The organism is Gordonia hirsuta DSM 44140 = NBRC 16056 (assembly GCF_000333015.1).
Taxonomy (GTDB): domain Bacteria; phylum Actinomycetota; class Actinomycetes; order Mycobacteriales; family Mycobacteriaceae; genus Gordonia; species Gordonia hirsuta.
Genome location: NZ_BANT01000031.1, coordinates 1 through 41,227 on the forward strand (window position 1 = coordinate 1; position 41,227 = coordinate 41,227).

Genomic DNA, 41,227 nt, shown 5'->3' on the forward strand with positions numbered 1-41,227 from the left:
CGCCGCAGGTGCCGGCAGCGCCGGCGCACCGGCAGCGCCGGGCGCACCGGTCGACGAACCGCCGGCCAAATTCATCCGCCCCTCGCAACGTCGGGCGCAGGAGGCTGCCGAGGCGGCCGCGGCGGCCGACCAGCCCGAGGCACCGTCTTCTGCGCAGCGCGAGGCTCCCGGGCAGTCTGAGACTCCTGCGCAGCGCGAGGCTCCCGTGCAGACTGAGGCTCCCGCGCAGCCTGCGGCTGCGACTGTGCCCGCCGCGCCCGCGCCGCCGGTGCCCGTTGAGCCTGGGTCGGCTGAACCCGTCGCCCCGGCGCCGAAGTCGGGTGCATCGTCGGCAGATGCTCCGGTCGCGGCAGCCGAGCCTGTCGCCGCACAGCCTGCACCGGCTGTCGTGGACCGGACACCTTCGCGCCCGGAACCGGCGTCGGCCCCGCCGCAGTCGCGCACCGAACAGCGGGGGCCCGTCGACGACATCCCTCCGCCGGAGGAGCCCTACTACCCCGGGGACCCCTACTACGACGCGCCCCCGGAGCCGGCTACTCGCACCGTGCCACCGTCTCCGAGTCCGGTGCCCCCCGAGCGGTCACCCGCCTCGGATGTTCCCGCGGCCGCCGCCGCACCCCCGGCAGCAGCCGCACCCCCGGCACCGGGGCCACCCCGGCCTCCGAGTCACGTGACTCCGGAGCGGTCACCCGCCTCGGAGGTCCCGCACCAGCAGGCGCCGCGACCGGAGTCTGCACCGGCACCCGCGCCCGCACCGGAACACGCACCCGTATCGGAGCCAGCACCGGCAGCTGAGCCGACTCCGGCAGCCGAGGCGCGGCCGGAGCTGACGGTTGCCGCGGTCTCCGCCCGGTGGGCGGATATCCGCACCGCTGTCCGCAAGCATCCGCAGGGCGGTCCGGCGGTGGAGCCGATGCTCTCCTCGGCCGGTGTGCAGGCGGTCGGTGACGGGGTCATCGTGCTGGGGCACCCGATCGAACCGTTGATCGGGCGGCTGTCGGAGAGCGGCCGCCGCGAGATGCTGAACCAGATCATCGCCGACTTCTTCGGCCCGGGCTGGCAGGTACAGGTGGTGCACGCCCCGCCGGGCTCGGCGACGCCGGCGGCACAGAACCGTCCACCGGCCGCGCCCGCGCGGCCCCGCCGCCAGGAGTTCACCCGGCCGAGCCGCGCCAACCAGCTGGCTGAACGTCGGCCGTCGTTCGACGACGGTCCGCCGCCGCCGGAGGCGCCGCCCGAACCCGAGGAGCCGTGGCCGGCCGAGCCGATTCCGGACGAAGAACTGACCGATGCCGAGCGCGACGAGATGGTCGCCTCGGCCCGCGACGGCGTCGCCGACAAACGGCTCGATCCCGACCAGGTGGCGCTGGAACTGCTCAAATCCGAACTGGGGGCCCGCCCCTTCGAAGAGGACGCCCCCTTCTAGCCCGGATCGCTGCCGGGCCCGACCGGCGCCCGGGGTACCCCGGGCGGGTCAGCAGCGACGGGTTACGGATTCCACCAGGGGCGCAGCGGGGTGTTCGGCTGTGAATCCTTGTCGTGCTTCACAGCCAGGACGTGGTGCAGCTCGACGATGTCCAGGTCGAAGCCGATACGGCAGCCGGCCATGTACAGGCCCCATTGCCGGGCCGTGTTCTCGCCGACCTCGGCCACAGCCGCATCCCAGTTCTCGACCAGGTTCGCATTCCAGTCGCGTAGCGTCATGGCGTAGTGCTCGCGCAGGTTCTCCTCGTGCAGCACCTCCAGTCCGCCGACGTCCTGGATCTTGGAGATGATGGTGCCCACGCCGGTCAGCTCCCCGTCGGGGAACACGTACCGGTCGATGAACGGCCCGGCTTTGCCGCGTGACTGGTTGTCCGGACGGGTGATGCAGTGGTTCAGCAGCAGCCCGCCGGGACGCAGCTTGTCGCGCATGAAGCCGAAGTACGACGGGTAGTTCGCGATGCCGATGTGTTCGGTCAGGCCGATGGAGCTGACCGCATCGAAGTCGCCCTCGACGACGTCGCGGTAGTCGCTGTGGCGGACTTCGCCGAACTCGCCGAGGCCCTCGTCGGCGATCGCCTCTTGCGCCCACTCCGCCTGTTCCTTGGACAGGGTCACGCCCAGCGCGTGCACGCCGCGACGCGCCGCATAGCGGACCATGCCGCCCCAGCCGCAGCCGATGTCCAGGAGCCGATCACCGGGCTTGAGCGCCAGCTTCTCGAAGATCAGCCGGTACTTGTTCTCCTGCGCTTGCTCGGCCGTCGCGTTCCGATCGGGGTAGATGGCGCAGGTGTAGGTCATGGCCGGGCCGAGTACCAGTTCGTAGAAGTCGTTGGAGACGTCGTAGTGATAGCCGATCGCCTCGGCGTCACGCCCCCGGCTGTGGCGCAGACCTTCGGCGAATCGGCGCCAGCGGGGGAGGGCTTCCTGCGGCGGCGGGGAGATGGGTTTGAAGTGCTCGAGCCCTAGAGACTTGGCCACCCCGGCCAGGACCAGCGGACTGGGTTTGGTGAACTGCAGGTCACCGGCCAGGGCCTGCAGGGCGCCGTACGGGTCGCCGGGATGACCGCCGACCAGTTCGAGGTCGCCGGAGACATAGGCGCGCGTCAGCCCCAGATCACCGGGTGCGGTCACCAGATAGGTGGTCCCACGTGGCGTCTTCAGATTCAGTCCGAACTCGGCATCCGCCGGCCCTGCGGAGGAGCCGTCGTAGGCCGTGAACCGGATCTGCAGCTCTTTGCCCAGGAGGGTCTGGAAGATCTCGGCCAGGTTCATGCGCGTTTCACCGTCTTCTCGTAGAGGCTCAGCAGACGACCCCGCGGATCGTACTTCTCCTTCAGCGCCCGGTAGGCCTGCGAGCCGTACAGCTGATCGAATTCGTCCTCTGGATAGAACGATTCAGAGTATAGGGATTTGTGGCCGCCGAGTTCGCTCACCTTGAGCTCGATCCGGCGGTTGGCGTGGCCGGGTTTTCCGGGGGTCACCGGGACCCCCGACCAGAAGCCGACATTGGTGTACGCCCGGCCGGGTTCGAGGGGATACAGCGGCCACGGCTGTTGCGGGTCGGCGCCGGCCACCGCCGGTTCGCGCAGTCTCAGCGGGCACAGCCAGATCGGTTCGATCGGGATCTCGTCGAGGAACCAGTTCACGAAGTCCGCGGTGCGTTCGATCGGCACCTCGATGTCTTGCACGACGCGTTCGCTGGGCGGCTGGCCCTTGCGGGCGTTGAGCTTGTCGCCGATGTTCCATCGGTGGTCGTAGCCGATGAGCTTCCAGTAGAAGCTCGACCGCAGGTACTTCTTCGGCCAGAAACGGCGGATCGTCGGATTCTGGGCACCGAAGGCGCGCGAGCACCAGAACCAGTCGGTGTCCCAGCGCCACAGGTAGTCGCGGATGGTCAGCCGGTCGCGCTTGGGCTCGTCGACGTCGTCGTGCTGGATCGACCGGTAGAAGATCTGGTCGCCGGTGTAGTCGCTGACCGGTCCGGCCTCGTCGGTCTGCCGGCCCAGCACCAGATAGCACTCGTCGCGGGTGAAGACGACTCCATCGAGGTAGTCCACGCGTTCACCGCGGTACTCGCCGGAGTCGACGATCGCGATCATCTGCGCCTGCAGATCCTCGATGGAGCCGAACCGCACATGCCGCAGTTCGACGAACGCCGGCACCTTCTCCAGTTCGATCTCCAGGCGCACCGAGTAGCCCAGGGTGCCGTAGGAGTTGGGGAAGCCGAAGAACAGGTCGGCGTACTCGTTGTCGGGCCGCGCGACGACCAGATCGCCGGTGGCGGTGAGGATCTCGATCTCGCGGACGGCCTCGTGCGGCAGCCCGTTGCGGAACGACGTCGATTCGATGCCCAGACCCGTCACCGCCCCGCCCAGGGTGATCGTCTTGAGCTGCGGCACCACGGTGGGCGCCAGCCCGTACGTCAGGGTCGCGTCGACCAGGTCTTCGTAGGTGCACATCCCGGCGACCTGTGCGGTCCGCGCCTGCGGGTCCACCGAGATGACGCGGTGCAGACCGGACACGTCCAGGCCGGGGGCGGGGTTCTTCGCGCGCTTGCGGAACAGATTCGAGGTCTTCTTCGCCAGCCGGATGCCCGCGCCGTCGGGGATCTTCCGGTAGCTCGCCAGGAGGCGGTCCACTCCCTGATCGAACGCTGAGGTGCCGTATTCCAGGCGTGCAGAAGCCACGGGTCCACGGTACCGGCAGCCGCCGGTACCGTGGAGTAGGCCCGGATCGACGGGCCGTTTCCGCGTCGCCGGGCCTCCCGGTCGATCGCCTGCACCGAATCAAGGAGTACTTACCGTGGGTCAGGTTTCTGCCACCTCCACCATCGACATCGCCGCCGAACCGTCGGCGGTGCTCGCCGCACTGTCCGACTATCGGGAGGTGCGCCCGGCGATCCTGCCGGAGAACTACCGCGACTACCGCGTGCAGGAGGGCGGCACCGGCGCCGGCACGGTGGTGCACTGGATCCTGCAGGCCACGGAGAAGCGCTCACGCGATGTCCTGGCCGACGTCACGGTGACGACGGACTCGGTCACCGAGACCGACCGGAACTCGTCGATGGTCACCGTCTACCGGGTCACCGCGGCCGGCGCCGGCAGCCGGGTGGAGACCACGACCCGTTGGCAGGGTGCCGGGGGCATCGGCGGCTTCTTCGAGAAGACGTTCGCACCCAAGGGACTGGCCCGGATCCAGACCGCGCTGCTGGGCAATCTCAAGACGCGCCTGGAACGCTGAGCCGCCGGCCTCGGCGCCGCACCAAACCGCTGCCCCCGCGCGACGGCGTCGATGCGACGCGGGTGGTGCTGCGCCCCGAGCTCTTCGGGCCCGGGATCGTCCCGACGGTGGAGCAGGCGCTGCTGGCCGCGCCGGTCCTGACCGGCCTGAGCCGGGAGCGTCTGCGGGGTCAGCACGGGGCGGGGCAGGTGGTCGACGTCGACGGCCGCCCGGTGGAGCTGGCGGCACCGGTGCGGCAGGCGATGCCGGTCTACCTGTACCGGGATCTGCCCGACGAGTTCGAGGTGCCCTTCGACGTCGAGATCCTGCACGCCGACGAGCGCCTCGTCGTCGTCGACAAACCGCATTTCCTGGCGACCATGCCGCGCGGGCGGCACGTCACCCAGACGGCCCTGGTGCGGCTGCGGCGGACGTTCGGTGATCAACTGGCTCCCGCACATCGGCTCGACCGGCTGACCGCCGGGGTGCTGCTGTTCACTCGGCGGCCGCAGGACCGGGCCGCGTATCAGTCGCTTTTCGCCGACCGGCTGGCCCGCAAGGAGTACCGGGCGCTGGCCGCGGCACCGCCGACGAGTGCGGCGCTGGCGGCCGGTGAACCGGTGCGGGTGCAGAACCGCATCGAAAAGACCGCCGGCGATCTGCGGGCCCGGGTGGTCGACGGGCCCGCCAATGCGATCAGCGATATCACCCTGGCGGACCTGCGCCCGGACGGATTGGCACACTACCACCTGGTCCCGCATACCGGCCGCACCCACCAGCTGCGCCTGCACATGGCCGGATTCGGTGTCCCGATCACCGGGGACCCGCTCTACCCGCAGGTCGACCCCGTGCTGGCCGCGGCACCCGACCGCGGGGACTTCGCCGAACCGCTGCGGCTGATCGCCGCCCGACTGGAGTTCGACGACCCTCTCACCGGTGCGCGGCGACGCTTCGACTCACCGCGCACGTTCGGACCGTGAACCGCTAGCCTCGCGGGCATGACGATCATCGGCTCCTACGAACACCATCCGGATCTGGGCCTGGAGGCCGTCGTCTTCCTCGACCCGGAGTCGGAGGCCTGCGTGCAGTTGCAGCGGGACCTGCCCGGGGGACCGCGCGCCGACCAGCACGCCCTCAGCACCGGCGCCAGTGCACCAGTGGTCGGCGGCGTGCTGCAGTGGCGCCGGCTGCCGGCCGTCGACGGCGGCGCCGAACGGTTCGAATTCGCGCTGAACCGGCGGGCCACGGCACTGTTCGCCGATGAGGTGATCTCCTTCGAGGTGGTCGCCGTCGACGGCCAGAGCGTCGACGAGCTCGCCGCGCATATCGAGCGATTGCTGAGCTGATCGCCGGGCGGCCGGTCCGCTGCGGCCGGTGGCTACCCTGGGCGCTGTGAGCGAACCTTTCAATCCCGCATCCTGCGACTGTGACGACGACGGCTTCGGCGGTGACCCGCTGGCCGGGGCCGCCGACCCCCTCGCCGGGCTGGGCGCCCCGCTCCGGGACCAGGCGAAGGCGCAGCAGCTGGAGCGACGGCTGCTCGCCGTCCAGAAGGAGATCACCGCCGCGGAGCTGACCGGCACCGCCGGCGACGGACTGGTGCAGGTGACCGGAAACGGGGTTGGCGAGGTCAGCGCGGTGGTCATCTCCCCCGATATCGACCGCGACGATCTGACCGGGTTGCAGGAACTCATCGTGGCGGCCCTGGCGGATCTGGCCCGCGCGCGCCAGACGCTGGTCGAGCGCACCATGAATCCGATCGCCGCGGGCATCGAACGAGTCGAGTCCGGGCTCTCGGGCGCCGAGGAGGTGCCGCGCACCAGCGACGGGCTGATCGATATGAGCTGACCGCGCGGCGCTGCGAACGGTGGGGCCTGCCGGCAGCGGCTACCCTGGTCGGTGTGACTGATGCATTCGATCCCAGTGCGCTCTTCGGCGGCGGCGACGAGAACCCGATGGCCGGTCTGCTGGCACAGGCCCAGGAGATGCAGACCCGGCTGCTGGCCGCACAGCAGGAGATCGCGGCCACCACGGTGACCGGGACCGCCGGTAACGGGCTGGTGCAGGTGACCGGCAACGGGACCGGGGACGTCACCGCGGTGACGATCTCACCGGAGGTGGTCGATCCGGCCGATGTGGAGACGCTGCAGGACCTGCTGGTCGGCGCCCTGGCCGATCTGGCCGCCCGACGCGATGCCCTGACCTCGGAGAAGATGGGTCCGCTGGCCGGCGGTATGCCGGGCGTGGGCTGACCGGTGGCGAGGGGATCCCGTGGCGATTGAGAGGGCCTGATGTACGAGGGGCCGATCCAGGTGTTGATCGACCAGCTGGCGAAGCTGCCCGGGCTGGGGCCCAAAGGGGCGCAGCGCATCGCCTTCTCGCTGCTGGCCGGGGACAAACAGGAGATAGACCGGCTGACCGCCGCCCTGGGCGAGGTCCGCGATAACGTCAATTTCTGTGCCGAGTGCGGCAACGTCGCCGCCAAGCGGCTCTGCCGGATCTGCAGCGATGCCCGCCGCGATGCGACCAAGATCTGCGTCGTGGAAGAACCCAAAGACATCTACGCGATCGAGCGGACCAAGGAGTTCGACGGTCGCTACCACGTCCTCGGCGGGGCGCTGGATCCGCTGTCGGGGATCGGCCCGGATCAGCTGCGCATCCGCGAACTGCTGCAGCGGCTGGCCAACCAGCCCGACGGGGTCGACGTCACCGAGATCATCATCGCCACCGACCCGAACACCGAGGGCGAGGCGACAGCGACCTACCTGTTGCGCATGCTCAAGGACTTCCCGGGACTGTCGATGACGCGGCTGGCCTCGGGGCTGCCGATGGGCAGTGACCTGGAGTTCGCCGACGAGCTCACCCTGGGCCGAGCGCTGTCGGGCCGGCGCATCCTGGCCTGACCCGGATCATCGCTGGGCGGAGTAGCGTGAGTCTGGTGTCGAACGGCAGTCCCGGGTCCGCCCCGCCGCTGGTGGCTGCTGCCCACCGGCTGGCCGAGTCCGGCGAACTGCGCAGCGGCATCCTGGCGATCGACGGCCCCTCGGGCAGCGGGAAGAGCACCTTCGCCGATGCGCTGGCCGCACGATTGGCCGAATTGGGCCGGCCGCCGCTGCTGATCCGGACCGACGACTACGCCACCTGGGACGATCCGGCCTCCTGGTGGCCGGAACTGGAATCGGATGTGCTCGCGCCCTTCGGTCGCAGCCACGACGTCACCTACCGGCCGCGCACCTGGTATGACGGCGCCGCCCACCCCGGACCCGTGCAGCATCTGCGGTGGGCGCCGCTGATGATCCTGGAGGGCGTCACCGCTGCCCGGCAGGCGATCAGCAGCCGGGTGGCGCGCGCCCTGTGGATCGACGGACCCGATGCGCCGCAGCGGCTCGAGCGTGCGGTCGGCCGGGACGGGGAGGATCAGCGCGAACTGCTGGCGGCGTGGCAGCGTTTCGAAGAGGGCTGGTTCGCTGTGGACCGCACCCGCGAGCGGTGCCAGATCGTGCGGTACTGAGGGCCGGCAGACGCCTCGGGTGCACTGCGGCCAGCGGTCCCGCGATCGGCACCTGCGCGCGATCCGGCGATTTCCGTACTCTGGGAGTGTTGTCCGACTTTCGACGAGAGGCTCCCGATATGACGGTGTTTCGCAGGTTCGACGGCCTCCTGGCGGCGCTGCTACTGGGAATCGCGGTACTGGCCGGGTGCAGTACGCCGGCCGAACAGGATCCGGCCGCCGCGCTCGGCCCCGACACCACGGTCATCGATGTGCGCACCCCGGCCGAGTTCGCGCAGGGACATCTCACCGGTGCGATGAACATCGATCTGCAGTCGGCGGCGTTCGACCAGGAGATCGGCAGGCTCGACCGGTCCGGCAGCTACCTGGTCTACTGCCGGTCGGGGAACCGGTCGGCGTATGCGGCCCAGGTGATGTCGTCGATGGGCTTCACCGATGTGCGCGATGCCGGTTCGCTCGGCGATGCGGGCACGCTGACGGGGCTGGCGATCGTCGCCGAGTGAGGTAACGGCCCCAGATCAGCGGGCGGCGGCCAGCCGCTCGCGGCGCAGCTGCTCGACTTCGGGCAGTTCCAGCGGGGCGAGCGGGCTGCCGGTGGCCTGAGTCAGCAGGTAGTCGGCCAGCTCGGGGTTGCGGGCCAGTAGCGGACCGTGCATGTACGTGCCGATCACGCTGCCCTGGACGATGCCCTCCACGGGGGTCCCGGTGCCGTTGCCGATGCCGTGGCGCACCGTGCCCAGGGGGGCGGCGTCGCGGCCCAGCGTGGTGGCCCCGCGATGATTCTCGAAACCGGTCAGCGGTGCGGTCAGGCCGTCGAGCAGGGGAGCGGTCACCAGCTCCCCGATGGCACGTTCGGCCATCGGCGAGGTGGTGCAGTCGAGCAGCCCGACTCCGGCGACCTTCTCGCCGGCAGCGGTCAGATACCAGTGGCCGAGCACCTGAATCGCCGCACAGATGGCCAGCACCGGCCGACCGGCGGCCGCGGCCCGCTGCAGGCCCGGGTGGGCGCTCAGATGCCGGGTGGCCAGCCGCTGGGCGAAGTCTTCGGCGCCGCCGAGGGTGTACACGTCCAGGGAGTCGGGGAGCTGGCCGTCGAGGGTGAGCTCGACGATCTCGGCATCCAGGCCGCGCATCCGCGCCCGCTGCCGCAGCACCAGGGCGTTGCCGCCATCGCCGTAGGTGCCCATCACATCGGGCAGGACCAGGCCGATCCGCAGGGTCGATTCACTCATCGGGCACCTCCGGCCGGAGCGTCGGACTGGGAGGGCAGGGCTCCGGCCCTCTCCATCGCGATCCCCAGGTCACGGAAGGCGGTGTAGTTCGCCAGCACCTCCACCCGGCCCGGTGGACAGGAGGCGATCGCCTCCAGTGGATCGGTGATCAGGGTGTGCTCGGCGCCGGCGTACAGCAGACGCACCCCCAGATCGGCGGCGCGTTCCCCGGAGGCGATCACCTGCATGGTGTCGAAGGCCTCGAACTGCACATCCCACAGCCAGGACAGATCTTCGCCGTCGGGGACCTGACCGTTGACCGCGATCACCAGGGAGTCGGCGCCGGTGTCGATCATCGACAGCGCCTCCTGCCAGCCGGCCGGATTCTTGGCCAGCAGCGTGCGGATCCGGTGCGGTCCGAGCTGATAGTTGCCGTACCGGCCGGCGACCTCACCGACGGTGCCCACAGCGGCCGCCGCAGCCGCGGGATCGACCCCCATCGCCACCGCGGCGGCGACCGCCTGGGTGGCGTTGGCGCGGTTGGCCCGGCCCGGCACCGACAGTCGCATCGGGGCCTGGAAACCGTTGGGGCCGTAGACGTTCTCGTCGTCGTACCACCACTGCGGGGTCGGCCGCCGGAAGGCGGGGTCGCCGGTGGAATACCAGTCCTGACCGTTGCGGACGATGGGTTCGCCGGTGCGCGGACAACTGCCGGAGTCGCCGACCCAGCCGGTCCCAGCAGCCACCCAGATCACGTCCGGGGCGTCGAAGGCGGCCGAGGTGACCAGCACGTCGTCGCAGTTGGCGATCAGCGTGGTCCCCCGGTGGCGGTCGATGCCCTCGCGGAGACGTCGTTCGATCGTGTTGATCTCGCCGACACGGTCGAGCTGATCGCGGGAGAGGTTGAGCAGCACCAGAACCTGAGGATCGGTGGCATCGCTGACGTGCGGGACGTGCAACTCGTCGACCTCCAGCGCCGCGATCGGTGCGGACCGGTCCAGTGACAGGGTGGCGATGATGCCTGCGTCCATATTGGCGCCGTCGGCCTGCGTGGCGACCGGTCCGAGCGTGGCCAGCGCCGCCGCGAGCATGCGGGTGGTGGTCGATTTCCCGTTGGTCCCGGTCACCAGGACCGTCTTGCGGCCCGCGGCCAGCCGGGACATGATCTGCGGATCGATCTTCGCGGCGACCAGGCCGCCGATCATCGAGCCCTTTCCGCGTCCGGCAGTACGCGAAGCCCAGCGCGCGGAAGCGGCGGCCGCCAGAGCGGTCCGGGTGCGAAGTGGCAAGCGCATACCCGAGAGTCTGTCACAGCAGCAGTGGCGGGCATCGGGGCCGGTGATACCGTCGGAACCTGTGAGCCGTGCAACATCTGTGAATCTGTCCGTCTTCGACCGGGCGCAGCGGGGGCTGTTCCAGGTCTTGGGAATCGTGCCCGCACCACTGCTGGGACTGGCGGCCCGGGTCACCCGGGTCAACAGCGACGGGGAGCACCTGGCCCCGGAGATGGCGCTGGTCGCGGCAGCGACGGCGAAGGTGCCCGGGATGGGACTGACCGGGCAGGGCCCGACGCGGGACCGGAAGAACCTCGACGTGGTCGGTGCGGCGATGGCCCAGAGCTTCGCGCCGTTCGCCGTGGAGGAGGACCTGATCATCGACGGTCCGTCCGGGCCGATCGGTGCCACCCGGTACCGGATCCACGAGGGCACCCCGCGCGGGCTGATCCTGTTCATCCACGGCGGCGGCTATGTGGTCGGCAGTCGGGCCAGCCACGATTCGGCGGCCCGCGCGCTGGCCGTGGCTTCGGGGGCCGATGTGCTGTCCATCGATTACCGACTCGCCCCGGAAGACAAGTTCCCCGCTGCCGTCGACGATTCACTGGCCGCCTGGCACTTCGCGGTCGACAAGGCACCGGACTGGGGGATCGACCCGAACAAGATCGTCGTGGCCGGCGATTCGGCCGGCGGCTGCCTCTCGGCGGTCATCGCCCAGCAGACCCGCGGGGAGAAGGTGGTTCCGGCGCTGCAGCTGCTGATCTATCCGGTGACCGATATGGGTGGCAGCACCCCCTCGCGGAAGGAATTCGCCTCCGGCTACTTCCTGACCGGTGCCGATATCGACTACTTCACCGACCACTACCTGACCGATCCGCAGGTCGAGACGGCCGATCCGCGGGTCTCGCCCCTGCGTGCCGACGACCTGTCGGGGCTGCCGCCGGCCTATGTGGTGGTGGCCGGGTTCGATCCGCTGCGCGATGAGGGCATCGCCTATGCCGAGGCCATGCGTGCCGCGGGGGTGCCGGTGACCCTCGAACGGGCCGGTGCTCTGCTGCACGGGTTCATCAACATGGCGCTGATCTCCCCGGATGCGCGCGAGTACGTCGCCCGGATGGGCGCGGCGGTGATCGACGCGCTGGACTGAACGCGACGGCCGGGGTCGGCGCAGGCGATCGGTAACGATTTGCTCACGATTCGTCTTTCCGGTGTCAACGTTTTGGCACCGCAGACCCGGCCGACCATGGTGGTGGAGAGATACGGAACCGAAGAGAATCCCTGACGAGAGTATGACGACGACACCCGATAGCGACGATACGAACCATCCTTCGCCCGGCAAGGCGGAGGACTCCACGACGACGGCCGAAGGCACCGGCCCGCCCGGCGACCCCGCGGACGGTGCGCCGGTGGCGCAGGAGCGGCAGACCGGCCCGCTGGCCGAGATCGCCGCCGACGCCCGATCCCACCACCAGCCCACCCGGACGTTGCGGGCGCGCCCCGGACTCGACGCCGTGCCGTTGGACGACCACATCGAAGACATGGACTCCGATGAGGACATCGCGCGCAAACTGCGGAGTCAGGGTGTGCAACTCGGGGCCTGGAATCTGGCGCCCCGGGTGTTCTGGCCGGCACTGCTCCTGGTGGTGGCGGTCGTGGTGGCCGCCTCCGTCTGGCCCGACGGCACCGGCGAGGTCTTCGCGAGCATCCAGAGCTGGATCGTGGAGGAGCTGGGCTGGTACTACGTGCTGGCCATCGCGGGTTTCGTCGTCTTCATCATCATCATCGGCACCTCCAAACTCGGCGGCATCACCCTCGGGCGGGACGGGGAGAAACCCGAGTATTCGACGATGTCGTGGTTCTCGATGCTCTTCGCCGCCGGTATGGGCATCGGGCTGGTCTTCTACGGCGTCGCCGAGCCGCTGAGCTATGCCACGGTCTCCGGTAAGCCGGGCTGGGACGGCGACACCGCCCAGATCGCCGGCAAGTCGATGGCGCAGACCTTCGTCCACTGGGGACTGCATCCGTGGGCGATCTACGCCGTCATCGGTCTGGCCCTGGCGTATGCGATCCACCGCCGCGGCCGCCCGGTGTCGATTCGCTGGGCGATCGAGCCGCTGCTGGGAGACCGCGTCAAGGGCTGGGCCGGCGACATCATCGACATCCTGGCGGTGCTGGGCACCATCTTCGGTGTGGCGACCTCGCTGGGCCTGGGTGTGCAGCAGATCGCCGCGGGTATGGACGCGATCGGGTTGGTCGGCGATCCCTCGTCGCGCTGGCTGCTGATCGTGCTCATCGTCGGGATCACCTTCCTGGCCACCATGTCGGTGGTCAGCGGCATCGGCGCCGGCATCAAATGGCTGTCGAACATCAACCTGACGTTGGCCGGCATCTTGATGGTGACGGTGCTGGCGCTGGGCCCGACGCTGTTCATCTTCCGGAACTTCGTCGAATCGCTCGGCTACTACTTCGGCAACGTGCTGCAGATGAGTTTCGACGTGGGCGCCTTCCACGGCGACGTCGGACAGGAGTGGTACCAGTCCTGGACCATCTTCTACTGGGGCTGGTGGATTTCGTGGGCGCCGTTCGTCGGTGTGTTCATCGCGCGCATCTCGCGCGGGCGCACGGTCCGCGAGTTCGTCAGCGGCGTCCTGCTGGCACCCACGCTCGTCGGTTTCGTGTGGTTCTCGGTGCTCGGCGGGGCGGGCCTGTTCCGGCAGTTCTTCGGCAGCCGTGACCTGGTGGCCGAGGACGCCGAGAGCATCGACGCGCCCGCGACACTGTTCCAGGTGCTCGAAGCGCTGCCGCTGGGGCAGTTCTTCTCGGTGGTCGCGATCATCGTGATCGCACTGTTCTTCATCACCTCGTCGGACTCGGGCTCGCTGGTGGTGGACATGCTGGCCTCCGGTGGCCACCCGAATCCGCCGACCTGGTCGCGCGTGCTGTGGTCGCTGGTGGAGGGGGCGGTGGCGATCTCCCTGCTGCTGGCCGGTGGCCTGGCCGCGCTGCAGTCGGCCGCGCTGGCCACGGCGCTGCCGTTCTCCATCGTCCTGGTGATGATGTGTGTGGCGATCGTGCGCGGCCTGCGCTACGAGTACCGCAAACAGGAAGCCGATCTGGCCCGCAACCGGCTGGACCGGGCCGCCGGGTACATCACCAGCGAGGTGCTGGAGGTGCTGCCGGAGGATCCACGCCTGCGCAATTACCTCGACGACCGGATCGACTACCGCCTCAGCCGCACCAAACCGGCGACGTGGCTACGTCCGCAACGACCGCAACGGCGGGATCGACGACGCCGCTGACCTGTCCTGCCCCGGCCGAACCCGGGTCATCGGCGAGGCCGGGGGATCTGGGAGGCCGGGGGATCTGGGATCTGCCGGTTGCAGAGGCAGCTGAGTTATCCGAAGACCGAATCGATCAGCATGTCCATGACGTAGTCCGCGCCCATATCGGGGTCTTGTGTCCACTGCGACAGGTACGGAGTCAGGCGCTCGCCGAGATCCGGCCGCAGTCGGGTGATGCCGATCTCGCCGGGAAGATTGCGAACCCGGTGCTCGACGGGGTCCTGCCCCGCTGGCGCAGCGGGACGACGCAGGGCCGCCGCCGCGGATATCGCGGTGACGGCCCTGTCGGTGATCGTTGGATTACGGTGCCCAGGTGCGGGCGCCCTCGGCGGCTTCCTCCAACTGCTGCTCACCGGCGACCCGGTGGGCGCGGTTGACCGCCGAGACCACGGCCCGCAGGCTCGCGGTGGTGATCGACGAGGCGATACCCACGCCCCAGACGGTCTCCCCGTTGATCTCGGTCTCCACGTAGCAGGCAGCGCTGGCGTCACCGCCGGCGCTCAGGGCGTGCTCGCTGTAGTCAAGGATCCGCACGTCGTAGCCGACGGTGCCCAGCGCGTCGACGAACGCCGCCAGCGGACCGTTGCCGGTGCCGCTGATCTCCCGCTCGACGCCGTCGACCAGAACCACCGCGGTGATCGAGTCGCTGCCCTCATCGGTTTCGGCGGCGTCGACCTTCTGGCGGATGCGCTCCAGAGGAGTGATCGGCTCCAGGTACTCCTGGGCGAAGACGTCCCACATCTCCTTCGGGTTCACCTCGCCGCCCTCGCCGTCGGTGATCTTCTGGATCTCGCGGCTGAACTCGATCTGCAGCCGGCGCGGCAGATCCATACCGTGATCGGCCTTCATGATGTAGGCGACCCCGCCCTTGCCGGACTGGCTGTTCACCCGGATCACGGCCTCGTAGTTGCGGCCGACGTCCTTCGGGTCGATCGGCAGATACGGCACAGCCCAGACGAGGTCGTCGACATCCTTGTCCTGGGCGTCGGCGTCGTACTTCATCTGGTCCAGGCCCTTGTTGATGGCGTCCTGGTGGCTGCCGGAGAAGGCGGTGAAGACCAGGTCGCCGCCGTAGGGGTGGCGTTCGGGCACGTTCAGCTGGTTGCAGTATTCGACGGTGCGGCGGATCTCGTCGATATCGGCGAAGTTGATCTGCGGATCGATCCCGCGGGAGAACAGGTTCATGCCCAGGGTCACCAGGCAGACGTTGCCGGTGCGCTCGCCGTTGCCGAACAGGCAGCCCTCGATGCGGTCGGCCCCGGCCAGGTATCCCAGCTCGGCGGCGGCCACACCCTCCCCGCGGTCGTTGTGCGGGTGCAGGCTCAGGATGATCGAGTCGCGGCGCTCCAGGTTGCGGCTCATCCACTCGATGGAGTCGGCGTAGACGTTCGGGGTGGTCATCTCCACCGTGGCCGGCAGGTTGATAATCAGCGGATTGTCCGGGGTCGGCGCGATCACCGCGGAGACCGCGTCGCAGACGTCCTTGGCGTAGCTCAGCTCGGTGCCGGTGTAGCTCTCCGGGGAGTACTCGTAGCGCCAGTTGGTGTCCGGGTACTTCTTGGCGATCTCCAAGCACAGCTGCGCCGCATCGGTGGCGATCTTCTTGACCTGCTCCTTATCGGCGCGGAAGACCACGCGGCGCTGCAGCACCGAGGTGGAGTTGTAGAAGTGCACGATCACGTTCGGTGCGCCGTTGCAGGCCTCATAGGTGCGTTCGATCAGTTCCGGGCGCGCCTGCGTCAGCACCTGAATGGTGACGTCCTCGGGGATGGCACCCTCGTCGATGATCTCGCGGACGAAGTCGAAATCGGTCTGGCTGGCCGAAGGGAAACCGACCTCGATCTCCTTGTAGCCCATGCGGACCAGCAGATCGAACATGCGGCGCTTGCGGGCCGGGCTCATCGGGTCGATCAGCGCCTGGTTGCCGTCGCGCAGGTCCACGGCGCACCACAGGGGCGCACGGGTGGCCACCTTGTCCGGCCAGGTGCGGTCGGGCAGCGAGATCTGCTCGACCTCCTCGGCGAAGGGACGGTAGCGGTGGGCCGGCATCGCCGAATTGCGCTGGAGGTTGTAGGCCGGCTGGTCTGCGGGGATCGGACCGTTCGGGGTCACGATGCGGCTGGGGCCGGATGCGAAAGTGTCTGCTGCTGCCATGACTGGTCAAGCTCCTGGAAAGAGATAAGGAAGGGGTTTGACCGGCGCGTCACAAGGCCCGCGACGGAGGGCCGGTCGGTTCAGACCCCGCCGCGGCAACCGAGGAGGAGGATGCGCTGCACACGTGCATCGTACGACAGGCGGCAGAGCGGGGCCAAACCGCTCGGGCGGTCACTGCCTCAGTCGAACGGGGTGTCCCAGCGGCCGGCGAAGGCGATCTGGTCCAGCGGCAGCCGTTCGCGCGGCCAGGCGTCGCGTTCCCGGATCGCTTCGGTCAGCGTCGAGGGGTCCTCGGCGAGCTTGCCGACGGCGAGGATCACCATCGAGCGGTAGCCCGGCGGAACCCCGAAGACCTCGTCGACGGCGGTCCGGTTGAAGCCGGCCATCGGGTGCCCGTTGAATCCCAGGGCCTGGGTCTGCAGCAGCATCTGGCCCAGCGCGAGTCCGGCGTCCATGGCGCCGTACTCGTGCTTGGCTGCGTCGTCGGGGTCGTCGGTGGTGGCCAGCGCGATGAATGCGGCGGCGGCCGGTGCCCAGCCGGCATTGCCGCGGTTCAACGTGGCGGTCAGCGCCTCGAAGGTGGGATCGCCGCGGCGGCCGACGAGAAACCGGACCGGCTGGATGCGGCCCCACGTCGGCGCCCAGCGCCCGGCTTCGAGGATCGCGGTGAGCTCGTCGTCGTCGATGGTGGCCGAGACGTCGTAGCCGCGAGCGCTCCAGCGTCCGGCGATCAGCGGGTGCACGGCAACGGTGGTGGTGGTCTGGGGCATGCCCTCAGGGTAGGGGAGCAGGCGCTCAGACGCGGTCCCGCATGACGTAGGCCACCACAGCGCTGAGCAGGATCAGTGCCACGCCGCCGACCGCGGCGGCCGCGTGCATCCCGGTGACGAAGGCCTCCCGGGCCGCTAGGGCCAGCTGTTCGCCGGCCGGGCCCAGATCGCCGGCCCGGTCGAGGGTCTCGCCGAGGGAGTCGGCGAAGCGGCCGTCGCCGCGGGACCGGAAGACCGCGGTGGCCAGCGAACCCAGCAGGGCCAGACCCATCGCGGTGCCCAGCTCGAAACTGGTTTCGGAGATGCCCGAGGCGGCGCCGGAGTGTTCCGGCGGCACCGATCCGATGACGACGTCGGTCACCAGCGCGAACTGAATGCCGTAGCCGATACCGGTGACCGCGGTCAGCACCAGGAAGATCCACAGGTCGCTGGTCACGTCCAGGCTGAGGATGCCCAGATTGCCCGCGGCGGCCAGCAGCAGCGAGTAGGCCAGGGCCCGGCGGACCCCGATCCGCGCGGCGATCCGGGAGGCGCCGATGGAGAAGGCCGCGATCGTCACCGCCATCGGCAGCCCGGCCAGCGCCGCGGACAGGACGTCGTACCGCTGGACCGACTGCAGGAAGACATTGGTCAGGTACGCCATCCCGCCCTGGGCCATCATGCCGACCAGCGCTATCGCGATGCAGGCGCTGAAGGTGGCGCTGGCGAACAAGCGCAGATTCACCAGCGGGGCGCGGGCACGGCGCTGCTGCATCAGGAACGCCGCCAGCAGCACCGCGCCGAATCCGGCCAGCAGTGTGCTGCGGACCGAGATTCCCTCTGCGGCAGCGTCTTTGACCGCGTAGACCAGCGGTAGCAGGCCCAGCAGTGACAGTGCCACGCCGAGCAGGTCGAACGGGTGGGCGGCCCGGACCCGGAATTCGGGCAGCACGAACGGCGCCGCGACGAACAACAACGCCAGCACCGGGACGTTGATCAGGAACACCACACCCCACCAGAAGTGATGGAGCAGGAGCCCGCCGATCACCGGGCCCAGGGCCGCACCGCCGGCGAATCCGGCCGTCCAGATCCCGATGGCACGGGCGCGTTCGGCATCGCGGGGGAACATGTTCGCGATCAGCGACAGACTGGCCGGCATCAAAGTGGCGCCGCCGACACCCATCAGTGCCCGCGCGGCGATCAGCAAGCCCGCCGAGGGTGCGAAGGCCGCGGTGACCGAGGCCAGGCCGAATACGCCGGCACCGGTGAGCAGGATCGCGCGCCGGCCGATCCGGTCGCCGAGGTTGCCCATCGTGATCAGCAGGCCCGCGATGAGGAAGCCGTAGACGTCCAAGATCCACAGTTCCTGGGTCGCCGACGGGTGCAGCGCCCGCGCGATCGTCGGCATCGCCAGGTACAGGACCGAGAAGTCCATCGACACCAGAATCACCGGCAGTGTCAGGACCACCAGTCCCAGCCAGGTGCGGCGGGAGGCCGGTGGCGGCACGGTCGGATGGGTCACCGCAAAGATCGTACGCAGTTGCTCGACTTCGGCCGAGAGCCGCAGGACCGGTACAGTTGCCACGACAGCTACAGCGAGTAAGGAAGGCCCCGACGTGGCATTGGTGGTCCAGAAGTACGGTGGCTCGTCGGTATCGGATGCCGCACGCATTCGTCGTGTCGCCGAGCGGATCGTGGAGACCAAACGGCAGGGAAACGACGTCGTCGTCGTTGCTTCGGCGATGGGCGATACCACCGATGAACTGCTGGATCTGGCCGAGCAGGTCAATCCGAATCCGCCGCAGCGTGAAATGGACATGCTGCTGACCTCCGGTGAGCGCATCTCCAATGCACTGTTGGCGATGGCGATCGAATCCCTCGGGGAGGAGGCGCAGAGCTTCACCGGCTCGCAGGCCGGTGTGATCACCACTTCCAGCCACGGCAAAGCCAAGATCATCGACGTGACCCCCGGCCGGGTCCGCAGCGCCCTCGACGACGGCAAGATCGTTCTGGTCGCCGGTTTCCAGGGTGTGGCCCAGGACACCAAGGACGTGACCACTCTGGGTCGCGGTGGTAGCGACACCACCGCGGTGGCGCTGGCCGCGGCCCTGGGTGCCGACGTCTGCGAGATCTACACCGATGTCGACGGTGTCTACACCGCCGATCCGCGGATCGTGCCCGACGCGCGCCACCTGGACCGGATCTCCTTCGAGGAGATGCTCGAGCTGGCCGCTTGCGGTGCCAAGATCCTGATGCTCCGGTGCGTGGAGTACGCGCGCCGCTACAACGTTCCCGTACATGTGCGCTCGTCGTACTCGACCAAGCCCGGCACCCTGGTGACCGGATCGATGGAGGACATCCCCGTGGAAGACGCGATTCTCACCGGTGTGGCACACGACCGCAGCGAAGCCCAGGTCACCGTTTTCGGGATCGACGACATGCCCGGCTACGCCGCCAAGGTGTTCCGGGCGATCGCCGACGCCGAGATCAACATCGACATGGTCCTGCAGAACATCTCCACGGTGGAGACCGGCAAGACCGATATCACCTTCACGCTGCCGCGCGAGCTGGGACAGGTCGCCATCGACGCACTGTCCAAGCTGCAGGACGAGATCGGCTTCTCCGAGATCGCCCTGGACGAGAACATCGGGAAGGTGTCCCTGGTCGGCGCGGGCATGAAGAGCCACCCGGGCGTCACGGCGACCTTCTGCGAGACGCTCGCCGACGCCGGGGTCAACATCGAACTCATCTCCACCTCGGAGATCCGGATCTCGGTGCTGTGCCGCGAGGAGCAGCTCGACGACGCGGTGCGCGCACTGCACAAGGCCTTTGATCTGGGTAGTGACGAAGAAGCCGTGGTCTACGGCGGAACGGGGCGATAGCCATGGTCAGTATCGGAGTCGTCGGCGCCACCGGTCAGGTCGGCGGCGTCATGCGCAAGCTCCTGGAGGAACGGAACTTCCCGGCCGACCAGGTGCGGTTCTTCGCGTCCCCGCGCTCGGCGGGCAAAACCCTGCCGTGGGGCGACGGCGAGATCGTGATCGAGGATGCGACCACGGCCGATCCGTCGGGCCTGGACATCGCCCTGTTCTCTGCGGGCGGGTCCATGTCTAAGGTGCAGGCGCCGCGATTCGCCGCGGCCGGTGCCACCGTGATCGACAACTCGTCGGCCTGGCGCAACGATCCGGACGTGCCCCTGGTGGTGGCCGAGGTCAACGGTGAGCTGGCCAAGAACCCGAGCAAGGGGATCATCGCCAACCCGAACTGCACCACGATGGCCGCGATGCCGGTCCTCAAGCCGCTCCACGACGCCAAGGGACTGCGCCGGCTGGTGATCTCCAGCTATCAGGCGGTCTCCGGCAGCGGCCTGGCCGGTGTGGAGGAGCTGCTCACGCAGGTCCGCAAGGGTGTCGACGGTGCCGAAGGCCTGGTGTACGACGGCGAGGCCGTGGACCTGGGTGAGCCGGTCAAGTATGTCGCGCCGATTGCGTTCAACGTGGTGGCGCAGGCCGGTGACCTGGTCGACGACGGCTCCGGGGAGACCGACGAGGACCAGAAGCTGCGCTTCGAGTCCCGCAAGATCCTGGGTGTGCCCGACCTGCTGGTCAGCGGCACCTGCGTGCGCGTACCGGTGCTGACCGGGCATTCGCTGTCGATCAACGCCGAATTCGACGAGGCGATCACCCCCGAGGAGGCCCGGGCGATTCTGGCCGAGGCTGCCGGGGTGCGGGTCACCGACGTGCCGACCCCGCTGGATGCCGCGGGCGGCGACGTCTCGCTGGTCGGGCGGATCCGGCAGGACGAGGGCGCCCCGGCCGGGCGCGGGCTGGCGCTGTTCGTCTCGGGCGACAACCTGCGCAAGGGCGCGGCGCTGAACACGATCCAGATCGCCGAACTGCTGGTCTGAGCCAGACCCGAACCGCTCACGACGCCCCCGCCGACCGCGGGGGCGTCGTGGCATCCGGGGGCGGTACCGGCGCCGGTGACCTGCCTTACTGAGCGGTAAGAAAGTGGTTTACCATGCTCTGCATGAAATCAGTTCGGGGATTCGTATCTAAGTCCATCACCACACTCGTGGCCGCCACGGTGGTCGGCGCCGGTCTGACCTCGGTCGCGCCGGCGCAGGCCGCCCGTGACTTCTACCGCCCGCCGTCGTCGTATTCGGCGACCCCGGGCGCGGTGATCCGCACCGAGGCGGCACCGCTGCTGCTGCAGATCCCGGGGGTGCCCAACCAGTGGCCGGGTAACGCCAAGAAGATGATGTACACCTCGACCCTGCAGTCGGGTAAAGCCACCGCGGTCACCGGCTACGTGGTGGAGCCGACCGCACCCTGGCGCGGCAAGGGCCCGCGCCCGACCGTCGTGATCGGTCCGGGAACCGTCGGCCAGGGCGACCAGTGCGCCGGCAGCAAGATGCTCTCGTTTCCGATGGCCATCGATCCGTTCAAGCCCTCCCTCGGCGTCAACTACGCCGGTCTGGAGATGAACCTGCTGCTGCTCAACGGTGTCCGCGTGGCCGTGACCGACTACGTCGGCATGGGTACCCCGGGGATCCACACCTACGTCAACCGCGTGGAATCCGGCCGGGCCATGCTGGACGCAGCCCGGGCCGCACTGGCGGTGAGCAAGGCGCCCAAGAACGCTCCGGTCGCCTTCTCCGGGTACTCGCAGGGCGGCGGCGCCGCAGCGTCGGCCGCCGAGCTCGCCCAGACCTACGCGCCCGAGGTCAACGTCAAGGCCACCTACGCCGGCGCCCCGCCGGCCGACCTGAGCAAGGTGATCGACCAGATCGACGGCACCTTCATCGCCGGGGCCATCGGCTACGCCATCAACGGCCTGGCCGCCCGGTACCCCGAGCTCACCCCGGTGCTGAAGAAGGAGACCAACGCCCACGGCAAGCAGGTCCTCAACCAGGTCTCCACCCAGTGCATCGGTGACACCGGCCTGTCCACCGGCTTCCAGCGCACCGGGCAGTGGACCCGCGACGGCAAGCCGCTGTCGGCGGTAGTCAAGCGCAACCCGCAGGTCAAGGACATGATCGACGATCAGCGCATCGGCCGGCTCAAGCCGAACGCGCCGGTGCTGCTGTCGACCGGCGTCCACGACGATGTGATCCCGACCGGCCAGGTGAACCAGCTGTACCGCGACTGGCGGGCCCAGGGCGCCAACGTCCAGATGATGACCAGCTACGTACCGCCGATCTTCCCGGGCCTGGTGGTCAACCACGCGCTGCCGATGCTGGAGTTCCTGCTCCCGGCGACCGGGTTCCTGCTGACTGAGCTGAACCGCTGATCGGGCTGAACCGCTGATCGGGCTGAACCGCTGACGCCGGCGCGGCGGTGCGACACCGGGCCGCGGTGACCCTCACCTTCGGGGTGAGCGTCGCCGCGGCCCTCGTCGTTCCCGGCCGACGGGTTCGCGGCGCAGCCGGGCCGGCGACAACACGACCGCATAGAATCGCGCCATGACTCTTCCGGGTGCTTGGCGTGACCCCGACGACCCCGATCGGATCCCGACGCAGGCGGAACTGGATGCCGAGGATCTGGCCGAACTGGCGCGGACCTCGCAGGATCGGGCGTTGACCGAGCGCTATCCGCGACGCCCGGACGATCCCGGGCCCGCACCGGTGGCACTCACCCGGGACGCCATGTGGATGTGGTATCTGTCGGCCGCCACCGCCCTGGTCTGTCTGATCTACGGGCTGGCGACCCTGGGCAGTGAGATCGATCGGCTGACGGCCCGCCTGGAACCGCAGATGGCCGATGTCCAGACCATCGATGCCCAGGCCACGGCCGCCTCGATCGCCGGATTCTGGCCGCCGGCCCTGTTGATCGGCTGGTTGCTGGCGATGGCGGTGACCTATCCACTGCTGACGGGCATCGCCCGCCACCACAGCCGGAATCTGCGCAGCGTCTACGCGGCGGTCTGCGTGGTGGTGGCACTGTTCGTGCCGCTCATCGCCGATCTGCTCTTCGCCTACGACGAGGTCCCGGCGGTCATTCGCGTGCTGGCGTGGGTCAGCTTCGGGGCGTTGCTGGCCTCGGTCGTGATGACCTTCCGCGGCGGCATCGGCCGCTGGCTGCCCGAGTCGATGCGGGTCAAACCCTCGCGGGTCTGGCGCCAGTAGGCGCTGCAGAACCGGGCCGAACGCGAGTACGTTGGCAAGTGAACGGTTCTGTTCGATACCCGAAGCGAAAGAGGATGAGCCCGATGACTGTGAATCCCGTGTACCGAGTGTGGTCGGAGTCGACCGGCGGTGGCCGCGACGGTGAGGTGGTCTCCGAGACCGGCCGTGTCGATATGGAGTTGCGTCCGCCGGTGGAGATGGGCGGCAGCGGCGAGGGCAGCAACCCGGAAGAACTGTTCTCGGCCGGCTACGCGGCCTGCTTCAACGGCGCCCTGCAGCTGATGTTCAAGAATGCTGGACTACCGGTACCCGAGGGCACCACCGTGAAGGTGACCGTTGGGATCGGTGAAGACGACGCCGACGGCGGTTTCGGTCTGGTCGCCGACATCCATGCGACGCTGCCCGGGCTGGATCCGGCCAAGGCGCAGGAACTGACCGAGCAGGCGCATGCCTTCTGCCCGTACTCGAAGGCCACCCGCGGCAACATCGTGCACACGGTGACTTCGAGCGTGTGACCGCGTGGGCTCCCCGTCCGAGCACTGCGGGCGGGTAGCGTGAGCGCTCGTGGACAACTGGGGCATTCTCGCCGGACTCGGACTGCTCGCCGCCGCGGTGGCGACCATCGCCTACGTGCGCTACCGACAGCGAGAATCGGCGGCGATGATGCGCCAGGTCGACCTGGCGCGCGGACTGCGTGACCTGGCCGGCGCCGACCCGGTGCGATTGGCCTGCGTCGACGAGTTCGAGACCGGTCTGTACCAGCGCCTGTTCTACGTATCGGCGGTCGGTCCGCGGATGCGCAGCGCCGCCTGGGCACTGCTGGTGACGCTGCTCGCCGCGGCTGCCGCGCTGATCTTCGACGCCGCTGACGGGGTGGCCGCCGATGTCTTCTGGGGGGTGTCCCTGCTGGTGGCCGCGCTGTTCGGCATCGCCACCATCGTCTACCTGGCGCTGGCCGGCTTCGCTGCGGCCACCACTCCGCGGGTGTCGTTCACTGACTCGTATCAGGCGACATCCGACGACGCCGAGGACTGACCGCAGACCGGAAGGTGAATTCGATGGGGATCAGCGCGCGGGAACTGGCTGCGGTACCGGGTAAGCGGGGCCGGCGTGATCCGGTCGCGATCCTGGCGGCGCAAGACGTCGCCCGGCTGGCGGATCTGGTGCCGGTGCGCCACGAGCGCATGTCGGCCACCCCTTTCACCTTCTATCGCGGTGCCGCGGCGGTGATGGCCGCCGACCTGGCGTCCACACCGAACAGCGGGATCATCACCCAGCTGTGCGGGGATGCGCACCTGTCGAACTTCGGGCTGTTCCTGTCCCCGGAGCGGCAAATGGTGTTCGACCTCAACGACTTCGACGAGACGCACCCCGGGCCCTTCGAATGGGACGTCAAACGCCTGGCGGCGAGCATGGTGGTCGCCGCGCAGGGGAACGGCGCCGACAATGAGTCGGCGCGACGGATGGCTCGGCGGGCCGCCCGTGCCTACCGGCGCACCATGATCACTTCGGCGGCCAAGAGCGCTCTGGAGTGCTGGTACGACCACATCGACACCGACGAGGTCCTGGCCGAGGTGGGCGGTCGCCTGGACACCGCCGCCTCCGAGCGCATCCGTAAGCTGCTCGAGAAGTCGCGGCACCGCAACAGCGACCAGGCCCTGTCCAAACTGTGCGTGATCGACCGGACCGGCGTGCACATCAAGAGCGATCCGCCCCTGCTGATTCCGGGGACCCAGGTCTTCCCCAACGCCGGTCCCGAGGAGTTGCAGGCGCAGTTCCAGAAGCGGTTCGCGGCGTACCGCAAGACGCTCAGTCCGTACTTGCGCACACTCATCGACCAGTACGAGCTGATCGAGGTGGCCCGCAAGGTGGTCGGTGTCGGCAGTGTGGGCACCCGCTGCTGGATCGCGCTGTTCGCCGGCCGGGACAATATGGACCCGCTGTTCCTGCAGATGAAAGAGGCCGTCGAATCGGTGCTGGCACCCTATGTGGACAGTCCCGAATGGGCCAACCAGGGTCATCGTGTCGTCCACGGCCAGCAGTTGATGCAGGCATCCAGCGATGTCCTGCTGGGCTGGATGCGCGCCCCGGCCTTCACCAGCGATATGGACGGTACCGCGCTGACATTGGCCGGCAAGACCGACTTCTACATCCGGCAGCTCCGCGACGGTAAGGGATCGGCGGTGATCGAGGGCATGCCCGATGATCAGCTGGCCCGGTACGGTGAGCTGTGCGGCAAGGTGCTGGCCCAGGCGCATGCGCGTACCGATGCGCGGGTGCCGATCGCCGACTGCGTCGACCGGCTGGGGAAGAAGTTCGATCGGGCGATCGCCGACTGGTCGCTGGACTACGCCCGGATCAACCTGAAGGATCACGCGCGGCTCGTCGGGGCGATCGCCGCCGGCAGTCTCAGTTCCGCGCCGCTGGAGAGCTGATGCCGGCGCCGTACACGGCCCCGAGGGCGGCTACTGCTTCTCAACCACAGCGTCGGGCGTAGCGGGCTTCGAATCGACGGTCTTGTCGCCTCGACCAAAGCGCGCTGTCAATCGGCACCGTACTTTTCCTGATATGAGTGCCCATGCTGTAGGGAACCATTAGCTTGGGCCCAACAGCCGACTGTTCCGGTCGGTACACCTGACGCACCTCGTAGTGGACGGTGCGGGACGGGAGGCACCGAGATGGCATTACCGCCGCAACCGCTCGTCGCGGGGTATCACGCTCGCTATGACGGTCACGCCCTGTACGTCGAGGCGCCGGACGGGTCGACTTCGATGCACGAGATCTCACCCGGTCGGCCCGTTTCCTGGAAGCACCGCGGCGTACGGTACACGCTGAGCATCGAACAGCAATTCGTCGACGAGCAGCTGAGGGAGCGCTACCGGCAACACCCGGGGATGACCGGTGCTTCACCGTACGGCGCCGAGTTCCGGCTGACTGTCACCCCATCGCTTCTTGCCCCATGGGGATACTTCCGAGCGAGGTCTCGGCAGATCTACCTCCAAGGCTGAGCGCTACCGGTCGGCTGAGGCGGCGGTGAACTTCAGGGCGTGCCCGACGATGATCGTCGTGCCCAGCCACGCACGGTCCCGGTTCCCGCATGGTGGAACAGGCCTCCGAAACTCTGAACCGCGAGCGCTCCGGTGCGCTCCCGTCGGCCCAGAGCGACTCGAGGCCCGACAGACGAGGAGGCCCCCGGTCTGTGTTTCCACAGCCCGAGGGCCTCTACTGCTTCTCAACCAAAGCGTCGGGGTAGCGGGATTCGAACCCACGACCTCTTCGTCCCGAACGAAGCGCGCTACCAAGCTGCGCCATACCCCGTGTTACAACCTCATAGAGGATATCCGACAACCCCTCTAGACGTGAAATCGGCTGGCCACAGCGATTTCGCAGGCGAGCCGGCGAGGCTTACCCCAGGGTGTTCGCCAGCTGGGGGAGAGACTGATCGACAAAGGTGTCGTCCCGGCCGCCGCGGCCGGTCGCCGTGAGCGTCAGCAGGGTCGCCTCCGGCCGGCAGCTGAAGCGGGCCGGCGCATAGGGCGAGGTCCCCAGCCCGGCGCTCACATGCAGCTTCATCGTCGAACCCCAGTTGGAGACGCCCTTGACCCGCGAGCGATCCAGGTGGCAGTTGGTCACCAGTGCGCCGTAGCCGGGCAGGCACAGCTGTCCGCCGTGCGTGTGCCCGGCCAGGACCAGGTCGTAGCCGTCGGCGGCGAACTGATCGAGGACCCGGGGTTCGGGTGAGTGCGTCAGTCCCAGCCGCAACTGGGCCAGTGGATTGGGCCGGCCGGCGATGGTCTCATAGCGGTCGCGGCCGATATGCGGATCGTCGACCCCGGCAGCGGCCACCCGGACTCCGGCCACCTCGAGCTCGCGGATCGTGTGGGTGGTGTCGAGCCAGCCGCGTTCGGTGAAGGCCGCACGCAGATCCTGCCAGGGCAGCGGGCGTCCGTGGCTGCGCTTGTGGTCCTTCTTGAAGTACTTGAACGGATTCTTCGCGGTCGGGCCGAAGTAGTCGTTGGAACCGAAGACGAACAGCCCCGGCCGCGCCAGCAGGCCACCCAGGGCCTGCACCACCGCCGGCACCGCCGCCGGATGCGCCAGATTATCGCCGGTGTTGACTACCAGATCCGGTTCGAGGCGATCGAGCTCGGCGATCCATGCCTGCTTCAGGGTCTGGCGCGGCATCATGTGGATGTCACTCAGATGCAGCACTCGCAGCGTCGGGGAGCCGGGTTCGAGAACCGGAACGGTCACCTCGCGCAGCGCGAAGGCGTTGCGTTCGATGACGGTCGCATACGCCAGTCCGGCTGCCGCTGCCCCGGCCGCGCCGGCAGCGACCCGAGCGGTGGTGGAGCCCAGCAGATCGGTAGGGGTACGACGCGGCAGACCGGGGGAGACCATAGCGACCAGACTACGCTGGTCAGCCCTCGGGAACCTCGATCACCACGGGCCCCACACCCGGAACGGTCACCGTCTTGGTGGCGACTCCGCCGCTGCCGCTGCCGCTCCTGCTGCTCTTGCCGTTACTGACATAGACGGCGATCACGGTGCCGGGCATGGCGCTGTCCGACGGTGCGGTGAACACCACCGTGCCCTTGGGCTTTCCGCTGTCGACCTCGAGCTCGTTGACCTTGAATCCGGACTCCTGCAGCCGGGCGACGGCCTGGCTGACCGGCAGGCCGGCCACATCGGGGATGCGGCCGCGGCTGCTGCCCCGGACGAACTGGGGGTCGTTCGGCGGCATCCGCACCGGCCCGAACTTCTCGGCGATCGGCAGCATCGCGCGGAACCACGTCTGGGCCGGTTCCATACCGCCGTATACGTCGCCGTCGTAGCACTGCCGCAGCGGCGAGGTGCAGATCCCGGACGGACGGGGGCCGTCGTTGTAGATGTAGGCGGCCGCCGCCAGCTGGTTGGTGAAGCCGAGGAACGCGGCCGACCGGTGCGCTTCGGTGGTACCGGTCTTCCCCGACATGGGCAGGGACCATCCGGCCGAGTTGGCCGCGGCCGCGGCGGTGCCGGCGCCCCGATCGTCGTGGCTCAGCGCGTTGGACAGGGTGTTGGCCAGTCCGCGTTCGATGACCTGCTCGCACTTGGGTGGGTTGAACGGAACATTGACCATCACCGGCGCACCTTCCGGCGTCACCACGGGATTGCCGTAGGGGTCGCGCTTGGGCTGCTGGATCGAGACGATCGGGCTCGGCGGGCACCACACGCCGCCGGAGGCGATCGTGGCGCCGACATTGGACAGTTCCAGCGCGTTCACCGGGAACGGACCGAGGGTGAACGAGCCGTAGTTCCCCTTCTTGATGTAGTCGGCCAGGCTCTGCTCGCCGAAGCCGGAGGAGCCGGGGGCCGCGTACGAGCGCAGGCCCAGCCGCACCGCCATGTCGACGGCCGGCTTGACTCCGGTCTGCTGCAGCATCTGGATGAAGGTGGTGTTCGGGGACTGCGCCAGCGCCTGCGGGAACGGCAGCGCCGGAGGGTACGGGCCGGCGTTCTTGACGCAGTAGGCGTTCACCGGGCACCCGAAGGCGCCGTTGCTGTTGCCCATCCCGTAGACGGCGACCGACGGCGGCACGTTCAGCACCGCACTGGTGCCCATCCCCTTCTCCATCGCCGCGGCGGCGGTGAAGACTTTGAAGACCGAACCGGCGCCGTCGCCGACCAGGGCGAACGGTTGCGGCTGCACCGTCTGGCCACGTTGCTGGTCCAGCCCGTATTCGCGGCTGGAGACCATCGCCAGCACGTCGTGCGATTCGGTTCCCGGGCGTACCACGCTCATCACATTGGCCAGGCCGTCGACGGTCGGGGAGGCCTGTGCGCGGGCCGAGCGCTGGGCGTTGGCCTGCACCTCCGGATCCAGGGTGGTGCGGATCGTGTAGCCGCCGCGGTTGACCGTCGAACGGGTCAGGCCGTTCTCGGCCAGGTACTGCAGAACGTAGTCGCAGAAGAAGCCGTTGTTCCCGGCCGAGATGCAGCCTTGCGCCGGCGTGCGTCGCTGCGGCAGGACGCCCAGCGGGGATTCCTTGGCGGCCACCAGCTCGGCCCGCAGCTGCGGGAAGTTCTCCAGCATGGTGTCGAGCACCGTATTGCGGCGGGCCAGCGCGCCGGAGGGATTGGTGTACGGGTTCAGCGCCTCGCTGGACTGCACCATGCCCGCCAGCATCGCCGATTCGGACAGGTTCAGTTCTTTGGCGGGCTTGCCGAAGTAGGTCTGTGCGGCCGCCTCGATGCCGTAGGCGTTGTTGCCGAACGGGACCATGTTCAGGTATCGGGTGATGACCTGCTTCTTGACGTCCTGCTTGGCCGCGGCCTCGTCGACGCCCTTCTCGCGCATCACCTGTTCGGTCAACGTCTTCTCCAGCACCATGGCCATGCGTGCTTCGCGCAGCTTGCGGGCCGGCGTCGACTCGGTCGCGGCCTCGCGTTCGGCCTCGGTGCGGGCCAGGACCAGCAGTTGATAGTTCTTGATGTACTGCTGATCCAGTGTTGAGGCGCCCTGCTGCACTTCACCGGAGGACTGGTTCTTCAGGGCGGCGCGCAGGGTGCCGCGCCAGTCGACGCCGTCGTGCTCGAGGAACCGGCGGTCCTCGATGGAGATGATGGCGCGGATCATGTCCTGGGAGATGTCGTTGTAGCCGACGACGGTGCGGTACTGGTCGTACAGCAGAGCGATCGGGGCGCCGTTGACATCGGTCACCGTGGTCACCTCGGGAACCGTGCCGTTGAGCAGCTCCGAGGAGGTGTTGGCCATCGTCGCGGCGGCCCGGTTCGACAGCATCGCGGCGCCGCTGACGAAGGGGAACATCAGTCCGGCGACCAGAATGCCGGCCAGCGTCAATGCCAGCGCCAGGCCGGGAAGTCTCGAGGTGTTCCGCACGTGGCCCAGGATACGTGGCGAACCTGACACCCGGGCTCAGCACGCACCGGCGATGTGTGGTGTGGATTCTTGTGGAGTGCTCTTGTTTAGTGTGGAAAGCGGGGCTGCGGGGTCTTGGCCGAACCGTGACTTGCAATCCGCGGTCGAGTCTCAATAGATTGAACACAGTGAGTTACACAACAAGAACAACTCAAGTGTGACTCATATCGCAATCAAGGATCTGATGCGCGAGCCCGAACCCCGGGAACGTGTCGACGGTTTGTTGAAAGGCGGACTACCGCAATGACTTTGGCCCCTCTGTCCAACGGAGATTCCGAAGCACGTCTGGCCTGGGTGGCGCAAGCCCGGTGTCGTGAAGGGAACCCCGACGACCTGTTCGTCCGGGGTGCTGCCCAACGCAAGGCCGCGACCATCTGCCGGCACTGTCCTGTCCAGCTCGAATGTGGCGCCGACGCCCTGGATAACCGGGTCGAGTTCGGCGTGTGGGGTGGAATGACCGAGCGGCAGCGCCGCGCCCTGCTGCGCCAGCATCCCGAGGTGACCTCGTGGGCGGCGTTCTTCGAGGCTCAGCGCAGCCGTCAGCGACTGGCCGCGGTTTCGGCCCAGCGCAGCAGCTGACCGTCGGGGAGTCGGGCGCGGTAGGGGCCGCGTTGCGGTCCGCGCCGCCGGTGCCCTAGCGTCGGCGGTATGACCGAATCGCCGCAGCCCGACGACCAGAGCGGCTCGGGCCGCACCTCCGGGGGGAGCGCGGCAGCGGAGCTTCCGCAGTCGCTGCGCACCGCCATCCGGCTGATGTACGTCGGGGCGGTTCTTCAGGTGGCGGTGGGGGTCACCTTCTTCCTGTTTGTCAGCCGGTTGCGTGATGACCCGCGCGTGCGGGAGACCTACACCGACTACGTCGCCGAGCACGGCGGTGATGCGCAACAGCTGATCGACGAGTCCGTGACCAGTTGGCGCATCGGCGTGGCGGCGGTCACCGTCGTCCTGACCGCACTCTGGCTGCTGCTGGCCTGGGCGTGCCGGCAGGGCAAGCGCTGGGGACGGCCCACCTCCACCGGACTGGGGATCCTGGCGATCATCGGCTCGGTCTACACCCTGCTGGGCGGGATCGAGCCGGTCGCCATCGCCACCCTGGTGCTGGCGGCGGCCATCCTCTATCTGCTGTACCGGCCCGACAGCACCGCCTACTTCAACGTCGTCGCCGCGCGCTGAACCGGCGCCCGTTCAACCGGCGCCCGGTCAGCCGGGGCCGTCCGAACCCGTCAGTCCGGGGTGACGATCTGCTCGGCGACCGCGCGCAGCGCCTGCGCGTCGGAGACCTCGAACGGCAGAGCCTGCACGTTGACCAGCGGCACACTCGGGTTGGCCGAGGTGAACCGCTGCAGCATGTGCTGTTCGCGCTGAGACTTGATCGCCCGGTCCACGTGCAGGGCCAGAACGCCGCGGGTCAGCTCGTCGTCGGCCTGTTCGGCCGCGGCCTGGGCCACCGGGGTGGAGATGCTGGTCAGGTTCGGATGGGTCCGGTTGACGATGAGGCCCGACAGCGGCATCGAGTCCTGAGCCAGCCGGTTGACGAAGAAGCTCGCCTCCCGCAGCGCATCGGCCTCCGGGGCGGCGACCACGACGAAGTTGGTGCCGGGACGTTTGAGCAGCGCATAGGTGCGGTCGGCGCGCTCCTGGAAACCGCCGAACATCGAGTCCAGGGACTGCACGAAGACGGCGACGTCGCGCAGGATGTCGGCGCCGATGATGGTCGCGATGCCGCGCATCGCCAGGCTCATCGCACCGGTGACCACACGGCCGACACCGCGCCCGCCGCCGATGAGCATCTTCATCAGCCGGCCGGACAGGAACGAGCCCAGCCGCTGCGGCGCGTCCAGGAAGTCCAGGGCGTTGCGCGACGGCGGCGTGTCCACCACGATCAGGTCCCAGCGGTTCTCCTCCAGCAGGCGGCCCAGCTTCTCCATCGCCATGTACTCCTGGGTGCCGGAGAACGACGAGGCGACCGTCTGATAAAAGGCGTTGTTCAAGATCGCCTCGGCGCGCTCGGGCGTGGAGTGCTCGATCACCATGTCGTCGAAGGTGCGGCGCATGTCCAGCATCATCGCGTCCAGCGTGCCCTCGCCGGAGCCCTCGATCGGCACCGGCTGCGGTTCGTTGGTCAGCTCGCTCATCCCCAGCGACTGCGCCAGGCGGCGGGCCGGGTCGATGGTCAGCACCGCGACGGTGCGTCCGTGTTCGGCCGCGTACAGGGCCATGGCGGCGGCCGTCGTCGTCTTGCCCACACCGCCGGAACCGGTGCAGATCACCACGCGGTTCGCCGGGTCGAGCAGGACCTCGCCCATCTTCAAGTCGGTCATCAGACTCCCGCTTCCCTCATGACACCGGCGAGTTGGTAGATGGCGCCCAGGTCGACGTGCTCGTCGAGTTCGGGCAGGTCGATCTTGGGTGCATCGACCTCGTCGAGTTCGGACTGGGCCACCTGCTGGGCCTGCATCCGGATCGCGTAGTCGGTGGCCTCGGCCACCAGGCCCGCCAGATCCTCGTCCGACACGGTCAGGCCGGCCCGCTGCAGACCGGCGCGCAGCACCTCGGCGTCGACGGCGCCCTCGGCGAAATCGTCCAGATCGGCGTCGGGCAGATACCCCGGACTGACCCGGTTGACGAAGACCGCGCCGATGTTCAGGTCCTTGGCTGTCAGTTCCTCGACGGCTTCGACGGTCTCCTGGATCGGCATGGCCTCCAGCAGCGTGCACAGGTGCACCGCGGTCTGCGGCGAGTGCAGCAGCTGCACCACACCCTCACTCTGGTTGCGGATCGGGCCGGTCTTGGCCAGATCGCGCATCGCCGAGGTGACGTCCAGGAAGTTGCCGATCCGGCCGGTCGGGGGCGAGTCGACGACGATCACGTCGTAGAGCAGCTCGCCCTTCTTATCGGTGGCGATCACCCGCTCCTTGATCTTGCCGGTGATCACCACATCGCGCAGGCCCGGAGCGACGGTGGTGACGAAGTCGATGGCGCCGACCTTCTTGATGGCCTTCCCCGCGAAACCCAGGTTGTAGAACATGTCCAGGTATTCCAGCAGGGCGTGCTCGATGTCGATGGCCAGCGCCCACACTCCGCCGCCATCCTCGGCGGCGGCGACCGGGTGGTCGGTGGGCGGCAGCGGCGGAACGTCGAACAGCTGGGCGATGCCCTGCCGGCCCTCCACCTCCACCAGCAGAACCTTCTTGCCTTCGGAGGCGAAGGCAACCGCAAGGGCGGCGGCGACCGTCGTCTTACCGGTGCCGCCCTTACCCGATACGAAATGCAGGCGGGCGTCGCGCGCTTGCGCCGGCCACGTATCTCCCTGCACGATCAACCGCTCAGTCGTCACGACGATCACCTTAACGGCAGCCCCGGCGGCTGCGGTCGCGAACCACCCTGCCGGTGTCGCCGCCGAAGGGCTAGGGTTGGCGTATGAGCGAACTGAAGACCTGGGAATACGCGACCATTCCGCTGCTGACGCACGCGACCAAAGACATTCTGGACACGTGGGGTTCGGACGGCTGGGAGCTGGTCAGCGTGCTGCCGGGCCCGACCGGCGAGCAGCATGTGGCCTACCTCAAGCGCCCCACGAACTGATCATGGCGCCAGCGCAGAACCCGCCCTCCCCGAGTGCGCGGCTGGCCGAACTGGGCCTCACGCTGCCGACCGTGGTGAACCCGATCGGCAGATACACCCCCGCCCTGCGGGTCGGTGACCTGGTCTACACCTCGGGCCAGCTGCCGATGGCCGACGGCCGGCTGACCGCCATCGGCAAGGTCGCCGAGGGCGCTGCGGGAGTGGTGTCGCCGGAAGAAGCCACCGCTGCCGCGCGCCAGTGCGCGCTCAACGCGCTGGCCGCGATCGACGCGGTGGTCGGCCTGGACTCGGTGGTGCAGGTGGTCAAGGTGGTCGGGTTCGTGGCCTCGGCGCCCGGATTCTCCGCCCAGCCCGCCGTGGTCAACGGCGCCTCCGACCTGCTCGGTGAGATCTTCGGGGAGGCCGGGGTGCATGCCCGCTCGGCCGTGGGCGTGGCCGAACTGCCGCTGGGGGCGGCCGTGGAACTGGAACTGATCGTGCAAGTCGAAGGCGCACAGCGGTGACGACGGAGTCTCCCGCCCACCCGGCCTACGGCACGGTCCGTCAGGTGACCCCGTTCGCCTCGGTGCTGCTGCGGGACAACCCCGGCCTGATGGAACTGGACGGCACCAACACCTGGATCCTGCGGGCGCCGGACAGCGACACCGCAGTGATCGTGGACCCGGGCCCGCCCAAGTCGGGGCGGCATGTGCGCGCCATCGCCGACGCGGCCGGCGAGGTGGAACTGACGCTGATCACCCACCGTCACTACGACCACACCGGCGCCATCAAGAAGATGCGCAAACGCACCGGGGCGATCCACCGCGCGTATTCGCCGCAGTTCAGTCACGGCGCCCCGCGGCTGACCGATCGGGAGGTGATCGATGCCGCCGGACTGCGCATCACCGCCCTGCACACCCCCGGGCACACCGCCGATTCGATGAGTTTCCTGGTGCAGTGGCAGGATCAGCGCGCGGTCATCACCGGTGACACCATCCTGGGCCGGGGCACCACCGTGCTCGATCCCCTCGACGGCGGCCTGGGCGACTACTTCCACTCGCTGAACCGGCTGATCGTCGAGGCCGACGATGCCACCCTGCTGCCCGGCCACGGGCCCGATCACCCGCAACTGGGCCCGGTGGCCCGCTTCTACAAGGCGCATCGGGAAGAGCGTCTCGATCAGATCCGGCAGGCCCTGGACGATCTGCGGGTGTCCCCGCAGCGTGCCAAGCCGATGAAGGTGGTCCGCAAGGTGTACGCCGACGTCGACCGCTCCCTGTGGCCGGCGGCCAAGATGAGCGTCAAGACCCAGCTGGAGTATCTGCGCACTCTGTGAGCGTCGGGTGCCCGCCCGCGATGCGGGCCCGGGCATCGTCGTCAACCACAGATGTCGTCAACCACAATGCCGAGCCGTCCCCGTCGGGGGAGGCTCGGCATTGCGGTAGCTGCGTGAATAGCGCCGGATCAGCGGGCCCGGCGGGCCAGGCGCTCGGAGTCGGCGATCAGGACGCTCTTGCCTTCCAGGCGGAGCCAGCCGCGCTGGGCGAAGTCTGCCAGCGCCTTGTTCACCGTCTCGCGGGAGGCGCCGACCAGCTGGGCGATCTCCTCCTGGGTGAGGTCGTGCGTCACGCGCAGGGCCCCGCCCTCTTGGGTGCCGAAACGCTGCGCCAGCTGCAGCAGCTGCTTGGCCACGCGGCCGGGCACATCGGTGAAGATCAGGTCGGCCAGGTTGTTGTTGGTGCGTCGCAGCCGGCGGGCCAGCACCCGCAGCAGCTGCTCGGCGATCTCCGGGCGGTCCTTGATCCACTTCTTGAGTGCGTCGCGGTCCATGGTGGCCGCCCGCACCTCGGTGACGGTGGTGGCCGAGGAGGTGCGCGGACCCGGGTCGAAGATCGACAGCTCGCCGAACATGTCCGACGGTCCCATGATCGTCAGCAGGTTCTCGCGCCCGTCAGGGGCGCGCCGGCCCAGCTTCACCTTGCCGGACAGGATGATGTAGAGGCGGTCGCCGGGTTCCCCTTCGTGGAAGATGACGTGCCCGCGAGGGAACTCGACTTCCGTCAGCTCCGATGCGAGTGCCGCAACGGCGGCAGGCTCGACCCCCTGGAAAATACCTGCCCGGGCTAGAATCTCGTCCACTAGGAACCTTTCTCGTTCTTGTCGTGGCCCGCGATGTGCACACGCCAGTGATCCACGCTACTCGATGGATGAGTGTAATTGCTGCGACACTCGCGCGCGGGCAGGACGGGGCGGAAAGGGTCAATCTTCTTCGTCGTCGGATTCTTGTTTGCGGCGACGACGGAGTTGATCGAGGGCGGCGGGCAGACCGCTGCGGGCCAGATTCGACACGTCGGTGTCGTCGGCGCTCTCCAGGAATTCGTCCACCTGGGCGCGGCCGACCGACAGCCGGTCCAGGTTCACCTGCACGCGCTCCATGGCGAGCACGAACAGCATGAGAAGGAACGGGAAGATGAGCACGACCAGACCCTGCATGACCTCCACACAAACACAGCCGATGAGCAGGGAGGAAACCGGGACCGACGTCGTCACCGAGTTGTTATCTGCGCACCGGTAACCTGGGTCGGTGTGAGCACGCGGACGGGCAGGCCCCGGGAACAGACTCGGCTGGGACTGGTTCGTCGTGCCCGCCGGATGTACCGCGACCTGACCCGCGAGTTCCCCCACGTCTACTGCGAACTGGATTTCACCACCCCGCTGGAGTTGTCGGTGGCCACGATCCTGTCGGCCCAGTGCACCGACGCCCGGGTCAACCAGGTCACCCCGGCCCTGTTCGCGCGGTACCCGGATGCGTGGGCCTATGCCGGCGCCGACCGGACCGAACTGGAAGAACTGATCCGCTCGACCGGCTTCTACCGCAACAAAGCCGATTCGCTGATCCGGCTCGGGCAGGCCCTGGTGCAGACGCACGACGGCCAGGTTCCCGGCACCCTCGAGGAACTGGTGAAGCTGCCCGGTTTCGGGCGCAAGACCGCGAATGTGGTGCTGGGCAACGCCTTCGACGTTCCCGGACTGACCGTCGACACCCACTTCCTGCGGCTGGTCGGCCGCTGGCAGTGGACCGATCAGACCGATCCGGTCAAGGTGGAACGCGCCATCGGGGAGCTGTTCCCGCGACGGGACTACACCGACCTGTCGCACCGCATCATCTTCCACGGACGACGGATCTGCCACGCCCGCAAACCCGCGTGCGGCGTATGCATCCTGGCCAAGGACTGCCCGGCCTACGGCACCGGTCCAACGGACACATTCGCGGCCGCTGCCCTGGTGAGGGGCCCGGAGACCGACCACCTGCTGGCATTGGCGGGGGTCGGCGAATCGGGAGACGAGGAATGAAGCATCTGAAGACGCCGGCGGCCAAGGCGATGATCGCCTTCGTCGTGGTCACGCTGGGGCTGATCGTGGCGTTGTGGCCGCGCGGCGGAGACACCGTGCCCGCCGGCGGATTGGAGACCGCCGGCGGCGGGATCACCGATGAGGCGATCTCGCCGGAGATGCTCGCGCAGGCCCGCGCCGAAGCGGCCCTGCCGCCCTGTCCGCAGAGCAGCGCGCCGGTCCCTGCCGGGGCCGCGCTCAACGGGGTGTCCGCCTACTGCCTGACCGACGGTAAGCCCATCGATCTGGGGCAGGCCACCGCCGGGCAGCCGGTGGTGATCAACATGTGGGCGGTGTGGTGCCTGCCCTGCCGCAAGGAACTGCCGGTCTTCGCCGAGCTGTACCGGCGCGCCGGGGACCGGCTCGACGTGCTGGCGGTACACGCCCGCGACGGCGCCAACAAACCGTATGCGCTGCTGCAGTTCCTCGACGAGGTGGACGTGCGCATCCCGACCGTCGCCGATGTGGACGGCACGGTCGCCAAGGCGTTGCGTGCGCCGCGGGTGTTCCCGTCGACGATCCTGGTGCGCGCGGACGGAACCGTCGCCTCGATCTCGCCGCGGGTCTTCGACTCTTACGACGAACTGGCCGAACTGATCACCGAGGAACTGGGCATCGATCTGACCGGCGGCGGCTCATGAAACGGCAGCAGACTCCGGTGGGGCCGCTGGTGGACCGCGCGCAGATCCCGCCCTGGCTGCGGCCGGTGACCGACGATCCGGCGGCGGTCAACGAGTCGGTGCTGCGGCGCGGCAGCGACCGGGCCCGGTGGGCCTCGGCCTTCCGGGCACAGCGGGCGGCCGCGGTGCTGGTGCTGTTCGGCGGGGACTTCGATGCGGCGGCCGACCATCCGGGCGGGCTGCCGGCCGACGCCGATGTGCTGCTGACCGAACGCTCGCCGACGATGCGGACCCACAGCGGACAGATCGCTTTTCCCGGCGGCAGCCGCGATCCCGGCGACGACTATCCGGTCGGTACCGCGATGCGGGAGGCTCGCGAGGAGACGGGGCTGCGCGCCGACGGGGTGCACGTATTGGCGAATCTGCCGACCTTCCCGGTGCCCTCGGGCTTCGAGGTGACCCCGGTCCTGGGGCACTGGGTCACGCCCAGCGAGGTGGGGGTGGTCAACGCCGAGACCTCGCGGGTCTCGCGGGTGAACCTGCGCGAACTGCTGGATCCGGCCAACCGGTTCCAGGTGAGCCGGTCGATCATGGGCGCCACCGCCTACAAGGGGCCGGCCTTCCTGTACGACGGCATGCTGATCTGGGGATTCACCGGTGGGTTGCTGGCGGCGATCAGCGAATCGGCCGGCTGGGACGTGCCCTGGGACACCGACGACGTCCGGCCGCTGGAGACGATGATCGCGGCCACCGGTAACCGTCAGGTCTCGGGGTTCCCGCTGAACCCGAGTGAGGAGCCCCGCGGGTGAGCGGGTCCATCTGGATCGATCTGGGGGTGCTGGCGATCGCCGCGCTGGCCGCGTTCAGCGGCTACCGCCAGGGGGCGGCGGCCTCGGCGATGGCCTTCGCCGGCGTCCTGATCGGGGTGGTCGCCGGGATCCTGCTGGTGCCCTATGCGGTCGACAGGATCGACGATCCGCGGGCACGGCTGCTGGTGGCCGTACTGCTGCTGATCGCCCTGGTGATCGTCGGTGAGATCGCCGGGATGGTGATCGGCCGGGCCGCGCGCAGCGGCCTGCATTCGCTGCGGCTGCGCCGGGTGGACAGTGTGATCGGGGCGGGTCTGCAATTCGTGGCGATCCTGGTCGCGGCCTGGCTGGTGGCGGTGCCGATCCGCGGATCGACGTCGACCAGCGATTTCGCGACCGCGGTGCGCGGCTCCCAGGTGGTCGATGCGGTCGACTCGGTGGCGCCGCAGTGGTTGCGGGATCTGCCCGGGGACTTCACCGCCCTGCTCGACAGCTCCGGCCTCAAACAGGTGATCAGCCCGTTCGGCGAGGCCGAGGTGGCCAATGTGGATCCGCCCGATGAGCGCCTGGATTCGGCGGCGGTGGCGGCGGTGCGGCCCAGCGTCCTCAAGATCCTGGGTGTGGCCCACGGCTGCGGACAGGCCCTGGAGGGCTCGGGGTTCGTCATCAGCCCCGAACGGGTGATGACCAATGCGCACGTGGTCGCCGGAACCGACGAGGTCGCGGTCCGGACCGTCGACGGCACCGATTATGCGGCCACGGTGGTCTGGTACAACCCGCGCAACGACGTCGCGGTGCTCGATGTGCCCGGATTGCGGGCCTCGGCGCTGCAGTTCGACGACACCGCCGGGCGCACCGGCGACGATGCGATCATTCTGGGATACCCGGAGAACGGCCCGTTCACGGTCACCCCGGTGCGGCTGCGCAACACCATCAACCTGGTAGGCCCGGACATCTATCAGAGCGATCAGACGGTGCGGCGGCAGGTGTACACCGTGCGCGGCACGGTGCGTTCGGGCAACTCCGGCGGACCGATGATCACTCCGGACGGCCGGGTGCTGGGGGTGGTGTTCGGCGCCTCGGAGGGACCCGACGACGACACCGGCTTCGTGCTGACCGCACAGCAGGTGCGCGCCGATCTGGACGGATCGGCCGCCCGCACGCGTGCGGTGAGCACCGCCGGCTGCCTGGTCCGCTGAGCCACGGGTCGTCGGCGCGCGTCAGTCGGCGAGCGACCGCAGCAGGGCCCGGTTGACCTGCTCGGGGGCTTCCTCGTGCACGAAGTGTCCGGCGTCGGCGATCACCTGATAGTCGAAGTCCGAGGCCCAGTGGCTGCTGGCCGACATCACCGAGTCGAGGATGTAGTCGTCTTCGCGGCCGCGCAGCGCCAGTACCGGGATGTGCAGGCGCTTGTTCATCAGGTCCATGAAGCGGCGGCCGTCGTTGCGGAACTGGGAGCGGAACGCCCAGCGCCGGTATTCCAGGCTGCAGTGCGCGACGCCGGGGATGGTGACCGCATGCCGGTTGCGGTCCACCGCCTCGGTGAAATCGGCGGTCTGCTTCCAGGCGTTCCCGGCGCGTTCGCGCATGTACTCCTCGAGCCAGGCGCCGCCGCCGCGGGTGAGCCGCTTCTCCCCGATGCGGGGCAGCTGATTGTGCAGGAACGGTGCCAGGAACGCGGTGCGCTCGGCCGAGTTGGTGAACATCGACTGGCGCAGGGCCCGCGGATGCGGGGAACTCAGTACCGCGATGGAGGTGACCGAGCGCGGATGCAGGGTGGCGGTGGCCCAGCAGACCAGTCCGCCGTCGGCGTGACCGACCAGGGCGGCCTCGCTGTGCCCGAGGGCCCGGATCAGCGCGTGGGTGTCACCGGCCAGGGTCCAGCCGTCGTAGCCGCGGGGCGGCTTGTCGGAGTCGCCGTAGCCGCGCAGATCCACCGCCACCGCGCGGTAGCCCGCCTCGGTGAGGGGCCCGAGCTGGTGTCGCCAGCTCCACCAGAACTCCCCGAATCCGTGCAGCAGCAGCACCAGCGGTCGGTCGGCCAGTCCCGCTGCGGTGACCTCCACGGCATGAAAACGCAGCCCGTTCGCGCGGACGTCGAAGTGATGCCACGGACCGTCGAACCGGATCTGGGTGGCATCGGGCGCACCGGACAGGGTGGCCAGCGGTCAGCTCCGGGTCCGGCGCGCCGGCGGGATCTGCGGGTGGGCCGGGATCTGCGGGTGGGCGTAGCCGCCGGCGCCGGGCTGCGCGGGGCCGCCCGGGGTCAGCGCAGCCTTGGTCTCCTTGACCGACTCGATGGTCTTCTCCGGGGCCCGCAGCTTACGGAACAGTTTGTAGCCGACCAGGATTCCAGCCAGCGCGGTGAACAGCAGGATGCCGAAGACGATCAGGAATGCGGCCCAGGTGGGCAGCCACAGATCGAGCAGGAAGCCCAGGAACACGAAGAAGAACAGGCTCGCGTACAGCAGTAGCACCGCCGAGACGATCATCAGGCCGCTGCCGGCGCCCGCCTTCTTGGCTTCGCCGATGATCTCGGTCTTGGCCAACTGCACTTCGGCACGCACGAGGGTGGATGCGCTGGCGGTGGCGTCCTTGACCAGATTACCGATGGTGGGCTGGCCGTCGCGGCCGAGGTTCGCATCGGACATCGGGATCGACGGCACCTGCGGAGCGTTCTTGGGCTCGCTGGGCCAGGTGTCCTGATTGCCGCTCACGAAAATTCTCCTTGGGTCGAGATACTCCGCCTATGGTGCCACGTCCGGTCCGGCGCGTCCCAGGGTGCGGGTCGATGCGTGCGGCCCGCCCGCCGATCGGCCCCGGCCGGAGCGGGTGCGCGCGCGGGTGC

42 protein-coding genes and 1 tRNA gene are annotated in these 41,227 nt (G+C 68.8%); 27 read left to right on the plus strand and 16 right to left on the minus strand.

The window, feature by feature from the left end:
- The first annotated feature begins 913 nt into the window (after positions 1-913).
- Positions 914-1,426 carry a hypothetical protein gene (locus GOHSU_RS16340; RefSeq protein WP_155821196.1) on the plus strand — a complete coding sequence of 171 codons (513 nt, stop codon included), beginning with the start codon at positions 914-916 and terminating at the stop codon, positions 1,424-1,426.
- 62 nt (positions 1,427-1,488) lie between these two features.
- Here the strand turns inward: GOHSU_RS16340 and GOHSU_RS11595 are convergent, their stop codons facing one another.
- Entirely contained in the window at positions 1,489-2,757 is a 1,269-nt protein-coding gene (locus tag GOHSU_RS11595) for a class I SAM-dependent methyltransferase (protein ID WP_005941708.1), read from the minus strand.
- A complete protein-coding gene (locus GOHSU_RS11600) occupies positions 2,754-4,172 on the minus strand; it encodes an FAD-binding oxidoreductase (protein WP_005941711.1) in 1,419 nt (472 codons plus the stop codon). The genes GOHSU_RS11595 and GOHSU_RS11600 overlap by 4 nt, the downstream gene beginning before the upstream one ends.
- Before the next feature lie 115 nt (positions 4,173-4,287).
- Between GOHSU_RS11600 and GOHSU_RS11605 the strand changes: the two genes are divergently transcribed.
- The 8 genes from GOHSU_RS11605 (at position 4,288) to GOHSU_RS11640 (ending at position 8,718) form a co-directional block, all read left to right on the plus strand.
- Positions 4,288-4,725 (plus strand): SRPBCC family protein, encoded by a 438-nt coding sequence (locus GOHSU_RS11605; protein ID WP_005941713.1) that lies wholly within the window; start codon positions 4,288-4,290, stop codon positions 4,723-4,725.
- Positions 4,726-4,787: 62 nt separating this feature from the next.
- A complete protein-coding gene (locus GOHSU_RS11610) occupies positions 4,788-5,684 on the plus strand; it encodes a pseudouridine synthase (RefSeq protein ID WP_005941715.1) in 897 nt (298 codons plus the stop codon).
- Positions 5,685-5,702: 18 nt separating this feature from the next.
- Positions 5,703-6,050 (plus strand): hypothetical protein, encoded by a 348-nt coding sequence (locus tag GOHSU_RS11615; RefSeq protein WP_005941718.1) that lies wholly within the window; start codon positions 5,703-5,705, stop codon positions 6,048-6,050.
- Between the two features lie 46 nt (positions 6,051-6,096).
- The gene (locus GOHSU_RS11620; protein ID WP_024332574.1) at positions 6,097-6,552 is read left to right on the plus strand and encodes a YbaB/EbfC family nucleoid-associated protein; all 456 of its coding nucleotides are present in this window, start codon (positions 6,097-6,099) and stop codon (positions 6,550-6,552) included.
- A 53-nt stretch (positions 6,553-6,605) separates the two neighbouring features.
- On the plus strand, positions 6,606-6,956 hold the full coding sequence (locus GOHSU_RS11625; RefSeq protein WP_005941740.1) for a YbaB/EbfC family nucleoid-associated protein: 351 nt from the start codon (positions 6,606-6,608) through the stop codon (positions 6,954-6,956).
- 39 nt (positions 6,957-6,995) lie between these two features.
- Entirely contained in the window at positions 6,996-7,607 is a 612-nt protein-coding gene (gene recR, locus GOHSU_RS11630) for a recombination mediator RecR (RefSeq protein WP_005941743.1), read from the plus strand.
- A gap of 26 nt (positions 7,608-7,633) precedes the next feature.
- On the plus strand, positions 7,634-8,215 hold the full coding sequence (locus tag GOHSU_RS11635) for a nucleoside/nucleotide kinase family protein (protein WP_005941746.1): 582 nt from the start codon (positions 7,634-7,636) through the stop codon (positions 8,213-8,215).
- Positions 8,216-8,334: 119 nt separating this feature from the next.
- Positions 8,335-8,718 (plus strand): rhodanese-like domain-containing protein, encoded by a 384-nt coding sequence (locus tag GOHSU_RS11640; protein ID WP_024332575.1) that lies wholly within the window; start codon positions 8,335-8,337, stop codon positions 8,716-8,718.
- 15 nt (positions 8,719-8,733) lie between these two features.
- Here the strand turns inward: GOHSU_RS11640 and GOHSU_RS11645 are convergent, their stop codons facing one another.
- Together GOHSU_RS11645 and GOHSU_RS11650 are read right to left on the minus strand one after the other, a co-directional pair.
- On the minus strand, positions 8,734-9,447 hold the full coding sequence (locus tag GOHSU_RS11645; protein WP_005941753.1) for a type 1 glutamine amidotransferase: 714 nt from the start codon (positions 9,445-9,447) through the stop codon (positions 8,734-8,736).
- Complete coding sequence (locus GOHSU_RS11650; RefSeq protein ID WP_174293543.1) at positions 9,444-10,721, minus strand: Mur ligase family protein; 1,278 nt, start codon at positions 10,719-10,721, stop codon at positions 9,444-9,446. The genes GOHSU_RS11645 and GOHSU_RS11650 overlap by 4 nt, the downstream gene beginning before the upstream one ends.
- Before the next feature lie 61 nt (positions 10,722-10,782).
- On the opposite strand from GOHSU_RS11650, the gene GOHSU_RS11655 reads away from it, so the two are divergent.
- Positions 10,783-11,847 (plus strand): alpha/beta hydrolase, encoded by a 1,065-nt coding sequence (locus GOHSU_RS11655; RefSeq protein WP_024332577.1) that lies wholly within the window; start codon positions 10,783-10,785, stop codon positions 11,845-11,847.
- Between the two features lie 142 nt (positions 11,848-11,989).
- A complete protein-coding gene (locus GOHSU_RS11660; RefSeq protein ID WP_005941760.1) occupies positions 11,990-13,999 on the plus strand; it encodes a BCCT family transporter in 2,010 nt (669 codons plus the stop codon).
- Positions 14,000-14,341: 342 nt separating this feature from the next.
- Here the strand turns inward: GOHSU_RS11660 and leuA are convergent, their stop codons facing one another.
- The 3 genes from leuA to GOHSU_RS11680 all read right to left on the minus strand — a co-directional run bounded on the left by leuA (position 14,342) and on the right by GOHSU_RS11680 (position 18,466).
- On the minus strand, positions 14,342-16,195 hold the full coding sequence (leuA, locus tag GOHSU_RS11670; RefSeq protein ID WP_005941766.1) for a 2-isopropylmalate synthase: 1,854 nt from the start codon (positions 16,193-16,195) through the stop codon (positions 14,342-14,344).
- A 179-nt stretch (positions 16,196-16,374) separates the two neighbouring features.
- Positions 16,375-16,965, minus strand: a complete 591-nt coding sequence (locus GOHSU_RS11675; RefSeq protein ID WP_005941769.1) for a nitroreductase family protein — start codon at positions 16,963-16,965, stop codon at positions 16,375-16,377.
- A 25-nt stretch (positions 16,966-16,990) separates the two neighbouring features.
- Positions 16,991-18,466 carry an MFS transporter gene (locus tag GOHSU_RS11680; RefSeq protein WP_024332579.1) on the minus strand — a complete coding sequence of 492 codons (1,476 nt, stop codon included), beginning with the start codon at positions 18,464-18,466 and terminating at the stop codon, positions 16,991-16,993.
- Positions 18,467-18,560: 94 nt separating this feature from the next.
- Here GOHSU_RS11680 and GOHSU_RS11685 point away from each other — a divergent pair, with 94 nt between their 5' ends.
- The 7 genes from GOHSU_RS11685 (at position 18,561) to GOHSU_RS11715 (ending at position 25,506) form a co-directional block, all read left to right on the plus strand.
- Positions 18,561-19,826, plus strand: coding sequence for an aspartate kinase (locus GOHSU_RS11685; RefSeq protein ID WP_005941775.1), 1,266 nt, complete (start codon positions 18,561-18,563; stop codon positions 19,824-19,826).
- Between the two features lie 2 nt (positions 19,827-19,828).
- On the plus strand, positions 19,829-20,851 hold the full coding sequence (locus GOHSU_RS11690; RefSeq protein WP_005941778.1) for an aspartate-semialdehyde dehydrogenase: 1,023 nt from the start codon (positions 19,829-19,831) through the stop codon (positions 20,849-20,851).
- A gap of 122 nt (positions 20,852-20,973) precedes the next feature.
- A complete protein-coding gene (locus tag GOHSU_RS11695; protein ID WP_024332580.1) occupies positions 20,974-22,236 on the plus strand; it encodes a lipase family protein in 1,263 nt (420 codons plus the stop codon).
- A gap of 172 nt (positions 22,237-22,408) precedes the next feature.
- Positions 22,409-23,071, plus strand: coding sequence for a hypothetical protein (locus GOHSU_RS11700; protein ID WP_005941785.1), 663 nt, complete (start codon positions 22,409-22,411; stop codon positions 23,069-23,071).
- Positions 23,072-23,154: 83 nt separating this feature from the next.
- On the plus strand, positions 23,155-23,586 hold the full coding sequence (locus GOHSU_RS11705; protein WP_005941788.1) for an organic hydroperoxide resistance protein: 432 nt from the start codon (positions 23,155-23,157) through the stop codon (positions 23,584-23,586).
- A gap of 49 nt (positions 23,587-23,635) precedes the next feature.
- The gene (locus GOHSU_RS11710) at positions 23,636-24,106 is read left to right on the plus strand and encodes a hypothetical protein (RefSeq protein WP_005941791.1); all 471 of its coding nucleotides are present in this window, start codon (positions 23,636-23,638) and stop codon (positions 24,104-24,106) included.
- Between the two features lie 23 nt (positions 24,107-24,129).
- Entirely contained in the window at positions 24,130-25,506 is a 1,377-nt protein-coding gene (locus GOHSU_RS11715; RefSeq protein WP_005941794.1) for a DUF2252 domain-containing protein, read from the plus strand.
- A gap of 809 nt (positions 25,507-26,315) precedes the next feature.
- On the opposite strand, the gene GOHSU_RS11725 is transcribed toward GOHSU_RS11715, so the two are convergent.
- From GOHSU_RS11725 to GOHSU_RS11735, 3 genes are all read right to left on the minus strand, one after another.
- Positions 26,316-26,389, minus strand: a tRNA-Pro gene (locus tag GOHSU_RS11725).
- Between the two features lie 87 nt (positions 26,390-26,476).
- Positions 26,477-27,472, minus strand: coding sequence for a metallophosphoesterase (locus tag GOHSU_RS11730; protein WP_005941800.1), 996 nt, complete (start codon positions 27,470-27,472; stop codon positions 26,477-26,479).
- 19 nt (positions 27,473-27,491) lie between these two features.
- Positions 27,492-29,954: a penicillin-binding protein gene (locus GOHSU_RS11735; RefSeq protein ID WP_024332581.1), complete on the minus strand. Its 2,463-nt coding sequence runs from the start codon at positions 29,952-29,954 to the stop codon at positions 27,492-27,494.
- A 282-nt stretch (positions 29,955-30,236) separates the two neighbouring features.
- Between GOHSU_RS11735 and GOHSU_RS11740 the strand changes: the two genes are divergently transcribed.
- Together GOHSU_RS11740 and GOHSU_RS11745 are read left to right on the plus strand one after the other, a co-directional pair.
- A complete protein-coding gene (locus GOHSU_RS11740; RefSeq protein ID WP_005941806.1) occupies positions 30,237-30,572 on the plus strand; it encodes a WhiB family transcriptional regulator in 336 nt (111 codons plus the stop codon).
- Positions 30,573-30,641: 69 nt separating this feature from the next.
- A complete protein-coding gene (locus tag GOHSU_RS11745) occupies positions 30,642-31,166 on the plus strand; it encodes a hypothetical protein (protein ID WP_005941809.1) in 525 nt (174 codons plus the stop codon).
- Positions 31,167-31,216: 50 nt separating this feature from the next.
- On the opposite strand, the gene bagB is transcribed toward GOHSU_RS11745, so the two are convergent.
- Both bagB and bagA read right to left on the minus strand, forming a co-directional pair.
- On the minus strand, positions 31,217-32,317 hold the full coding sequence (bagB, locus tag GOHSU_RS11750; protein WP_155821198.1) for an ArsA family ATPase: 1,101 nt from the start codon (positions 32,315-32,317) through the stop codon (positions 31,217-31,219).
- Positions 32,314-33,330 carry an ATPase BagA gene (bagA, locus tag GOHSU_RS11755; protein WP_005941814.1) on the minus strand — a complete coding sequence of 339 codons (1,017 nt, stop codon included), beginning with the start codon at positions 33,328-33,330 and terminating at the stop codon, positions 32,314-32,316. The genes bagB and bagA overlap by 4 nt, the downstream gene beginning before the upstream one ends.
- Positions 33,331-33,413: 83 nt before the next feature.
- Here bagA and sp36 point away from each other — a divergent pair, with 83 nt between their 5' ends.
- The 3 genes from sp36 to GOHSU_RS11765 are packed head-to-tail and all read left to right on the plus strand — an operon-like array spanning position 33,414 to position 34,893.
- On the plus strand, positions 33,414-33,578 hold the full coding sequence (gene sp36, locus GOHSU_RS17040; RefSeq protein WP_005941816.1) for a Sp36 family protein: 165 nt from the start codon (positions 33,414-33,416) through the stop codon (positions 33,576-33,578).
- A gap of 2 nt (positions 33,579-33,580) precedes the next feature.
- Positions 33,581-34,081 (plus strand): RidA family protein, encoded by a 501-nt coding sequence (locus GOHSU_RS11760; protein WP_005941819.1) that lies wholly within the window; start codon positions 33,581-33,583, stop codon positions 34,079-34,081.
- Positions 34,078-34,893 carry an MBL fold metallo-hydrolase gene (locus GOHSU_RS11765; protein ID WP_005941822.1) on the plus strand — a complete coding sequence of 272 codons (816 nt, stop codon included), beginning with the start codon at positions 34,078-34,080 and terminating at the stop codon, positions 34,891-34,893. Before GOHSU_RS11760 ends, GOHSU_RS11765 begins: the two co-directional genes overlap by 4 nt.
- Before the next feature lie 128 nt (positions 34,894-35,021).
- On the opposite strand, the gene glxR is transcribed toward GOHSU_RS11765, so the two are convergent.
- Both glxR and GOHSU_RS11775 read right to left on the minus strand, forming a co-directional pair.
- Positions 35,022-35,696: a CRP-like cAMP-activated global transcriptional regulator GlxR gene (glxR, locus tag GOHSU_RS11770; RefSeq protein ID WP_005941825.1), complete on the minus strand. Its 675-nt coding sequence runs from the start codon at positions 35,694-35,696 to the stop codon at positions 35,022-35,024.
- Positions 35,697-35,816: 120 nt separating this feature from the next.
- Entirely contained in the window at positions 35,817-36,107 is a 291-nt protein-coding gene (locus GOHSU_RS11775) for a hypothetical protein (protein WP_245551735.1), read from the minus strand.
- A gap of 102 nt (positions 36,108-36,209) precedes the next feature.
- On the opposite strand from GOHSU_RS11775, the gene nth reads away from it, so the two are divergent.
- Genes nth through GOHSU_RS11795 form a run of 4 tightly spaced genes read left to right on the plus strand, consistent with a single transcriptional unit; the run spans position 36,210 to position 39,578 of the window.
- Positions 36,210-36,911 (plus strand): endonuclease III, encoded by a 702-nt coding sequence (nth, locus tag GOHSU_RS11780; protein WP_005941831.1) that lies wholly within the window; start codon positions 36,210-36,212, stop codon positions 36,909-36,911.
- On the plus strand, positions 36,908-37,591 hold the full coding sequence (locus GOHSU_RS11785) for a TlpA disulfide reductase family protein (protein ID WP_005941834.1): 684 nt from the start codon (positions 36,908-36,910) through the stop codon (positions 37,589-37,591). Before nth ends, GOHSU_RS11785 begins: the two co-directional genes overlap by 4 nt.
- Entirely contained in the window at positions 37,588-38,379 is a 792-nt protein-coding gene (locus GOHSU_RS11790) for an NUDIX hydrolase (protein ID WP_029759807.1), read from the plus strand. The genes GOHSU_RS11785 and GOHSU_RS11790 overlap by 4 nt, the downstream gene beginning before the upstream one ends.
- Positions 38,376-39,578, plus strand: coding sequence for a MarP family serine protease (locus GOHSU_RS11795; protein ID WP_005941840.1), 1,203 nt, complete (start codon positions 38,376-38,378; stop codon positions 39,576-39,578). The genes GOHSU_RS11790 and GOHSU_RS11795 overlap by 4 nt, the downstream gene beginning before the upstream one ends.
- A 21-nt stretch (positions 39,579-39,599) precedes the next feature.
- On the opposite strand, the gene GOHSU_RS11800 is transcribed toward GOHSU_RS11795, so the two are convergent.
- Positions 39,600-40,535, minus strand: a complete 936-nt coding sequence (locus GOHSU_RS11800; RefSeq protein WP_024332582.1) for an alpha/beta fold hydrolase — start codon at positions 40,533-40,535, stop codon at positions 39,600-39,602.
- 12 nt (positions 40,536-40,547) lie between these two features.
- Entirely contained in the window at positions 40,548-41,096 is a 549-nt protein-coding gene (locus GOHSU_RS11805; protein ID WP_005941845.1) for a phage holin family protein, read from the minus strand.
- Positions 41,097-41,227: the final 131 nt, after the last annotated feature.

What these genes read in the sequence shown, in the direction of transcription:
- GOHSU_RS16340 (WP_155821196.1), top strand. Translation starts at nt 914, where the DNA reads ATGCTCTCCTCGGCCGGTGTGCAGGCGGTCGGTGACGGGGTCATCGTG.
- GOHSU_RS11595 (WP_005941708.1), bottom strand. Translation starts at nt 2,757, where the DNA reads ATGAACCTGGCCGAGATCTTCCAGACCCTCCTGGGCAAAGAGCTGCAG.
- GOHSU_RS11615 (WP_005941718.1), top strand. Translation starts at nt 5,703, where the DNA reads ATGACGATCATCGGCTCCTACGAACACCATCCGGATCTGGGCCTGGAG.
- recR (WP_005941743.1), top strand. Translation starts at nt 6,996, where the DNA reads ATGTACGAGGGGCCGATCCAGGTGTTGATCGACCAGCTGGCGAAGCTG.
- GOHSU_RS11640 (WP_024332575.1), top strand. Translation starts at nt 8,335, where the DNA reads ATGACGGTGTTTCGCAGGTTCGACGGCCTCCTGGCGGCGCTGCTACTG.
- GOHSU_RS11645 (WP_005941753.1), bottom strand. Translation starts at nt 9,447, where the DNA reads ATGAGTGAATCGACCCTGCGGATCGGCCTGGTCCTGCCCGATGTGATG.
- GOHSU_RS11650 (WP_174293543.1), bottom strand. Translation starts at nt 10,721, where the DNA reads ATGCGCTTGCCACTTCGCACCCGGACCGCTCTGGCGGCCGCCGCTTCC.
- GOHSU_RS11660 (WP_005941760.1), top strand. Translation starts at nt 11,990, where the DNA reads ATGACGACGACACCCGATAGCGACGATACGAACCATCCTTCGCCCGGC.
- leuA (WP_005941766.1), bottom strand. Translation starts at nt 16,195, where the DNA reads ATGGCAGCAGCAGACACTTTCGCATCCGGCCCCAGCCGCATCGTGACC.
- GOHSU_RS11675 (WP_005941769.1), bottom strand. Translation starts at nt 16,965, where the DNA reads ATGCCCCAGACCACCACCACCGTTGCCGTGCACCCGCTGATCGCCGGA.
- GOHSU_RS11690 (WP_005941778.1), top strand. Translation starts at nt 19,829, where the DNA reads ATGGTCAGTATCGGAGTCGTCGGCGCCACCGGTCAGGTCGGCGGCGTC.
- GOHSU_RS11695 (WP_024332580.1), top strand. Translation starts at nt 20,974, where the DNA reads ATGAAATCAGTTCGGGGATTCGTATCTAAGTCCATCACCACACTCGTG.
- GOHSU_RS11700 (WP_005941785.1), top strand. Translation starts at nt 22,409, where the DNA reads ATGACTCTTCCGGGTGCTTGGCGTGACCCCGACGACCCCGATCGGATC.
- GOHSU_RS11705 (WP_005941788.1), top strand. Translation starts at nt 23,155, where the DNA reads ATGACTGTGAATCCCGTGTACCGAGTGTGGTCGGAGTCGACCGGCGGT.
- GOHSU_RS11715 (WP_005941794.1), top strand. Translation starts at nt 24,130, where the DNA reads ATGGGGATCAGCGCGCGGGAACTGGCTGCGGTACCGGGTAAGCGGGGC.
- GOHSU_RS11730 (WP_005941800.1), bottom strand. Translation starts at nt 27,472, where the DNA reads ATGGTCTCCCCCGGTCTGCCGCGTCGTACCCCTACCGATCTGCTGGGC.
- GOHSU_RS11740 (WP_005941806.1), top strand. Translation starts at nt 30,237, where the DNA reads ATGACTTTGGCCCCTCTGTCCAACGGAGATTCCGAAGCACGTCTGGCC.
- GOHSU_RS11745 (WP_005941809.1), top strand. Translation starts at nt 30,642, where the DNA reads ATGACCGAATCGCCGCAGCCCGACGACCAGAGCGGCTCGGGCCGCACC.
- sp36 (WP_005941816.1), top strand. Translation starts at nt 33,414, where the DNA reads ATGAGCGAACTGAAGACCTGGGAATACGCGACCATTCCGCTGCTGACG.
- GOHSU_RS11760 (WP_005941819.1), top strand. Translation starts at nt 33,581, where the DNA reads ATGGCGCCAGCGCAGAACCCGCCCTCCCCGAGTGCGCGGCTGGCCGAA.
- nth (WP_005941831.1), top strand. Translation starts at nt 36,210, where the DNA reads ATGTACCGCGACCTGACCCGCGAGTTCCCCCACGTCTACTGCGAACTG.
- GOHSU_RS11785 (WP_005941834.1), top strand. Translation starts at nt 36,908, where the DNA reads ATGAAGCATCTGAAGACGCCGGCGGCCAAGGCGATGATCGCCTTCGTC.
- GOHSU_RS11790 (WP_029759807.1), top strand. Translation starts at nt 37,588, where the DNA reads ATGAAACGGCAGCAGACTCCGGTGGGGCCGCTGGTGGACCGCGCGCAG.